This is a genomic window from Pseudomonas sp. Larv2_ips (assembly GCF_963879675.1).
In the GTDB taxonomy this organism is placed as follows: domain Bacteria; phylum Pseudomonadota; class Gammaproteobacteria; order Pseudomonadales; family Pseudomonadaceae; genus Aquipseudomonas.
On record NZ_CAWOAW010000027.1, the window covers coordinates 1,545,107 to 1,602,777 of the forward strand.

Here is a 57,671-nt window from a genome sequence, read left to right on the forward strand (position 1 = left end):
ACATGTGCTTGGCTTCGATCACCACGGCCACGCCCAGCGCGCCGGTGACTTGCATCACGGCATCGGCGATCTGACGGCTGAGGTTCTCCTGGATTTGCAGGCGGCGCGCATACATGTCGACAATCCGCGCTACTTTCGACAGGCCCAGCACTTTGCCGCTAGGGATATACGCAACATGCGCTTTACCGATAAACGGCAGCAGGTGGTGTTCGCACAGCGAGTACAGCTCGATGTCCTTGACCAGCACCATTTCGCTGTTGTCGGAGCTGAACAAGGCACCGTTGGTGACTTCTTCGAGTGTCTGTTCATAGCCGCGGCAAAGGTACTGCATCGCCTTGGCGGCACGCTTTGGCGTGTCGAGCAGGCCCTCGCGGGAAACGTCCTCGCCGAGTTGGCCGAGGATCGCGGTGTAATTCTGTTCCAGGGACATGAAACTACCTGTGGGATTTTCGCAAAGCGCAAGGTTACGGTGGCGGACACATCGCTGCAAGCCTGACGATGGCACTTGTTACTCGTCGCGCCCCTCCATCATGGTGCGCTTGAGCATCACATACACCGCGCCCGCGCCGCCGTGGCGGGCCTGGCAGGAGGTAAAACCAAGCACTTGGGAATGCTGGCGCAGCCAGGTGTTGACGTGGCTCTTGATCATCGGCCGCTTGCCATCCAACCGCACGGCCTTGCCATGGGTGACGCGCACGCAGCGGATTTCGAATTTGGTCGCTTCGGCCAGGAAGGCCCAGAGGGTTTCACGGGCTTTTTCGACGTTCATGCCGTGCAGGTCAAGGCTGCCCTCGAACGGGATCTGGCCGGCCTTGAGCTTACGCATCTGGCTTTCCTGCACGCCGTCGCGGGCCCACATCAACTCGTCTTCGGGGCCTACGTCGATTACGAACTGGTCCGACAGGCCATCCACGGTGGTGGCATCGGTGCGCACGGTCGCAGCCTGGCGCAGCTTGGCGATCTGCGCCCGGTCGGTCTTGGGTTTGCCGGTGTCGGCACGGTCATGCTTGATCGGCTTGACGCCGCGCAGCTCGTTTTTGAACAGGGAAAAATCGTCGTCTTGCATGTCAGCCTCCGCGAAGGGCGGGCAGTTTACCTAAATCGCGGCGGCCGGGGCGCAGGAAACGCTATCCAAGCGCCATCAGTCGTGCTTTTTCATCAGGTGTGAGGCGATGTTCAGCGACAGCGGCTGACGCATCCGCCCACGGCTGCGACGCCATAACCAGACGCCCAGCCAGAGTACCAACAGGCCGATCACCAACAAAATTGCCGAGCCGCCCGGGCTGGCATTCAGTTCGCCGAGTGCTGGCGAATGACCAAAAAAACCGGCGCCGCCGGTACCTGCCAGCAGCAAACCTACAATGGCCAGCAGCGCGGCAAAGCCCGCCACCAGGCGCAGACGCCAATTGCTCGGGCCCTTGGGGCGCAAGCGACGAGCGTCAAAACCATCGGATATCTTCATTCCGACCTTTCCTCCAGGGTATCGGCCCTTCGACCGGAAGATACACAGGTTGTTCCTGTACCAGAGGCAATTGCAGAAAATGAAAAGGTTTTGCGGATGAGCGGGGCAATAAACACGCCGCGCCGCTCATCAGAAGGTCGATCAGATCAGATCTTTGGTCAACGCGAGAGTCGCGAAGTTATCGGCCATGATGGCCATTTCGGTCTGTTGCACATGTTCAGCGCTCAGGATGCCGCCTTTGTAAGGCAGGTCGCGCGTGGCGCAGGCGTCTTCCACCAGGGTGCAGCGAAAGCCCAGGTTCTTGGCGGCGCGCACGGTCGTGCTGACGCTGGAGTGGCTCATGAAGCCGCAGACGATGAGGTCCAGGGAACCGAGGTCCTGCAGGTGTTTTTCCAGTCCTGTGCCGTGAAACGCACTCGGCAGCAGTTTGCCGATGATGGTTTCGTCACCGAGCGGTTCCAGGCCGGGAATGAATTCGCCGCGCTCGCCCTGCGGGTCGAACAGGCCACCGACGGTGCCAAGGTGGCGTACATGCACGATCGGACGCCCGGCATTGCGCGCGGCGGCAACCAACTGCTTGATGTTTTCGACCGCCGCGTCCATGCCCGAGAGGGCGAGTGGACCGCTGAGGTATTCCTTTTGGGCGTCGATGATCACGAGGGTCGCATGGTTCAGGTTGGCTGCTGCGTAACCGCGACCGCTGAGTTGAAACATCGTCTTTGGAACGGACATTCTGGGGCTCCTGTGAGGGGGGCTTTTGCGACATTGTCCACTGGCTGAGCGGTTCTGTGAATCGCTACCATCGTAAGGTACGCCGTTGTTGACGTGCAGCCATGTCAAGTGGGCGGCTTGTTTAAGCCTGCGATGGCAAATTGGATGAAATCCGACGGATGGCGAAGGGGTTTCGTACATCGTCGGTACAGGCGAAGGCTGTTAGAATCGCCAGTCGTTTTTTCCAGGAGCTTGCCCCCGTGATCACATCCCGCCTGCGCACATTGCGCGACCATATCCGTTGGGCTGTCAGCCGTTTCCATGGGGAAGACCTGTTTTTCGGCCATGGTACCGACAATGCCTGGGACGAAGCCCGGCAATTGGTGCTCGGCGCCTTGCACCTGCCTTGGGAAATTGCCGACAGCTACCTGGACTGCAACCTGGAAGAAGAGGAAATTTCCCACGTGAAGCGCTTGCTGCACCGCCGTATCCATGAGCGCGTGCCCACCGCGTACCTGTTGAAGGAAGCCTGGTTCTGCGGCATGTCGTTCATCGTCGACGAACGTGTGCTGATCCCGCGTTCACCGATTGGCGAACTGATCGAAAACCGCTTCGAACCCTGGCTGGCTCAGCCACCGGCGCGCATCCTCGACCTGTGCACCGGCTCCGGTTGCATTGGCATCGCGTGCGCCTACGAGTTCCAGGACGCCGAAGTGGTGCTGGGCGACCTGTCCTTCGAGGCGCTGGAGGTGGCCAACCAGAACATCGAGCGCCATGGCGTCGACGAGCGCGTCTACACCGTGCAGGGCGACGGCTTCGACGGTTTGCCGGGTCAGCGGTTTGATCTGATCGTGTCCAACCCGCCGTACGTGGATGCCGAAGACTTCGCCGATATGCCCGACGAATACCAGCACGAGCCGGAGTTGGGCCTGGCCTGCGGCGATGATGGCTTGAACCTGGTGCGACGGATGTTGGCTGAGGCTGCGGACCACCTCACCGAGAAAGGCTTGTTGATTGTCGAGGTTGGCAACAGCCAGGTGCACGTTGAGGCGTTGTACCCGGAAGTCGACTTTGCCTGGCTGGAGTTCCAGCGCGGTGGGCACGGTGTGTTCATGTTGACGGCCGAGCAGTGCCGCGCGCATCAAGCGGTATTTGCTGCTCGGGTGTAAACCGACCCAACTCTAAAACTGACCCTGAATGTGGGAGCGGGCTTGCTCGCGAAAGCGGTGTATCAGTGGCAGGTTTATTGCCTGACACTCCGCCTTCGCGAGCAAGCCCGCTCCCACATTTTTTGATCGCATTCCAGCCCGCTATCGGTGCGTGGCAATCCAGATCAACAACCCTGCCTGAAACACCGTAAACGCCACCAAACAGGTGATGGTAAAGCGCAGCCCGCTGTCCTCACGCTTGAACTTGGTGACCTTTTCCTCTTCCTTGCGCAGTTTCACTTCCTGCTCGGCCAGGTTCTGCTCGGCCTGTTGCAGCATCTGCGCGGCTTCGAGGATTTCCACGAACTGCACCTTCTCGGTGTTCCAGCTGTCCAGCACTGCGCTGACTTTGCCCGGCTGCACGTTGCCTTTGAGGTGTTGCACATCGGCATAGGCCACATCAAAGCCCTGAATGCGCAGGAAGTGATCGCGACGCAAGCGCGTGGCTTCGTTCAGCGCGTCTTTATTGGCCAGGTCCACGCCGTCGACGCGGTAGTGTGACCACTTCTTTTTCGCCCACGCCGCGCCTTGAGCGACGAGGAAGCGACCGATTCCCCGGTTGGCCGGTTCGATTTCCAGGCTGTTGCCCGGGCCGAAGTGCACGCGGTGCTTATCGTGATCGACCCAGATATCCAAGTGGTTCTGCTCGCGGCGCACCCGCTGGCCCGGCAACTGGATGACCATGCGCAACAGGCTGTGGTGTTTGTCATTGCGTTCGGCATAGCCGAACTGCACGAACCGCAACGGCCGCGCACCGGTGGCACGGTCGGTGGTCAGGGGCGCGAGGCGCAGCATCTTGAAATGTTCGGCCTGCACGTCCGCCCACGGCAGGGCCGCTGCTTCGACGGCCTCGGTTTTTTCAGCCGGGGTGTCGGCAATAGGTTCTGGTGTAGCTTCTGTGGTTGTCATGCGGCGCGATCCTGTCCAAGCCCTGCGGGTCGACAGTCTTTTTACTGTCGACCCTGGGCTTATCGGCCGTTTTTCTCAGGACTGGAGGTAAATAGTCGCTTAACGGGGTTGAAGTCCGTCGATAAAGCGCACGATTCGCTCACCCAGCTCGGCGGCAAGCGGCAGTTTCGGGTCGTTGTAGGAGGCCAGTTGCTCTTTCACGTCCTTGGGCACGATGCGCATGACGTGGTTCATGCCTTCGATCACGGTCAAGTGCGCGTCGGGCTTGGCGTTTTTCAGTTGCCGTGCATCTGCGACGCCGACCTGAATATCGTTGGTCCCCTGGATGATCAAGGCCGGCATGTTCAACTTGGCGAACGCGGCTGACGGGTCGGCGCGAAACAGGCTGATCAGATAAGGCTGCACGCTGGGTCGGAAAATACCTTCCAGCGGGCCCGGCACATCGGCATCCACTTGGCCGGCCTTGAGGTGGTCGAGGATCTCGTTGCTGCGCAGCAACAGGGCAGGGGGCAGGTGGTCGGCCAACTGCTGGCGGATCACCTGATCCACCGGTCGCGCACTGCCAGACAAAGAAATGACGCCGGCCGGATTCAGGTGCGGTGCGGCGAGCGCGGCAACCAGCGCGCCTTCGCTGTGGCCCAGGACGATCAGCGGGCCCATGCGGCTGTCGGCCTTGAGCAGCTTGCCCCAGGCCACGGCATCGGATACGTAGGCGTCCAGGGTCAGGTTGCGTTCATCCGGCGTGGCAGCCAGGCTGGCGGCCACGCCGCGCTTGTCGTAGCGCACGCTGGCAATGTTGTGTCGGGCAAGCACCCAGGCCAGCCGCTTGAGGCTGTCGTTGCGTGCACCGTCGGCGCTGTTGCCGTTACGGTCGGTAGGCCCGGAGCCGGCAATGATCAACACCACCGGCACCGGCTTGTCGGATTGGGGCAGTAAAAGCGAGCCAAACAGCTCGCCGTTGCCGGTGTCCAGGCTGATCGGCCGTTGCAGCACGACAGGGGAGGCGGCGAAGCCCAGGCTGGAAAACAGGGTGAGGGTTAAAAGCAGAACTCGCAGCATCATCGCGCCATCATCAGGAAGGTGCCGGTTGGACCAACGTCTACCGGTAAGGTTTCGAGGATGAACTAGTCGGTTAGCCTGCGTATACTGGCCGCCTTAAGTTATTACGGTTGACTTGATTCAACTGATTTCACGGAGCGCCCTGCATGTCCGGCAATACCTTCGGCAAGCTGTTCACTGTCACCACCGCGGGCGAAAGCCATGGCCCGGCGTTGGTCGCCATTGTCGACGGCTGCCCGCCAGGCCTCGAGCTGTCTGTGGAAGACCTGCAGCGCGACCTCGACCGCCGCAAGCCCGGCACCAGCCGCCACACCACCCAGCGCCAGGAGCCCGACGAAGTCGAAATCCTCTCCGGCGTGTTCGAAGGCCGCACCACCGGTTGCGCCATCGGCCTGCTGATTCGCAATACCGACCAGAAGTCCAAGGACTACTCGGCGATCAAGGACCTGTTCCGCCCGGCCCACGCCGACTACACCTACCATCACAAATACGGCGAACGCGACTACCGTGGCGGTGGCCGCAGCTCGGCGCGCGAAACCGCGATGCGTGTGGCCGCCGGTGCCATCGCCAAGAAATACCTGGCCACCCAGGGCATCGTGATCCGCGGCTACATGAGCCAGCTGGGTCCGATCGAGATCCCGTTCAAGACCTGGGACAGCGTCGACGACAACGCTTTCTTCAGCCCCGACCCGGACAAAGTGCCGGAACTGGAAGCCTACATGGACCAGTTGCGCCGCGACCAGGACTCCGTCGGCGCGAAGATTACCGTGGTTGCCGAAGGCGTCAAACCTGGCTTGGGCGAGCCGATCTTCGACCGCCTCGACGCCGAGCTGGCCCATGCGCTGATGAGCATCAACGCGGTGAAGGGCGTGGAAATCGGCGCCGGTTTCGCCTGTGTGTCCCAGCGCGGCACCGAGCACCGCGATGAACTGACCCCGCAGGGTTTCCTCAGCAACAACGCGGGCGGCATCCTGGGCGGTATTTCCTCGGGCCAACCGATCGTTGCGCACCTGGCCCTCAAGGCCACGTCGAGCATCACCACACCAGGCCGCTCGATTGATGTGCACGGCAACCCGGTGGATGTGATCACCAAGGGCCGTCATGACCCGTGTGTCGGCATCCGTGCCACGCCGATTGCCGAAGCCATGATGGCCATCGTGTTGATGGACCACCTGCTGCGCAACCGCGGGCAAAATGCCGAGGTGCGCGTGAATACGCCGGTGCTGGGCCAGCTGTGACAGCCGGTGGCGGGCGGGCGTGCTCAGGCAGGGCCGCGAAGCGGCCCCGTCCATGGTGAGCCCGACCCTCCCGTACTGGCGCCTGTCCAGCTTCTACCTGTTCTACTTTGCCCTGCTCGGGGCGACGGCGCCGTTCCTGGCGCTGTACTTCGATCATCTTGGGTTCTCCAGCGCACGCATTGGTGAGTTGGTGGCTATCCCCATGCTGATGCGCTGCGTGGCGCCCAACCTGTGGGGCTGGCTCGGCGATTACACCGGGCGGCGCCTGGCCATCGTCCGGTTTGGCGCGGTGTGCACGCTGGCCAGCTTTTCACTGATTTTCTTCAGCAAGACCTACGCCTGGCTCGCGCTGGTGATGGCCCTGCATGCGTTCTTCTGGCACGCCGTGTTGCCGCAATTTGAAGTGATCACCCTGGCCCACCTGCAAAAGCAAACCTCGCGCTACAGCCAGATCCGCCTGTGGGGCTCGATTGGTTTCATCCTCACCGTGGTGATCATGGGCCGCCTGTTCGACTGGCTGAGCCTGGACATTTACCCGGTGGTGGTCGTGGTGATCATGGCCGGCATCATCGGTGCCAGCCTGTGGGTACCCAATGCGCAACCCGCGACCCACGACAATCGCCTGGCCGGTGACGGTTTTCTCAAGCAATTGCGCAGCCCTGGGGTACTGGCGTTTTATGCCTGCGTGGCGCTGATGCAAATGAGCCACGGCCCGTATTACACCTTCCTCACCCTGCACCTCGAACATCTGGGCTATAGCCGTGGCGTGATCGGCATGCTCTGGGCCCTGGGCGTGGTCGCAGAAGTGCTGATGTTTCTGGCCATGAGCCGCATCCTCACGCGCTTTTCGGTGCGACGGGTGCTGCTGGCAAGTTTCCTGTTGGCCGCCGTGCGCTGGTTGCTGCTGGGCTCATTCGCCGAATTTTTCTGGGTGCTGCTGCTGGCGCAGGTGATGCACGCGGCCACCTTTGGCAGTTTTCATGCGGCGGCGATTGCCTTTGTGCAACGCAGCTTCGGCGCCCGCCAGCAAGGCCAGGGCCAGGCGCTGTATGCCGCACTGGCCGGCACTGGCGGCGCATTGGGCGCGCTGTATGCCGGTTATAGCTGGAATCTGTTGGGGCCGACCCTGACCTTCAGCATCGCCAGTGTCGCGGCCCTGGCCGCCGCCCTCATCATTGGCTTTCGATTGCAAGAGCCGAATAAAGGAACCGTGCAATGAGTTATGTCGCTGTTTATCCGCTCGCCACACCCGATACCCCGAACAAGGTGTTGACCCATTTCGACGATATCGTCTCGACCCTGACTGGGCACGGCGTGGGTTTTGACCGCTGGCAGCCCAGCCCGATTGAAAAAGGCGCCAGTGACGCTGAGATGATCGCCGCGTACCGGTCGCAGATCGACGCACTCGGCTACGGCTCTGCTCAGGTATTGAACGTAACGGGCGCCCATCCGCAGCGCGCCGAGTTGCGCGCTGAAGGCCTCAAGGCGCGTCGCTACAGCGCCGACAACGCGCATTTCTTCATCGCGGGCCAAGGCTTGTTCTGCCTGCTCGTGGGCGAATATGTCTACGCCGTGCGTTGTGAGAAAAATGACGTGCTGGTGGTTCCGGCCGGAATGCCGCATTGGCTCGACGTGGGCGAGAATCCGCACTGTGTGGCGCTACGTTTATTCCATACAGCCGAAGGCTGTGTGCCTCAGTTCACTGACCAGGACAGTGCCGCTGGTTTTCCAGGCTTGGACGATTAAGCGCGAATAGTTAAAGGTTCAATCCCGGCAGGTTGGAAGTTGTTGTGGGAAGGAACTCAATTAAATGTAAGACGTAGCTGTTTATGCGGCGCCTTATGCTTTCAATCCATTCGTTATGTAACTCTCTGCCGACTCAATGTTTATATCACCTGTCAATCGCAGGAATCCGAAAGGTGGTATGGCATCCACTGATACAGGAGAGAGATTGATGAGTGGCCCAGAGCAGCCGTGTCGCGCGCTTGCCGTGCCGAGCGCCGTTGGAAAACGCCTGAGCCTGTGCGGCAAACCCCTGACGCCGACAGAGCTGGAAATCCTGCGCTGGGCCTCGGAAGGCAAGACCGTCTGGGAAATCAGCCAGATTCGCGCCACCTCCCAAGCCACGGTTAAATTCCATCTGCGCAACATCTACCTCAAGCTGCAAGTCACCAACCGCGTACAGGCGATGAATGCAGCAGCCCGACAGGGGCTTTGTTGAAGGCACAAAAAAAGGCCGCGACGCTCAACGGCGTCGCGGCCTTTTTTGCTCAGATTACTCAGGCCGAATGGTAGGTCGGCAGGGCAAAGCGATTCTGGCTTTGCAGCATCGAGATCTGTGGCAGTTCGCTGGCTTGTTCGGCCAGGTCACGGCGAATGGCGCTGATGACCCAGGTCAGCTGGTCAGCGGTGTGCAGTTGTTGGTACGAAATCGAACGCTTGACCTGTTTGCCTTCGCTGTTGCGCAGGGTCAACAGGATCCCGCCGTCTGGGCGTGGCTGAGTGGTGACGTCGTATTGGGAGAATACAGAAGCGAATTTATCTTGGATCAGGCTCATGTCTATCAGCTCCGTTGGCTCAAGTTGGCAAGCATGGAGTGATAGGTGCAGTGATTGTGCCAGTATTGAGTTATCTAAAAAATCGTTATAAATCAGGCACTTAAAATTTTTCAGATTTTTCACTTTCGTGCAATTTGCATGAAAGGCCATCGTGCATCCTGCATTTTGCGCTATCGAGGCCGGGCATTTCGCTCCCTCGTTACAGTTAATGACCGCGTCGGCGCCGCGCAATTCCCTTTTTGATGCTGGGCGGCATGGGATACAAAACTTTTCAAATCCCACATGTACAGCTGAAGAATGGCAGGCGTATTTTCCTGCAAGGCATCCGTCCTCGTCCTACAGGGCCGATGCGGTGTCTGGATCATACGAAGAATAAGAAAAAGGACGTTCCGCCATGAGCCATCCGCACGACGACATGATCACTTGGGGCAAGCTACTGCGTAAGGTGCCGGCGATAGTTCGGGCCCTGCCACGCGTGGTGCGCGGCATGCGCGCCGCGAACGTCACCGATCCCAGCCAGCCCTGCGGCCTGGGGTGGCAATTTGAACAGGCCACCTCTCGTAACCCCGATGGCGCGGCGCTGTTATATGGCGACAGTGTGCTCAGCTACGCTCAAGCCAACCAGCGTGCCAACCGCATCGCCCATCACCTGCACCAGCAGGGCATCGGCAAGGGGGATGTGGTTGCGTTGTTCATCGAAAACCGCCTTGAACTGCTGTTGAGCGTGCTGGCCGTGGCCAAGCTGGGTGGTATCTGCGCAATGCTCAATACGTCGCAAACCCAGGCGGCGCTGGTGCACAGCCTGAATCTGGTGAGCCCGGTGGCAATCGTGGTGGGCGCAGAGTTGGTGGCGGCCTACACGAGCGTGCGTGAGCACGTGACAATCGCGGCGCACAGGACCTGGTTTGTCGCCGATCAGCAGTCAAGCACGCTGCCGGAAGGCTATACCGACCTGATGGCCGCCAGTGCCGACGGCTCGGTGGACAACCCCGCCAGTACCGGACAAGTGTTCTTCAACGACCCCTGCTTCTATATCTACACCTCCGGCACCACCGGCTTGCCCAAGGCCGGCATCATGAAGCACGGGCGCTGGACCAAAACCGCCGTCAGCTTCGGCAGCATTGCGCTGGACATGGGCCCGGATGACGTCCTCTATTGCACGTTGCCGCTGTACCACGCCACCGGCCTGTGCGTGTGCTGGGGCTCGGCGATTGTCGGGGCTTCGGGCTTTGCCATCCGGCGTAAATTCAGCGCCAGCCAGTTCTGGGACGATGCGCGCAAATTCAACGCAACCACCCTGGGCTATGTCGGCGAGTTGTGCCGCTACCTGCTCGATCAGCCCGCCAGCGCTCAGGATCTCGATAACCGCGTGACCAAGATGGTCGGTAATGGCCTGCGTCCCGGCGTGTGGGCGCAGTTCAAGCAACGTTATGGCGTTGAGCATATCTGCGAACTGTATGCCGCCAGTGACGGCAACATCGGGTTCACCAACGTACTGAATTTCGACAACACCATCGGCTTTTGCCTGCAGCATTGGGCACTGGTGGACTACAACAACGACAGCGGTGAGCCGGTGCGTGGCAGCGACGGTTTCATGCGCAAGGTGCAAACAGGCGGGCAGGGGTTGTTACTGGCCAGGATCGATGAAAAGTCACCGTTCGACGGCTACACCGACCCGGAAAAGAACCGCAAAGTGGTGCTGACCGACGTGTTCGAAAAGGGCGACCGCTATTTCAATACCGGCGACTTGTTGCGCAGCATCGGCTTCGGCCATGCGCAATTTGTCGATCGCCTGGGCGATACCTATCGCTGGAAGGGCGAAAACGTGTCAACCACCGAAGTGGAGAACGTGCTGCTGCAACATCCGCAGATTGCCGAAGTGGTGGCCTACGGTGTCGAGATCGAAAACACCAACGGCCGCGCTGGCATGGTCGCCATCACCCCAAGTGAATCCCTGGCCTCGCTGGACATGCGTGAATTGCTGCAATTCGCTCATGGCCAGTTGCCGCATTACGCGGTGCCGTTGTTCCTGCGGATCAAGGTGAAGATGGAAACCACCGGCACCTTCAAGTATCAGAAAGTGCGCCTCAAGGAGGAGGCCTTCGACCCGGGCAAGGCCGGCAATGACCCGGTGTATGCCTGGCTGCCGGGGTCGGATTGCTACGTGCCGGTCACCGGCCACTTGTTGGCGCAGATCCAGGGCGGACATTTTCGCTATTAAAAGCAGCGCTATTGATTCTGCCTATGACCGCTTTCGGCAAAAAAGCCATGACAGTGGGGAACTCCATCGCGACACTGGGCGCCTATAAAGCAACCATACAAGGAGCCCCACATGTCAGACCAGCCTAAACAAATGACCGAAGACGAAGCCGCTGAATTTGCCGAGCAGGTCTTCGACGTGGCCCGCAAAGGTGATGCCGCCATGCTCACCGCACTGCTGGCCAAGGGCTTGCCGCCTAACCTGCGCAATCACAATGGCGACACCTTGCTCATGCTCGCGGCCTATCACGGTCACGCCGACGCAGTAAAAGTGCTGCTGGAATTCAAGGCTGACCCGCTGATCGCCAACGACAAGAACCAGCTGCCGATGGCCGGTGCGGCGTTCAAGGGCAACCTGCCCGTGGTCAAGGCGCTGATCGAGGGCGGCGCGCCGGTGGACGGCGCCTCCTCGGACGGCCGCACGGCGTTGATGATGGCCGCGATGTTCAACCGTGTCGAAATGCTCGACTACCTGCTCGGCCAGGGTGCCAACCCCAAAGCCACCGATGCCCAGGGTGCGACCGCACTGGCGGCGGCGCACACCATGGGCGCGGCGGATACGGCGGCGCAGTTGCAAAAACTGGTGTAGGCTACGCGCCCTCAAAAACCAGCTCGCCACAGGACTTTCCCATGCAAACCGCCCTCGTCGAACTCATCAGCAAAATCAGCGCCGGCGTCATGGGCGAGGACGAAGTGGCACGCATCGCCGAGGAAGCGGCCCAGGCCTACGCGGACCCGGCTGCTTTTCTGGCGGCCAACCCGGATATCAACTACGACGACACTTTCCCGATTCCTCTGGGTGAGTGGGTCGTGGTCGGTAGCCTGCCGGACACGGTGCTGTTTCAAGCCGACACCTACGGCGACCTGTTTGCACAGATCGTCGCGTCGTTCGGCCCGGGCGTGGCGTTCACGCTCAAGCCCAAGCAGTTGGCCAAGACTGAAGACCTGACGGCGCTGAACCGCATCCAGATCCAGATGAGCGCGCTGAGCCCGCAAGACGGTGGCTATGTGCTGCTCAACTTCAGTCAGTTGCTGGATGACGAGATTCAGGCGGTGCTGGTCTACGGCAACGACCTGCCGCGCGTGCTGGAACTGTGCGCTGAAGTCGGCATCAAGGCCGAGCCGTCCCTGGAAGCCCTGCGCGTTGCCGTCCACGTCTGAAATAAAACGGAACCCCTGCCAGGGCTGACTATCCTACAAGTGCATGCCCTCACTTAGGAGCGACACCATGGGTTCCACCTTTAATGGCTTGATTGGCCTGATCATCCTGGCGCTGGATATCTGGGCGATCATCAACGTGTTCAAAAGCGGCGCCAGCACCGGTGCCAAAGTGCTGTGGATTTTGCTGATCCTGTTGCTGCCTGTCTTGGGCCTGATCATCTGGGCAATCGCCGGGCCGCGCGGTAACGTGCGGATCTGACGACGCCTGGGCCCGCTCTTATCCTGAGTGGGCACGCTAAATGTGGGAGCGGGCTTGCCCGCGATAACGGTTTATCAGCCACAGTTGTGCGGGCTGACACATCGCTATCGCGGGCAAGCCCGCTCCCACATTCGTTTCCAGGGTATTTAGCGTTTTGTGTGTCGAAAGTATTCGCTGCACGAAATTTTCACATCTTTTCCAAGACAATTCGCCGGCTTTATCACGCTGCCAAGGCTCTATCTCGAGTGCCGTTAAAGGTACAAGCGCGGCGCACGTTCAGTAATTAATAGCGTTGATGCCATTGATCGGGCACCATTTGCGCCACCGCGTTAACCGCCTACCCCAGCCAGCCTGGGCGAGGGACGGACGCCACTGCATTTTTTCGCAACTTAAACTTCCAATGGGTCCTGAAACGACATGGCAAACCCGGACGCCCTGAGTCAGCAGCGAGCTTCAAATCGCCTGCTGCAACCGACCGTCAAATCCCATCTGGCGTACACGCTGCTCTGCGCATTGGTCATGATGGTGATGTTCTCCCTGCTGCGCCTGGCGCTGCTGGTCTACAACCGCGAGATGATCCTCGACACGCCGGCCTCGACGTTCCTGGAAGCGTTCGCCAACGGGCTGCGTTTTGACATACGCCTGGTGATGTACGTGCTGGTCCCGCTGCTGCTGGCCTTGTTCAGCGTACGGGCGATGGCGGCACGCGGTTTCTTCCGTTTGTGGTTGACCGTCGCGTCCAGCATTGCCCTGTTCCTGGGCCTGATGGAAATGGACTTCTACCGCGAATTCCACCAGCGCCTCAACGGCCTGGTCTTCCAGTATGTAAAGGAAGACCCGAAAACCGTGATGAGCATGCTCTGGTACGGTTTCCCGGTTGTGCGTTACCTGCTGGCCTGGGCTGTGGGCACGCTGATCCTGAGCATGGCCTTCAAAGGTGCCGACCGTGCAACGCGCCCCCGCGGCCCGTTCAGCGGCGGCAGCATCGGTACCCGCCAAGTGGCGCCGTGGTACAGCCGCATCGCCGTGTTTGTGGTCTGCCTGTTGATCGCCGTGGTCGCCATCCGCGGCACCTTGCGCCAGGGCCCGCCGCTGCGTTGGGGTGATGTCTACACCACCGAATCGAACTTCGCCAACCAGTTGGGCCTCAACGGCACGCTGTCGCTGATCGCTGCAGCCAAGGCGCGCTTCTCCGAGGAACGCTCCAACATCTGGAAGGCCACCCTGGACCAGCCGCTGGCCACCCAGACCGTGCGTGACATGCTGGTGCTGCCGCAAGAGAAACTGGTGGATACCGACACCGCCGCCGTGCGCCGTGACTACACGCCACCGGCCGAGAAGACTCTGCCGATCAAGAACGTCGTGGTCATCCTGATGGAAAGCTTCGCCGGTCACTCGGTGGGCGCCCTGGGCCGCCCGGGCAACATCACGCCGTACTTCGACAAGTTGTCCAAGGAAGGCTTGCTGTTCGACCGCTTCTTCTCCAACGGCACGCACACCCACCAGGGCATGTTCGCGACCATGGCGTGCTTCCCGAACCTGCCAGGCTTCGAATACCTGATGCAGACCCCGGAAGGCAGCCACAAGCTGTCGGGCCTGCCGCAGTTGCTCAGCGCGCGCAAGTTTGACGACGTGTATGTCTACAACGGCGATTTCGCCTGGGACAACCAGTCGGGCTTCTTCAGCAACCAGGGCATGACCAACTTCATCGGGCGTAATGACTTCGTCAACCCGGTGTTCTCCGACCCGACGTGGGGCGTGTCCGACCAGGACATGTTCAACCGTGGCCTGGAAGAGTTGAAAGCCCGCGAAGGCGGCAAGCCGTTCTACGCACTGCTGCAAACCCTGTCCAACCACACGCCGTACGCGTTGCCGACGCCATTGCCGGTCGAGAAAGTCACCGACCGTGGCAGCCTCAACGAGCATTTGACGGCCATGCGTTACTCCGACTGGGCCTTGGGCCAGTTCTTTGAAAAGGCCCGTAAAGAGCCGTACTTCAAGGAAACCCTGTTCGTGATTGTGGGCGACCATGGTTTTGGCAACGAGCAGCAGATCACCGAAATGGACCTGGGCCGCTTCAACGTGCCGATGCTGATGATTGCGCCGGGCATGCAGGAGAAGTTCGGCGAGCGTGACCACACCGTGGGCACTCAGATCGACATCGTGCCGACCATCATGGGCCGCCTCGGTGGCGACACCCTGCACCAGTGCTGGGGCCGTGACCTGCTGAACCTGCCGGAAGGCGACAAGGGCTTTGGCGTGATCAAGCCTTCGGGTAGCGATCAGACGGTGGCGCTGGTTACCGCAGACCGCATTCTGGTACTGCCCAAGGAGATGCCACCCAAGCTGTGGGAATATGAACTGGGCGCGAACCCGACCGGTAAAGTGATTCCCGAGTCACCGGACGAGGCGGCGCTGAAGCAGAAACTCGAGTCGTTCCTGCAGACGGCCACCAAGAGCCTGTTGGATAACACTGCCGGCGTGATTGACGGCAAACCGGATTAATTAACCGGGCATAAAAAAAGAGGCCTCAATGAGGCCTCTTTTTTTGTGCGGAATTTATATCCGACCGAGCAGCAACAGTACCACCAGCACTACCAGGACAACGCCCAGGATACCCGACGGGCCATAGCCCCAGTTACGCGAGTGCGGGAACACCGGCAGGCCGCCGACCAACAGCAGGATCAAGATAATGATCAGAATGAGGCTCATGGTTTTTTTCCTTATAGGGCCTTCTGAAAAGACCGGTTATTAACGACAGGCCCGTGGGTTTAAGTACGGACGCCTTAATAACTCCGACTCTGTCACTTCGAAGAAAATTCCCTGCTTTTTTAAAGCATTTTGCAAAGTTGCTTATTTCTTTTAATGCGTTCGCAATTACGTGCGCTTAGTTGAAAATTATTGAACTTACGCTATAAGCCATCCTCTCACCGGGCCTCAGGTTTTCCCGAGGTATTCATCAATTGGATGGTGCGTGGGTGTCGGAAAAACCTTCGCTACACTGCCGATCACTTCCTACGTGAACCACAAGGCTTATTTCCTATGCAAAATCGCATGATGATCACCGGCGCCGGGTCCGGCCTGGGCCGCGAAATCGCGCTGCGCTGGGCCCGTGAGGGTTGGCAGTTGGCCTTGTCGGATGTCAGCGAGCCGGGCCTGCAGGAAACGCTCAAACTGGTGCGCGAGGCGGGTGGCGATGGGTTTGTGCAGCGCTGCGATGTGCGTGATTACAGCCAGCTCACCGCCTTTGCACAGGCGTGCGAGGTGAAATTGGGCGGTATCGATGTGATCGTCAACAACGCCGGCGTAGCGTCGGGAGGCTTCTTTGCCGAATTGTCGCTGGAAGATTGGGACTGGCAGATCGCGATTAACCTGATGGGCGTGGTCAAGGGCTGCAAGGCGTTCCTGCCGTTGTTGGAGAAGAGCAGGGGCCGCATCATCAATATTGCCTCGATGGCGGCATTGATGCAGGGGCCGGCCATGAGTAATTACAACGTGGCAAAGGCTGGGGTGGTGGCGTTGTCGGAGAGCTTGCTGGTCGAGCTCAAGCATCAGGAAATTGGCGTGCACGTGGTGTGCCCGTCGTTTTTCCAGACCAACTTGCTGGATTCGTTTCGCGGGCCGACCCCGGCGATGAAGGCGCAGGTGGGCAAGCTGCTGGAGAGTTCGCCCATTTCGGCGGCTGACATTGCCGACTATATCTACCAGCGTGTGGCACAGGGCGAATTCATGATTTTGCCGCACGAGCAGGGGCGCATGGCCTGGGCGTTGAAGCAGAAAAATCCGCAGGTGCTGTATGACGAGATGACCAGCATGGCAGACAAGATGCGGGCCAAGGCTCAGGCGGTTAAGGCTTGAAGTGTTGGACGTGTACCTAGGCGTTATGCCGGTAGCGGCGCCGCTGGATGGCGCTTCACCCGGCGTCAACCCGGTAACGGATAGGTACCCGACCAGCCCGATGCAGCTGATGTCTGTCAGGCAAATTACCAGCCCGCGTAGGTCTCGCCTGATTTAGTGGCAAGCCATTGTCGCACCCCCTCCGAGCGCGCATGGTCAAGGTCCTGTCACTCCAAAAGGACAACCGCCATGCTGGTCTTAAGCCGCGCCGTAGGCGAAATCATTTCCATCGGCGATGACATCGCCTTGCATATCCTCGAGCTGAACGGAACCCAGGTGAAATTCGGCATCCAGGCACCGGTAGGGGTCAATGTGCACCGCGCCGAGGTGTATCAGAAAATCCTCGAGCGCCAAGCCACGCAACCTGAAACCAACCCCTAGAGCTTCCTCAATCGAACAGATGCTTGGGCACGTCGTGCTTGAGCATCAACTGGCATTGCTCGCTTTCAGGGTCGAACACAATCAGCGCCTGCCCTTTGGTCAGCGCCTGGCGCACGCGCAGCACGCGGGTCTCCAAGGGCGTTTCATCGCCATTGTCAGTGCCATCGCGGGTGACGAAGTCTTCGATGAGCCGGGTCAGGGTGTCGACTTCAAGTGCGTCGTAGGGAATCAGCATAAAAGCCTCAGAGGTGGAATCCCGGCGATGCTACTGCGCCGGGACCCGTCTTGCCAGTATCAGGTTGCCAGCCTCAGGACTTCTGACCTACCAGACTGTCCACCGAGGGCACTCGTGTATCGCTCTCCATCTGCGTTTCGTGCTCGATCTGATGACTGAAGCGGTCCAGCGAACCCTGCGCCGGTTGCGCATCGCTGGCAAAGACCGGCGGGCTGAGGATGTACGCGCTCAGCAGGCGACTCAATGCCGCCAGGCTGTCGATGTGCGTGCGCTCGTAGCCGTGGGTTGCATCGCAACCGAACGCCAGCAGGGCGGTGCGAATGTCGTGCCCGGCGGTGACCGCCGAATGCGCGTCGCTGAAGTAATAGCGGAACAGGTCGCGACGCACGGGCAGGTCGTTGTCCGAGGCCAGGCGCAACAAATGCCGGGACAGGTGATAGTCGTACGGCCCGCCGGAATCCTGCATCGCCACACTCACTGCGTGTTCGCTCGAATGCTGACCGGGCGCGACCGGAGCGATGTCGATGCCGACAAATTCACTCACGTCCCAAGGCAATGCCGCGGCGGCGCCGCTGCCGGTCTCTTCGGTGATGGTAAACAGCGGGTGACAGTCGATCAGCAACGGTTCGCCGCTGTCGATGATCGCCTTGAGCGCGGCGAGCAGTGCAGCCACGCCGGCTTTATCGTCCAGATGGCGCGCGCTGATGTGGCCGCTGTCGGTGAACTCGGGCAGCGGGTCAAACGCCACGTAGTCACCAATACTGATGCCCAGCGAATCGCAGTCGGCGCGGGTGGCACAGTAGGCGTCCAGGCGCAGTTCGACATGGTCCCAACTCACCGGCATTTCATCCACGGCGGTGTTGAAGGCATGCCCGGAGGCCATCAGCGGCAGCACACTGCCACGGATCACGCCGTTGTCGGTGAACAGGCTGACGCGACTGCCTTCGGCAAAACGGCTGGACCAGCAACCGACGGGCGCCAGGGTCAGGCGGCCGTTGTCCTTGATCGCACGCACGGCGGCGCCGATGGTGTCCAAGTGGGCCGAGACGGCACGGTCGGGGCTGTTTTTCTGGCCCTTGAGGGTGGCGCGAATCGTGCCGCGCCGGGTCATCTCAAAGGGGATCCCCAGCTCTTCCAGGCGCTCGGCGACGTAGCGCACGATGGTGTCGGTGAAGCCGGTAGGGCTGGGAATGGCGAGCATTTCCAGCAGCACCTTCTGCAGGTAGGTGAGATCCGGTTCTGGGATGGTTCGGCTCATAAAGACTCCTGATGAATGGGGGCGAGCGGATTTGTGTGGCGAGCGGGCCTGATGTGGCGGACGGCTCATGGCGGCAAGCGGGCCTGTCGTGTGGCGGGCGGGCTTGATGTGGCGAGCGGGCTTGCCCCGCGTTGGGCTGCGAAGCGGCCCCAAAACCTGCCAACGCGTTATGGCTGAAAGACTGGGGTGCCGGGGTCAGGGCCGCTTCGCGCCCCAACGCGGGGCAAGCCCGCTCGCCACAACAAGCCTGCTCGCCACAGCAGGCCCGCTCGCCACAACAAGCGGGCTTGCCCTACGAGATCTGCTCGCCACAGGTTATTGGGCGGTCGGCTGACTGTGCGGAAACAGCAAATCCACAAACTTCTCCGCCGTCGGTTGCGGCTCATGGTTGGCCAGCCCGGCCCGTTCGTTGGCTTCGATAAACACATACTCGGGTTGATCGGCGGCAGGCACCATCAGGTCCAGGCCCACCATGGGAATGTCCAGCGCACGCGCCGCACGCACGGCAGCGTCCACCAATGTGGGGTGCAAAATCGCCGTGACGTCTTCCAGGCAGCCGCCGGTGTGCAGGTTGGCGGTGCGGCGCACGGCCAGGGTCTGGCCACGCGGCAGGATGCTGCTGTAGTCAAAACCGGCGGCGTGCAGGGTGCGTTGGGTTTCGGCGTCCAGCGGGATCTTGCTTTCACCGTCAGTGGCCGCTTGGCGACGACGGCTTTGGGCTTCGATCAAGGCGCCGATGGAGTGCTGGCCGTCGCCGGTCACCTCGGCCGGGCGCCGAATCGCAGCGGCAACCACTTCAAAACCGATCACCAGAATGCGCAGGTCGAGGCCTTCATGGAAGCTCTCGAGCAACACGCGGCTGTCGAACTGGCGCGCTGTTTCAATGGCTTTCTGCACGTCCTCGATGGTCTGCAAATCCACCGCCACGCCCTGGCCTTGCTCGCCATCCAGCGGCTTGACCACGATGCGCTGATGTTCGTCGAGAAACTCCAGGTTGTCGTCGGCACTGCCCGCCAATTGCTGCGACGGCAGGTTCAAACCGGCGGCTTTGAGCACCTTGTGGGTCAGGCTCTTGTCCTGGCACAAGGTCATGCTGATGGCGCTGGTCAGGTCGCTCAACGATTCACGGCAACGCACGCGGCGCCCGCCATGGCTGAGGGTGAACAGGCCGGCATCGGCGTCATCCACGTGCACATCGATGCCGCGTCGGTGGGCTTCCTCGACAATGATGCGCGCATAGGGATTGAAGCCGGCCTGCGGGCCCGGGCCGAGAAACAGCGGCTGGTTGATGCCATTTTTGCGTTTGATCGCAAAGGTGGTCAGCGCGCGAAAACCCAGCTTGGCGTAGAGGCTCTTGGCCTGACGGTTATCGTGCAGCACCGACAGGTCGAGATAGCTCAAGCCGCGGCTCATGAAGTGCTCCACCAAGTGGCGCACCAGCACCTCTCCCACGCCAGGGCGCGTGCACTGCGGATCAACCGCCAGGCACCAGAGGCTGCAGCCGTTTTCCGGGTCGTGAAAGGCCTTCTGATGGTTCAGGCCCATCACGCTGCCGATCACCGCGCCGCTGTCTTCGTCTTCGGCCAGCCAATACACCGGGCCGCCTTGATGGCGCGGGGTCAGGCGTTCAGCGTCGACCGGCAACATGCCGCGCCCCTGGTAGAGCACGTTGACCGCCGCCCAATCGGCTTCGGTCTGTACCCGGCGAATCCGAAAACCGCGAAACACGCGGGTAGCGGGGCGATAGTCGCTGAACCACAGGCGCAGGGTGTCGGAGGGGTCAAGGAACAACTGCTGCGGGTCGATCCCCAGAATCTGCTGGGGCGCTGCCACGTACAGGGCGATGTCACGCTCGCCAGGCTGTTCCTTGAGCAGTTCCTGGGCCAGGCTTGCCGGGTCCGGGAAGGTATGGCCGATCAACAACCGGCCCCATCCGCAATGCACGGCAATCGGTTCGGCGCCCAACGGGCTGCCATCTTCAGCCAGGCGGGCCTGCAGGCGCTCGTAGGTCGGCGCCTGGCCCTTCAGCAAGCGTTGGCTGTAAGCCGCTGCAAGAGGTTTCATCAATCAGATTCCTTGTTCGCTGAGCCACAGGTTCAGCGCCGCCAGTTGCCACAGCTTTGAACCGCGCAGCGGCGTCAGTTGACCTTGTGGGTCAGTCAGCAGGCGATCCAGCATGGCCGGGTTGAACAGGCCGCGATCCTGGCTTGGGTCCAGCAGCAGTTCACGCACCCAGTTCAGGGTGTCGCCCTGCAAGTGCTTGAGGCCCGGCACCGGGAAGTAGCCTTTTTTGCGGTCGATGACTTCACTCGGGATCACGCGGCGCGCGGCTTCTTTCAAGACTTGCTTGCCACCGTCGGGCAATTTGAATTTGCCGGGCACACGGGCCGACAATTCGACAAGGCGGTAGTCCAGAAACGGCGTGCGTGCTTCCAGGCCCCAGGCCATGGTCATGTTGTCGACGCGTTTTACCGGGTCGTCCACCAGCATCACCGTACTGTCCAGGCGCAGCGCCTTGTCCACGGCGGCGTCGGCGCCCGGCATGGCGAAATGCTCGCGCACGAAGTCACCGGCAGCGTCGTTGGCGGTCAGCCATTTGGGGGCGACGGTGGCCGCGTAGTCGTCGTAGCTGCGGTCGAAAAAGGCATCGCGGTAGGCGGCATAGGGATCGCTGGCGCCATCCACTTGCGGGTACCAGTGGTAACCGGCGAAGAGCTCATCGGCGCCCTGGCCGCTTTGCACCACTTTGCAATGCTTGGCCACTTCCCGCGACAGCAGGTAGAAGGCGATGCAGTCGTGGCTGACCATCGGCTCGCTCATGGCACGGAACGCGGCGGGCAGTTGCTCGATGATCTCGCTTTCGGCGATGCGCAGTTGATGGTGACGGGTGCCGTAGTGCTTGGCGATCAGATCCGAATACTGGAATTCGTCGCCGCGCTCGCCGCCGGCGTCTTCAAAGCCGATGGAGAAGGTCGACAGGTCCTGCACGCCGACTTCACGCAGCAGGCCCACGAGCATGCTCGAATCGACACCGCCGGAGAGCAGCACGCCGACATCCACGGCGGCGCGTTGGCGAATGGCCACGGCTTCGCGGGTGCTGTCGAGCACGCGGTCGGTCCAGTCTTCCAGGGTCAGGTTTTTTTCATCGTCATGGGGACCGTAGGGCAGCGTCCACCAGGTTTTCTGTTCGATCTTGCCGTTGGCGTCGATGCGCATCCAGCTGGCCGGCGGCAGTTTTTCAATGCCTGCCAGCAACGTGCGCGGTGCCGGTACTACGGCGTGGAAGTTCAGGTAGTGATTCAGCGCGACCGGATCAAGCATCGGGTTGATGTCGCCGCCCTTGAGCAATGCCGGCAGTGCCGAGGCGAAGCGCAGGCGCTGGCCGGTGCGCGACAGGTACAAAGGTTTAACACCCAGGCGGTCACGGGCGATAAACAGGCGCTGGGCGTCGCGCTCCCAAATGGCAAACGCAAACATGCCATTGAGCTTGGGCAGCAGTGCTTCGCCCCAGGCGTGGTAGCCCTTGAGCAGCACTTCGGTGTCACCACCGGAATAGAAGGCGTAGCCGAGGGCTTCCAGCTCTTCACGCAATTCCGGGAAGTTGTAGATCGCGCCATTGAAGGCCAGGGACAGCCCCAGTTGGGCGTCGACCATCGGTTGGGCCGAGCCGTCCGACAGGTCCATGATTTTCAAGCGTCGATGGCCCAGGGCAATCGGCCCTTGGGCGTGGAAGCCCCACGCGTCAGGACCGCGTGGTGCCAAATGATGGGTGATCCGCTCCACCGCTGCCAGGTCGGCAGGTTGGTGATCAAAACGTAACTCGCCAGCTAATCCGCACATATATTCCTTACCGGTTTTTCCGTTGGGGACAGACAAAAATGGCACCGCACCAAAAGGGTGGGTACCCAGAGACTGACCCGAGCAGATTCACGGAGTTTTAGAACAATACGTTATAAGGCAAGGAGCCTTGAGTGGCCGCAAGCCACGTCGCGTGCCAGCGGGGCGCCAGTCAATGGTCGGTAGATAGGTCAATCACGGATGCAAAAAGTGGGGGGATGCGTCGCGATATCGAGCGCCTATTTGAACCTTTCATTGCCGGCGTGAGGGTTATTGTCCGGGTCATTATCCAACGCAATAAGGACTGTTGCCGATGACCCAACAACCGGCTGTAAGCCAGGCCGCCGCGCCTGTCTCTCAGGAGAAAATCACCGCTGCACTGCTGGAAATCACCGGCGACCTGGACAAGGCCAGGGTGCTGCAGCATACGCTGCCCCCATGGCTGGTAAGTGCCGCCGCCCCAACGCGCCAGGCGCTGGAAGCGGCGCATGCCAGCAGTCAGCAACCCCGCGAGCGGGCCGCGAGCCTGTTGCGCCGTATAACGCCGCTCAGGTCGTTTTGTGCCGAGCGACTCAAGGCGCTCTTGGCAGCCAAGGGGCATGCCGGGCTGGATGTCGAACGTGACTGGCTGGAGTTGCCCAATCGGCACTTCGCCGCGTTGACCGTCGGCCGTGGCGTACGGCTGCAGACGATGTCCATGGACAAGCACCACCTGCTGCAGGCGGCTATGCAGAATTTTACCCTGGACCAGGCCGAGGCGGGGGGGCTGCCCGCAGGCGCGGTGATTCGAACGGGCGCGGCAGGCCAGAACGTGTCAACGCTCAGCGCTGGAGCCTTTGCGCGGTACTGCCGCGAACTGGACCTGGGCGCGGCCTATCAGCGGCACCTGCGTGAGGTGTTTAACCTCGCGGGGAGCGACGACGAGGACGGCGCTGAACGGGCCTACAACCCGGTGGTCGGCGAGGTCGGCCAGTGCAAGATCAAGGACATGCAAATCGACTTGCAGATTGCCCATGGCAAGGGCGATATCAGCGAGTCCGGCTATACCGCGTTGCAAGCCCTGCTCAATGCTCGCTTGCCCGCGCGGAACCTGCAGCATGTGTTGTTCCATGAAAAGCCGCTGGTCTGGCAAGGGATGAATGTGCATGGCGCCTGCCTGTGGAGCGTGCTGGTGTTCGGCCATGCCACCACGCACGGCTTTGCTGAGGGGCCCTTGCTGGTGTATATGCCAGGCGAGCCCGGGCGCCCGTGGTACGAATACCCCACGCTGGGGGACCTGATCGCCTACCTGACGCTCAAGCTTCAGGTTCCGGCCTATCGCAGCTTCTTCACGCGCTACCTGGATGAGGCCGAGCGGTTCGGTTTTTTCCAGCGTTTTGACCAACGCAGGACACTCGAACGCGTGGAGCCCGTGGCGGTGGACACCGGCCTGGAACCGTTCTTTTTCGGCGCCTTGACCCGCAAGATCCAGCTGGACGCCGTTGCATTGGCCGTGCCGACGGCGCAAGTGGATGAGGAGGCGCGGCAGAAACGCCTACAAGGCTATCTGGAGGCGGGCCTGAATATGCTGAACATCGCCGGCCTGATGGTGCCGGTGCTCGGGCAATTGATGTTGGGCGTCGCCGTCGGCCAGATGCTCGCCGAGGTCTTCGACGGGGTGGATGAATGGACTCATAGCGACCAGGCCGAGGGCCTGGAACATTTGGTCAATGTGGCTGAAAACCTGGCGGCCATGGCCGTGTTCGCGGACGGTGTGAAGGTGGCAGGCAAGGTGTTCAGGGGGTTCAAGTCCAATCCCGCAGAGTTCTTCGAGGCAGTCGAAGCGGTGCAGCTGCCGGATGCCGGTCCTCGCTTGTGGCGTCGGCGGCTCAAGCCTTACGGCCGGACGCTGGATGTCGACGCCCTGACGGTGGCCAATAGCCGTGGGATCTATCAGGCCGGCGGTCATTCCTATGTCAGGATCATGGGGGTGGTGTACGCGGTGGCCTACGATGCGCGGTCGGGTTACTGGCACGCCCTTCACCCGACGCGGACTACGGCCTATCGTCCGCGCCTGCTGCACAACCGCCAGGGCGGTTGGCGGTTTGCGTTCGAACACCCCCAGGAATGGGGCTCCCCGTCCTACATTCTCACTCGGCTTAACCCGCGCCTGGCCGCGTTGCCCCCCGAGCAATTGAACTACGTGGCGAGCATTGTCGACATGCGCCCCTCCCGCCTGCACGCCCTGGCCCTGCAAAACAGGCCGCTGCCGGAGCGCTTCAACGACTGCGTGGCGCGTTTCGCCTTGAACCAGCAAGTCCGCGATCTGATCTGGCAGCTGGAGCATCAGCCATGGCCGGATGCAAGCACCGCGCGCGTTCAGTTGCTGGCGTTGCCGCTGATGCCAGGTTGGCCGCAGGGACGGTTTTTCGAGGTACTGGACCGCCAAGGGGCGCGGCTCGAACGCTTTCCCGGCAGCGCCACATTCGAGCATGGACACTTGAGCATCCACATCACTGAACAGGCGCTCAAAGACGGCGCAGTGATGGCGACGCTGCTCGACGTTCTGCCGCCGGACGAGATCGACACCTTGCTGGGGGGCTCGGTAGCGCCAGATGAGCAGGGCGCGGTGCTTGCGCGCCAGTTACTGGCCTCGCTCAAACGCACCCACCGAGAGGTTTTCCAGCAGCTGTATCAGGACGCGGATGGCATTACCCATTCAGATCACGGGTTGCTCAAGGCGCATTTCCCAAGCGTGCCCAATCGCATCGCCAGGGAGTTGCTGTCCAAGACGTCAACCGTGCATCGCTGGCAACTGCGCAGCACCCGGCGCGTGCCGCTGTTGCTCGCACAACGGGCACGCGAAGCGTTGGCGGTGCAGGAAGAAGACCAGGCGCTGATCGGCCTTCACCTGCCGGAGCTGGCCAGCGCCCCCTCGCGACGGCTGGCCGTGCACCTGCTGGCGAAGGTCGCGGGATGGCCGCAGGATTTGCACGTGCAGGTACGCCGGGACAGTTTGATCGGCGAGCTGATAGGCACCTCCGGCAGCCAGCATGCACGGTGGCGGCGCACACTGGTCGAGGCCGGCGATGGGGTGCAGGCGTTCGACGATAAAGGTGCGCCGCTGGGCGAAAAGGCCTCAGGCCCTGAAGGGTTTTACCAGGCTCTGCTTGCCACCTTGTCGGCTGCGCAATTGGCAGCACTGAACCTCTCGGGGGCAGAGCGTGCCAGTCGATTGCGCGACGCGCTCCAGGCGTGCGCCGAGCAAGAGCGCCACGTGCTGTCACGCCATCTGTGGCCCGAGCGTGCACTCCCCGAAGCGGCGCCGGAGCTGTGCGCGCAGGCCATGGTGCGTTCGACGCGGCACCCGGTGGCGCTGGTGCGCAAGGTCAACAGGCTGTATCCCGGTTTTGACGAACGGCAGGTGGCGACGTTCCTGGACGGGCAAGGCCCCGATCACCTGGCGCGCGCCCAGGCCGTGGAGGCGCTGGAGCGACAGTTCGAGGCCCTGCATCGGGCGCTCAAGGCGTGGCGCAATGACGAGACATCCCTCGCCGGTTTACCTCATCCCCAGGCGGATTACCGCCTGGCCCGTCATCAGGCGATGCAGGCCATTGAGGACGGCTGGCGACAGCGGCTCCTGTTGCCCGATGCCAGTGGGGTAAAGGTCCCAAGCCTGGTACTCGATGGCCTGGCCGTGGGCCGACTGCCGACCTTGCCGGCGCCGGTCAGCTTTGCCCATATCCGGCAGTTGTCGTTGAACAGAATGGGGCTCGACGATGACGTGGCGTATTTTCTCAAACACTTCAAGCAGCTCGAGGCGTTGGAACTGCGCAGCAACGAGGTGACACGCCTGCCGGAAGTACTGTCACAGATGCCCGCGCTCAAACGCCTGTACCTCAACGACAACCACCTGCAACTCACCGAATACACCCACGCCAAGCTGGCTGACCTGCGAGGCTTGCAGGTATTGAACCTGAACAACAACCCGTTGGTTGATCCGCCTGCCGTTGGCCACATGTTCGAGTTGCGTGAGCTGATGTTGCGTCATTGTCGCCTGCGCGCGTTTCCTGCTGGGGTACCGCGCTTGCCTTACCTGCATTACCTCGACCTGCGCGACAACGATATCCTCGCCTTGCCTGGCTGGCTGCCCACCGCGCCACGCCCTGTGGCTGAAGCCATCAACCTGCGCCACAACCCGCTGGATGAAGCCAGCCGAAAAACACTGGCCGACTATCGAAGCCAAACCGGCATAGGCATGGGCTTTTTGGAAGATGACCTCGCTCGCCTCAACGAGCAGAAAGCCCGGGAGTTATGGCTGGCCGATAGCGCGGTTGCGCGCTACACGCAAAAAGAGACGGTTTGGACGGGACTCAAGCATGAGCCAGAGTCCGAGAGCCTGTTCAGGTTATTGGCCGAACTGGGCGGCACCGGCGATGCTCAACTGGTGCGTGAGGACCTGGAACGACGCGTTTGGCGGGTGCTGGAGGCGGCCGGAAATGACGCGCAGCTGCGCGATGAGATTTTTGACCGGGCCGCCACGCCGGTCAATTGCGATGACAGCGCGGCGCTGAACTTCAGCAACCTTGAGGTGCTGGTGGAGATCCACGAAGCTGCCAAAGGCGTCGAAGGGGGCAAGCTGACCGCCAAGCCGCTGCTGAAGTTGGCCAAGGGCCTGTTTCGTCTGGATCAGTTGGACAGCTACGCACGCACGCACAGTCAGCAGCACCCGGAGGCTGACCCGCTGGAGGTCAGCCTGGCCTACCGAACAGGGCTGGCCAGCAAGTTTCATTTGCCCGGTCAGCCCCTGCACATGCGCTTTGCCCGCCTGGGCGGCGTCACGGTAGAAGCGCTGAACACTGCCGAAGAACAACTCCGGGCGGCAGAGCGCTCAACCAAGCTCTTGAACTACCTGGTGGAGCTGCCGTTATGGGACAGTCACTTGAAAGTCGCCTTCAGCCAATCGTTCGAGGCGTTGAGCGAGCCCTATGACCAGCGCCTCCAGGCGGTCTTTGAAAAAAGCACCGCGCTCAACGACGCCGACTACCTTGACCAGATGAACCAGATCCTGCGCGAACAGCAGGCGGCGCATAGGGGCGAAGCTGAGCGCCTGACCAAGGAGGCGCTGAAACTCGGCGATCTGTCGCCCTGTGTGATGCCGTGATTCAGCCAGGTCTAAGGCTTGCCGGCGTTGCTGCGAATCAGCGCGCGCACGGCAAAACGGTTGGGGTGGCAAGCCTCGGCCACGCTGCTGGGCAAGGGCAAGGGTTCGGCGTCCAGCCAGGCCGCCAGCAGCTCGGCACACAGCGGCGCGGTCACCAGGCCACGTGAGCCGTGGCCGCTGTTGATGTACACGCCGTCCAGCCACGGGCAGGGTGTGGGCGGCACGTGGCGGGCGTCCTTGCGCAGGGCCGCGTAGGCCTGATCGAAGGCCTCGCGTTCGGCCAGCGGCCCGACAATCGGTAGGTAGTCGGGGCTGGTGCAGCGGAATGCGGCGCGGCCTTCAAGCTGCTCGGCAGAGCAGGCATCGGCGCCGAGACGGTCGGCCAGGTCGAGGGAGATTTCCCGCAGCATCGCCAGATTGCCGGCGTGCTCGGCGGCGGTGGGCGTCAGGTCGTCGCTCTTGAAGTCGAAGCTGGCGCCCAGGGTGTGTTCACCCAGGCGCGCAGGGGCGACATAGCCTTCGGCGCACACCACGGTGGCCAGCGCCTGGCTCGCCGTCGTTTCTGCCAGCCGTGTGATCTGCCCGCGAATGCGTTTGAGCGGCAGGTCGGCACTGAACGCAAACCGCTTGATCTCGGCGGCACCTGCCAGCACCACCACGCTCGCGCTCGCCAGCAGGGTGTCGCCGGCCAGGGCTTGCCATTGACCGTCAACGCGCTGCAACTCAAGGGCTTCGTGATGAGGCAGCACGTCGATCAACGGGTGCTGCGCTTGCCATTGGCATAATGCCGGCGGGTGCACCCAGCCGCCCTCGGGGTAAAACAGCCCGCCGTGTTCGAGCGCCACGCCGGCGCGCGCCTGAGCTTGAGCCTGATCAAGCAGGTGCAGCAGGCCCGGCGCAAACGCGGCGGCCAACTGGGCCTGGCGCTCGGCTTCCTTGGCATTGAAGGCCAGTTGCAGCACGCCGCAACCGTCCCAATCGACGCCGCGCTGCAGGTGCTCAAGCAAGCGCCGCGTATGGCCGAAGCCGCTGAGGATCAGCTGCGAAAGCGCCGTGCCATGAGCCGAGAGCTTGAGGTAAAGCACGCCTTGCGGGTTGCCCGAGGCTTCCTGTGCCAACGCGCCGTGGCGCTCCAGCAGGCTCACACGCCAGCCACGTGCCGCCAGACTGGCCGCCGTGGCACACCCGGCCAGGCCGCCGCCGATCACCAGGGCGCTGCGCTCACCGGGCACCGGCGCCGGGCGGGCGAACCACGGTTTGCTATGGGCAGGTGGCGGCGTTTCGGCCGGCCAACCGAGGAATTCACCGCGCAGGATCTCCCACTTATGCCCGATGCCTGGCGTGCGTTTCATCTTGAACCCGGCGGCGTTGATCAACCGGCGTACCCAGCCGGTGCTGGTGAAGGTGCTGATGGTCGAACCGGGTGCCGCCAGGCGGGCCAGTTCGGCAAACAGTTCGGCGGTCCACATGTCGGGATTTTTTGCCGGGGCGAAGCCGTCGAGAAACCACGCATCGACCTGGGCATCCAGTTGTGGCAACTGCTCCAGGGCATCGCCGATCAACAGGGTCAGCGTCACGCGGCCGTTATCCAGCACCAGCCGCTGGAAGCCTGGGTGGATGGCAATGTAGTGCGCCAGCAGTTGCTCGGCGAAGGGCGCAAGCTCTGGCCAGAGGGCGAGGGCGCGTTGCAGGTCGGCGTGGCTCAGCGGGTACTTTTCCACGCTGACAAAATGCAGGCGCGCGCCCGGCACCGCATGCTGTTCGAACAGCTGCCAGGCGCACAGAAAGTTCAAGCCGGTGCCAAACCCCGTTTCGCCAATCACCAACCGCCCGTTCACCGGCAGGGCGGCAAAGCGCGTCTGCAGACGGTTCTGTTCGAGGAACACGTAGCGGGTTTCTTCAAGGCCCGACTGGTCGGAAAAATACACATCGTCGAACACCCGCGAGTGCGGGCGACCTTGGTCGTCCCAGTCGAGCTGGGCGTGGGTGATGGGGTTCATGGGCGGCTCAGAAAATAATAGCAGGCAAAAGCAAGGCGGCCATTCTAGCCGATCAATGGGCTTTGAATTGACCCACGGCACGTTGGCGTGGAATTTCCTCCCGCGCGTTGTTGCCCAATCCGCTAGTCTTGATCCAACTTGAAACGGAGCTGCCCATGTTCGAATCCGCCGAAATCGGTCACGCCATCGACAAAGACACCTATGAAGCCGAAGTGCCGGCCCTGCGCGAAGCGTTGCTGGAAGTGCAGTACGAGCTGCAGCAGCAGAAGCGCTTCCCGGTGATTATCTTGATCAACGGCATTGAGGGCGCCGGCAAGGGCGAGACCGTCAAGCTGCTTAACGAATGGATGGACCCGCGCCTGATCGAAGTGCGTACCTTTGACCAGCAGACCGACGAAGAACTGGCGCGCCCACCGGCCTGGCGCTACTGGCGGCAATTGCCGGCCAAAGGCCGCATGGGCATTTTTTTCGGCAATTGGTACAGCCAGATGCTGCAAAGCCGCGTGCACGGCGAGATCAAGGATGCACGCCTGGACCAGGCCATCGCCGGTGCCGAACGCCTGGAAAAAATGCTCTGCGACGAAGGCGCGCTGATCTTCAAGTTCTGGTTTCACCTGTCCAAGAAACAGATGAAAGCGCGGCTCAAGGCGTTGGCCGATGACCCACTGCACAGCTGGCGCATCAGCCCGCTGGACTGGCAGCAGTCCGAGACCTACGACAAATTTGTGCATTTTGGTGAGCGCATCCTGCGCCGCACCAGCCGCGACTACGCGCCGTGGCATGTGATCGAAGGGGTCGATGCGCACTACCGCAGCCTCACCGTGGGCAAGATCCTGCTCGAGGGCCTGCAAAATGCACTGAAGTTGCCCAAGGGCAAGGCCAGCGGCATGAACCCGGCGCCGTTGTTGGCCTCGGTGGATCAGAAGAGCCTGCTCGACAGCCTCGACATGACCTTGAGCCTGGACAAGGACGATTACGAAGAACAGCTGATCACCGAGCAGGCGCGTTTCTCCGGCCTGATGCGTGACAAACGCATGCGCAAACACGCGCTGGTCACCGTGTTCGAAGGCAACGATGCGGCGGGCAAGGGCGGGGCGATCCGGCGTGTGGCGGCGGCGCTGGACCCGCGTCAGTACCACATCGTGCCGATTGCCGCGCCAAGTGAAGACGAGCGTGCCCAACCGTACCTGTGGCGGTTCTGGCAGAAGATTCCGGCGCGCGGCATGTTCACGGTGTTCGACCGCTCGTGGTACGGGCGCGTGCTGGTGGAGCGCATCGAAGGTTTCTGCACCCCGGCGGACTGGATGCGCGCCTACGGCGAGATCAATGACTTTGAAGAGCAGTTGCGCGATGCCGGTGTGATCGTGGTCAAGTTCTGGCTGGCGATTGACAAGGACACCCAGCTGGAGCGCTTCCAGGCCCGCGAGAACATCCCGTTCAAGCGCTTCAAAATTACTGAAGACGACTGGCGCAATCGCGACAAGTGGGATGACTACCGTGCCGCCGTGGGCGACATGGTCGACCGTACCAGCACTGAAATCTCGCCCTGGACGCTGGTCGAAGCCAACGACAAGCGCTGGGCGCGGGTCAAGGTGCTGCGCACCATCAACCGCGCGCTGGAAGAGGCGTTCGACAAAACCGACAAGCACGACAAGAAGAAAAAGAAAAAATAGCGTTGGCGAGCGCTGACCTATGGCGAGGCAGCTTGTCGTGGCGAGCAAGCTTGCCCTGCGTTGGGCTGCGAAGCGGCCCCATAGTCGGTCAATGCGTTCTAAATGAAAGTACGCGGCGTCTGCATCAGGGCCGCTTCGCGCCCCAACGCAGGGCAAGCCTGCTCGCCACAGTGAGCGTGTCCGCCACACCATCCCACTTGGCAGAACCAGTCTGCTCATCGCCATGCTTTTGTATAGGCGGGGTGAATGATCATCGCGGTGGGGAGGGCGTGGATTTATCCTCGGTTGATCTCCCAACAACGACAAGATCGAGGTAGCCCATGCGTGAAGTAGTGATCGTCGACAGTGTGCGAACCGGCCTGGCCAAATCCTTTCGTGGCAAGTTCAACCAGACCCGTCCCGACGACATGGCGGCCCATTGCGTGAATGCACTGCTGAGCCGCAATGGCATCGACCCGGCGACGGTCGAGGATTGCATCGTCGGTGCCGGTTCCAACGAAGGCGCGCAGGGCTACAACATCGGGCGCAATGTGGCAGTGCTCTCGCAATTGGGCACGGGCACGGCAGGCATGACCCTCAACCGGTTCTGTTCCTCAGGCTTGCAGGCGATCGCGATCGCGGCCAACCAGATCGCCTCGGGTTGCAGCGACATCATCGTCGCCGGTGGCGTTGAATCGATCAGCCTGACCCTCAAAAGCGTCAACACCGACAACCTGATCAACCCGCTGCTGCAAGAGCAGGTGCCGGGCATCTACTTCCCGATGGGCCAGACCGCCGAAATCGTCGCGCGGCGCTATAACGTCAGCCGCGAAGCGCAGGACCGTTACGCCCTGCAGAGCCAGCAGCGCACCGCGCAGGCCCAGGCCGACGGGTTGTTCGACGATGAAATCGTGCCGATGGCGGTCACGTACAAGGTCGAGGATAAGCACACCGGCGCGGTGCAGATCCTTGAAGGCGTGGTGGATCGCGATGACTGCAACCGCCCGGACACCACGCTGGCCAGCCTGCAAGGGCTCAAACCGGTGTTTGCCGAAGACGGTTCGGTGACGGCTGGCAATTCCTCGCAGCTGTCCGATGGCGCGTCGATGACACTGGTGATGAGCCTGGAAAAAGCCCTGGCGCTGGGGCTCAAGCCCAAGGCGTTTTTCCGCGGGTTTACCGTGGCCGGTTGCGAGCCGGACGAGATGGGCATTGGCCCGGTGTTCTCGGTGCCCAAGTTGCTCAAGGCCAAGGGCTTGGAGGTAGCGGATATCGACCTGTGGGAACTCAACGAGGCGTTTGCCTCGCAGTGCCTGTATGCGCGCGACCGCCTGGAGATCGACAACGCCAAATACAACGTCAATGGCGGCTCGATCTCCATCGGGCACCCGTTCGGCATGACCGGTTCGCGACAAGTCGGGCATTTGGTGCGCGAGCTGCAACGGCGCAACCTGCGTTACGGCGTGGTCACCATGTGCGTAGGCGGCGGCATGGGCGCCACCGGGCTCTTCGAAGCCGTACGCTAGGTCCCACTGAAGAAACCCGGCTTAAAAATGTGGGAGCGGGCTTGCTCGCGAAAGCGGTGGATCAGTCAACACATGCAAGGCTGACCCACCGCGTTCGCGAGCAAGCCCGCTCCCACATTTGAATTGTGTCGTATCCCAATTCGTGCGCTTGCCCCTAGAATGCTGCCTCCACTTCCTCAGGCATTCGGGGCACTCATGCACATCTCTTCCGGCCGCTGGGTTTATGGCTTTGGCTTGACCCTGCTGACCGCGTTCCTGTGGGGCATCCTGCCGATCAAACTCAAACAAGTGTTGCTGGTGATGGACCCGGTCACCGTCACCTGGTTTCGCCTGGTTGTCGCCGGTAGCTGCTTGTTTATCTACTTGGCCATCACCCAACGCCTGCCCAGCCGCAAAGTGCTCGGCCCAAAAGGCGGTTGGCTGGTAGCCATGGCTGTGTGCGGGCTGGTGGGCAATTACGTGTTGTACCTGGTAGGCCTGAAAATGCTCAGCCCCGGCACGGCCCAGTTGGTGGTGCAGATGGGGCCGATCTTTCTGATGGTCGCCAGCGTGTTTGTGTTCAAGGAGCGTTTCAGCCTGGGCCAGGGTGTTGGCCTGGTGGTGTTGATCATCGGCTTCGGGCTGTTCTTCAATCAACGCCTGGTGGAAATGCTCACGTCCCTGGGCACCTACACCGCCGGGGTGCTGACGATTCTGCTCGCCACCACCATCTGGGTGTTTTACGCCTTGGGCCAGAAGCAGTTGCTGACGGTGTGGAATTCGCTGCAGGTGATGATGGTGATCTACCTGTCGTGCGCCGCGTTGCTCACGCCGTGGGCGCATCCGCTGGAGGCGCTGCAGTTGAGCCCGCTGCAAGGCTGGCTGTTGCTGGCGTGCTGCATGAATACGCTGGTGGCTTACGGTGCGTTTGCCGAAGCGTTGGCGCATTGGGAGGCCTCGCGGGTCAGTGCGACGTTGGCGCTGACGCCCTTGGTGACGTTTGTGGCGGTGGCGTTGGCGGCGTGGCTATGGCCGGCGTTTGTGCAGGCCGAAGAGATCAACGCCTTGGGCTACGTCGGGGCGCTGGTGGTGGTGCTGGGGTCGGCGACGGTGGCGCTGGCGCCGTCGTTGCTGGCGGGGCTCAGGGCTCGGCGGGTGCGGCTGGCGTCTTGATGCCGGCGTGGCGGCCGAGTCGCCGCCGCGGCTTTAGGGTGGTAAACCGGTTTAAAAGTGGGCGCTGGCTTGCCTGCGATGGCGGTATGTCAGTTGACTGGGATATTAGTCGGCGTACCTATCCATTTCTGCGGTAACGGCTGCTATTGGTTGCGCGCTTATAGCGGCTCACTGTTGGAAGGACCCAAAAGTAAGCAAAAGGTCCTCGCCTCACCACTCGGCACCTCGCCTAGGCTCGGTGTGCCCGCACGCAGGCTTGAATCCGTGGGCCGCCGCGCTGGGCCATCCTCGGCCCAGCGTGGCTAACCCGGCGTCCTGCCGGGTTAGCCACGGATTCAAGCCTGCGTGCGGCCAGCGTGGTTAATGGCGCGACTTGGATCAAAAGCAGATCAAAAGCGAGTCAAAAACCTGAGGTCAGTGGCCGGCCTCGAGCATGTTTTCCGGGCGTACCCACTGGTCGAACTCTTCATCAGTCAAGAAGCCCAGCGCCAGCGCGGCTTCACGCAGCGTCAGGCCCTCGGCATACGCCTTCTTGGCGATCTGCGCCGACTTGTCGTAGCCAATGTGCGGGTTGAGCGCGGTCACCAGCATCAGGCCGCGTTCCAGGTGTTCGGCCATTTGCTCGGCATCCGGCTCAAGGCCGGCAATGCAGTGTTCCTGGAAGTTGTTGCAACCGTCGGCCAGCAGGCGGATCGATTCCAGCAGGTTGTGGATGATCACCGGCTTGTACACGTTCAACTGCAAGTGGCCCTGGCTGGCGGCTATGCCGATGGTCACGTCATTGCCCAGCACTTGGCAGGCCAGCATCGACAGCGCTTCGCATTGGGTTGGGTTGACCTTGCCCGGCATGATCGAGCTGCCCGGCTCGTTGGCTGGCAACCTGACCTCGGCCAACCCGGCGCGCGGGCCGGAACCCAGCAGGCGCAGGTCGTTGGCGATTTTCATCAGCGCCACCGCGAGGGTTTTCAGCGCGCCGTGCAAGGTTACCAGCGGCTCGTGGCCGGAGAGGGCGGCGAATTTGTTCGGGGCGGTCACAAAGGGCAGCCCCGACAAGGCGGCCAACTCGGCAGCAATCGCCTCGCCAAAGCCGTGGGGCGAGTTGAGCCCGGTGCCGACGGCGGTGCCGCCCTGGGCCAGTTCGCACACCGGGGGCAGGGCGCTGCGGATCGCGCGTTCGGCGTAGTCGAGCTGGGCGATAAACGCCGAGACTTCCTGGCCAAAGGTGATCGGCGTGGCGTCCATCATGTGGGTGCGGCCGGTCTTGACCAGCTTCATGTGCCGCGCCGACAGCTCCGCCAGCCCACCTGACAGGTTGGTGATCGCCGGCAACAGTTGCTTGTTGATCGCCTGCACCGTCGCGATGCTCATGGCGGTGGGGAAGCAGTCGTTGGAGCTTTGGGAGCGGTTGACATGATCGTTCGGGTGCACCGGGCTTTTGCCACCGCGGGGCTGGCCCGACAGCTCGTTGGCGCGGCCGGCGATCACTTCGTTGGCGTTCATGTTGCTCTGGGTGCCGCTGCCGGTCTGCCAGACCACCAGTGGGAACTGGTCGTCATGCTGACCGTCGAGCACTTCATCGGCGGCCTGTTCGATCAGGCGGGCGATATCGGCAGGCAAGTCGCCATTGCGGTCGTTGACCCGCGCCGCTGCCTTCTTGATCAGGGCCAGGGCATGCAGCACAGCCAATGGCATGCGTTGCTCGCCGATGGCGAAATTCACCAGCGAGCGTTGGGTCTGCGCGCCCCAGTAAGCGTCATCCGGGACATGCACTTCTCCCAGGCTGTCGGTTTCGATACGGCTCATCGGGCACACTCCTTCAGGTTCGTTTGCGCAGTTTAGGCCGTGATGGGCCTTGGGGGTTCCATAAAAGACTTTTCATCGCAGGCAAGCCCTGCAAATCCAGGCCGAACAAGGCCTGGGGTTGAGCCGCGAGGTTTTTTAGGCGCAGAATGGTCGCCCTTGGGGTCTTACCTCGCCTGCTAGAAAAGGAAACTCGATGACTCGTCTTCGTGCCATCTGTACCGCGGTTGCTCTGGTTTGCGCCAGCGGCCAAGTCTTTGCCGATACCGCCAGCCATAACGCCAGTGCCGAAGCCTTCCTTACCCTGGCCCACGCTGACAAGCTGGGTACCCCGGTGTACATGCAAGTGCAGCAAATGTTCGCCCAGCGTTTCGAACAGACCAAGGCGCCTGCTGCCAAGCAGTCCGTACTGGACAGCTACCAGGCCAAGGCCAACGCCGCGCTGGACCAGGCCATCGGCTGGCCGAAGCTGAAACCGGACATGGTCAAGCTTTACACCACCAACTTCAGCGAATCCGAACTCAAGGACCTGGTTGCCTTCTACCAGTCGCCACTGGGCAAGAAAGTCCTGGAAAAAATGCCGCAGCTGACCCAGCAGTCGGCCCAGATGACCCAGGCCAAGCTGGAAAGCGCTGTGCCGGTAGTCAACAAGCTGTTGGAAGACATGACCAACGAGCTGACGCCGAAAGCCGCCGCACCGGCCAAGAAGAAGTAAGCAGGAATGAACATGCAACAGCGTATCGAAACGGCGCTCGCCGCCCTGAGCCCGCAACACGTGAGCGTGCTGGACGAAAGCCATATGCACAGCCGTGGGTTGCAGACCCACTTCAAGGCCGTGCTGGTCAGCCAGCAGTTCGAGGGGCTTAACCGCGTCAAGCGCCATCAGACGGTCTACGCCACGCTGGGTGACCTGATGAGCGAGTTTCATGCGTTGGCGCTGCATACCTACACGCCTGAAGAATGGGCGAAAATCGACGCAGCCCCGGCCTCGCCGACCTGCGCCGGAGGGCATTGAAGCAGCCACACGTTGTCAGCTGCCAGCGACAAGATTAGAGCCCTCGCAGCTGCCTTCTTGCTACAATCCCCAACGCGCCGCCCAGTCGGCGCGTTTTTTTTGCTTTTACTTGCAGCTTGCGGCTAAAAACTCGCAGCTGCCGTTATCCGGTTCACCCCTTACGAGGGTAGCCACCTGGAGAGAACACCCATGACTCAACCGATTGTCGTGGCGGCACTGTATAAGTTCGTCACCCTCGAAGATTACGTCGCCCTGCGCGAGCCACTGCTGCAGGCGATGGTCGACAACAGCATCAAAGGCACGTTGCTGATCGCCGAAGAAGGCATCAACGGCACCGTTTCCGGCAGCCGCGAAGGCATTGATGGCCTGATGGCCTGGCTGAAGAACGACCCACGCATGGACGACATCGACCACAAAGAGTCGTACTGCGATGACCAGCCGTTCTACCGCACCAAGGTCAAGCTCAAGAAAGAGATCGTGACCCTGGGCGTCGAAGGCGTCGACCCGAACAAAAAAGTCGGCACCTACGTCGACCCCAAAGACTGGAACGCGCTGATCAGCGACCCGCAAGTGCTGTTGATCGACACCCGTAACGATTACGAAGTGTCCATTGGCACCTTTGAAGGCGCGATTGACCCGAAAACCACCAGTTTTCGCGAATTTCCCGACTACATCAAAGCCAACTTCGACCCGGCCAAGCACAAGAAAGTCGCCATGTTCTGCACCGGCGGCATTCGTTGCGAAAAGGCGTCGAGCTACATGCTCAGCGAAGGCTTTGACGAGGTCTACCACCTCAAGGGCGGCATTCTGAAGTACCTCGAAGAGGTGCCGCAGGAAGAGACCAAATGGCAGGGCGACTGCTTTGTGTTCGACAACCGCGTGACTGTGCGCCACGACTTGAGCGAAGGCGACTACGATCAATGTCATGCCTGCCGTACACCGGTCAGCGTCGAAGACCGAGCGTCCGAGCACTATGTGGCTGGCATCAGCTGCCCGCATTGCTGGGATAAGCTGCCGGAGAAGACCCGTCGCAGCGCGATTGACCGGCAAAAGCAGATCGAGCTGGCCAAGGCCCGCAATATGCCGCACCCGATTGGCTTCAACTATAAGCAAACCCCTTCCGAGGCCTGACCCATGCCCGCGCGCCTGCTCTATGTGATGGACCCGATGTGTTCCTGGTGCTGGGGCTTTGCCCCGGTGGCCGAGGCGTTGGTCGAGCAGGCCCAGGCTGCGGGCGTGGAGCTGCACCTGGTGGTGGGCGGTTTGCGTACCGGCAGTGGCGCGGCGTTGGAGCCGACCACCCGGCGCTACATCCTTGAGCACTGGCAGGCGGTCACCGAGGCTACCGGTCAGCCGTTCACGCGTGAAGGCGCGCTGCCCGATGGTTTTGTCTATGACACCGAGCCCGCGTGCCGCGCCATCGTCACGGCGCGCAGCCTGGCGCCGGATTGCGCGTGGAAGCTGCTGGGGCTGATCCAGCGCGCGTTTTACGTCGAGGGCCGCGATGTGACCCTGGCCAGCGTGCTGGTAGAACTGGCCGAGGAGGCGGGCATCCCGCGTATCGAGTTTGCCGGCGCGTTCGACCGCGCCGAGCAGCACGCCGCGACGGCCGCTGATTTCACCTGGGTGCAGGATCTGGGCATTGCCGGTTTCCCGACCCTGCTGGCTGAGCGGAACGGTCAGTTGGCCTTGTTGACCAACGGCTACCAGCCGCTGTCCGAGCTGTCGCCATTGCTCGCCCGCTGGTTGGAGCGAGCCACCTGTGCATGACCAGCCCGACCGTACCGACCGACTGACCTGGGCGGAGATTCGCCGCCTGGCCCTGCGCCACAAAAAATCGCTGTGGATTGCCAACGGCGTCGCTGTGCTGGCGACCTTGTGCAGCGTGCCGATTCCATTGCTGTTGCCTCTGCTGGTAGACGAAGTGTTGCTTGGCCGTGGCGATGCCGCGCTCAAGGTGATGAACAACGTGTTGCCCCTGGGCTGGCAGAAGGCTGCCGGTTATATCGGCCTGATGCTGTTGCTGACGCTGTGCCTGCGTTGCGGCGCACTGGTATTCAACGTGGTGCAGGCGCGGCTGTTTGCGCGGCTGGCGAAGGACATTGTCTACCGCATTCGCGTGCGCCTGATCGAGCGGCTCAAGCGCATTTCCCTTGGCGAATACGAAAGCCTGGGCAGCGGCACGGTTACCACGCACCTGGTCACCGACCTGGATACGCTGGACAAGTTTGTCGGCGAGACCCTCAGCCGCTTCCTGGTGGCCATGCTCACGCTGGTCGGCACTTCGGCGATTCTGGTGTGGATGCACTGGCAGCTGGCGCTGCTGATCCTGCTGTTCAACCCGTTGGTGATCTACGCCACGGTACAGCTGGGCAAACGCGTCAAACACTTGAAGAAGCTTGAAAACGACAGCACGTCGCGCTTTACCCAGGCATTGACCGAAACCCTCGACGCGATCCAGGAAGTGCGTGCGGGCAACCGCCAGGGCTTTTTTCTCGGACGCCTCGGCCAGCGCGCCCAGGAAGTGCGCGACTACGCGATCCACTCCCAATGGAAAACCGACGCGTCCAGCCGTGCCAGTGGCCTGTTGTTTCAGTTTGGCATCGACATCTTCCGCGCTGCGGCGATGCTCACGGTGCTGTTTTCCGACTTGTCCATCGGCCAGATGCTCGCGGTGTTCAGCTACCTGTGGTTCATGATCGGGCCGGTGGAGCAACTGTTGAACCTGCAATACGCTTACTACGCGGCAGGCGGGGCGCTGACGCGGATCAACGAGCTGCTGGCGCGCGCCGATGAGCCGCAGTATGCCGGCGGCGCAGACCCGTTCACCGGGCGTGAGACTGTCGGCATCGAGGTGCGTGGCCTGAATTTCGGCTACGGCGACGAGCTGGTGCTCGATCAGTTGAACCTGGCCATTGCGCCGGGTGAGAAGGTCGCGATTGTCGGCGCCAGCGGCGGCGGCAAAAGTACCCTGGTGCAACTGCTGCTGGGGCTGTATACGCCGCAAGCCGGCAGCATTCGCTTCGGCGGGGCCACCCAGCAGGAAATCGGGCTTGCGACTATCCGCGAAAACGTCGCCGTGGTGCTGCAACACCCGGCGTTGTTCAACGACACCGTGCGCGCCAACCTGACCATGGGTCGCACCCGCAGCGATCAGGCCTGTTGGCAGGCACTGGAAATCGCCCAGCTGGATGCTACCGTCAAGGCACTGCCGCTGGGGCTGGACAGCGTAGTGGGGCGCTCCGGCGTACGGTTTTCCGGCGGTCAGCGTCAACGCCTGGCCATCGCGCGAATGGTGTTGGCCGAGCCCAAAGTGGTGATTCTGGATGAGGCCACGTCCGCCCTGGACGCCGCCACCGAATACAACCTGCACCAGGCGCTGGCGCGGTTTCTCAGTGGGCGTACTACACTGATCATCGCGCACCGGCTTTCAGCGGTGAAACAGGCTGACCGGGTACTGGTGTTTGATGGCGGGCACATCGCCGAGGATGGCGATCATCAGCAATTGATCGCCGACGGTGGCCTGTACGCCAAGCTCTACGGGCATTTGCAGCAAGTTCGGTAACGTTGGGTTTGCAATGATTGACTCTGGCAGGTACGAGAGTCTCCCCAGGAAATAGCGGCTTTCCTGCGCCGTTCGAGGTTCAGGCGCTGAATCGACCCGACGCCCTTGAGCGGATCGAGCGAATTTAGCCAAGATTGTGCTGTCAGGAGCGTTAATCACTCGCCTGTTTTTGGTGGTGCTTGTGCAAGGGACCTCATGAAGCAAAAGCGCACTCTCGGAACGACGCTAAGTACGCCTCGGTTGTTGGGCATCGTCTGGCCGTTTATCGCGGTAGTCCTGTTCCAGGCATTGCTGGGTTGCGTCAGCCTGTACATGCTCTCGGCAGTACGCGGTTATGTGGCCGGTGAAAGCCTGTGGTCCAAGGGTCAGAAAGATGCGATCTACTACCTGACCCTTTATGCCGACAACCGCGATCCGGCCACTTACCTCAAATACCAGCAAGCCATCGCCGTGCCCCAGGGCGGGCATGAATTGCGCATTGCCCTTGACCGACCCACGCCCGACCTGACTGCCGCGCGCCTGGGTATCCTCAAGGGCGGCAACCACCCTGATGACGTTTCCAGCCTGATCTGGTTGTACCTCAACTTCCGCCATTTCAGTTATCTGGAAAAAGCCATCGAGCTGTGGACCGTGGGCGATGGTTACCTGGTGCAACTGGATGACCTGGCGCGCACGATGCATCGGGCGATCAGCGCTGACCAGGCCAGCAGCACCGACGTGAAGGCCTGGAAAACGCGCATCAACGCCATCAACGACGGCGTCACGCCGGCTGCCAAAGCCTTCAGTGATGCCCTGGGCGAGGGCTCGCGTGTCATCCTGCGCCTGCTGTTGATCACTAACCTGGCCACCGCACTGGGCCTGATCGCGTTGGCCCTGCTGCGCACCCACAAGTTGCTGACCCAGCGTCATGCCTTCGCCGACGCCTTGCAGGTGGAGAAGGAGCGAGCGCAGATCACCCTCGAGTCGATCGGCGACGGCGTGATCACCACCGACGTCGACGGCGCCATTGCCTACATGAACCCCGCGGCGGAGGCACTGACTCACTGGCGCTCATCGCAGGCCCAAGGGCTGCCCCTGGCGGCGCTGTTCAAGCTGCTGGACGAAAACGCCGAGCCGGACGGCTTTACGCTGCTGGAACACATCATCAAGGGCCGGCTCAGTGGCGGCAGCGAACATTCGAAGCTGATCCAGCGCCTGGACGGCAGTACCGTGTCGGTGACGCTGGTGGGCGCGCCGATCCGCAGTGCAGGCAAGGTCAGCGGTGCGGTGCTGGTGCTGCACGACATGACTCAGGAGCGCCAATACATTGCCAACCTCTCCTGGCAGGCGACCCACGATGCATTGACCGGCCTGGCCAACCGCCGCGAATTCGAGTATCGCCTTGAGCAAGTGCTGCACCCGGCAGGGCGCCAGCAAAGCGGGCGGCATGCGTTGATGTTCCTCGACCTTGACCAGTTCAAGCTGGTCAACGACACCTGCGGTCATGCGGCGGGCGACGAATTGCTGCGCCACATCTGCGCGCTGCTGCAATCGGACCTGCGTGAGGGCGACACGCTGGCGCGGCTGGGCGGGGACGAGTTCGGCATTCTGCTGGAGAACTGCCCGGCACCTGTGGCGGAAAAGATCGCCGAGAGCCTGCGCCACACCGTGCAAAGCCTGCATTTTGTGTGGAAGGGGCGGCCCTTCATGACCACCGTCAGTATTGGTCTGGTGCACATTTCGCAAACCCCGACCACACTGGAAGCCTCGTTGCGAGCCGCCGACATGGCGTGCTACATGGCCAAGGAAAAGGGCCGCAACCGTGTGCAGGTCTACCACGCGGATGACTCGGAGTTGTCCCTGCGTTTTGGCGAGATGGCTTGGGTGCAGCGCTTGCACATGGCGCTGGAGGAGAATCGCTTTTGCCTCTACGCCCAGGAAATCTCCCCGCTGGGCCAAACCGATGGCGGCAATGGCCATATTGAAATCCTGCTGCGCCTGCACGACGAGGCCGGCCGTATCATCCTTCCCGACAGCTTTATCCCGGCCGCCGAACGTTACGGTTTAATGACTTCACTGGACCGCTGGGTGGTAGAAAACGTATTCGAGATCATCGCCCGTTGCATGCATGAGCGTGCAGGCCGACCTATGGCCATGTGTGCGATAAATCTGTCAGGGATAACTATTGGAGATGACGATTTTCTTGGGTTTTTACGTGAAAAATTCGAGGCTTACAGCATTCCGCCTGAAATGATTTGTTTTGAAATAACCGAAACCAGCGCTATAGCGAATTTGGGCAGTGCAATTCGCTTTATTAATGAACTCAAAGCCTTAGGTTGCCATTTTTCGCTCGACGATTTTTGTGCCGGAATGTCCTCATTCGCCTATCTGAAACATTTACCTGTAGACTTCCTGAAGATCGATGGAAGTTTCGTAAAGGATATGCTGGACGACCCGATTAACCGCGCTATGGTCGAAGTGATCAACCACATCGGCCATGTCATGGGTAAGCGCACAATTGCCGAGTTTGTTGAAACACCGCAAATCGAACAGGCGTTACTGGAGATAGGTGTGGATTACGCTCAGGGCTACCTGATTGAACGCCCGCAATTGTTTACCTTTGATAGCTTGCAGTGTCGACCTGTGCGGCCGCAGCCTCTGTTGTTCAAGGCGCCCGGCACATTCCGCTGAAACTTTGCTGGTCTGTACAATCACACTTAAAAAGGAGCCTTACAGTGATCGACACATTCAACAGAACCGGCCCGCTTATGGAAGCCTCGAGTTACCCCGCCTGGGCGCAGCAATTGATCCAGGACTGTAGCGAGAGCAAGCGCCGAGTTGTCGAACACGAACTGTATCAGCGCATGCGTGACAACACGCTCAGCGCCAAGACCATGCGCCATTACCTGATCGGTGGCTGGCCAGTGGTGGAACAGTTTGCCTTGTACATGGCACAAAACCTGACCAAGACCAAGTTTGCCCGTCATCCTGGGGAGGATATGGCGCGCCGGTGGTTGATGCGCAATATTCGCGTGGAGCTCAACCATGCCGACTATTGGGTGCATTGGGCCCGCGCCCACGGCGTCAGCCTCGAAGAGCTGCAAGCGCAGAACGTACCGCCTGAACTGCACGCACTGAGCCATTGGTGCTGGCATACCAGCTCGGCCGATTCGTTGATTGTCGCGATTGCCGCAACCAACTACGCGATCGAAGGTGCAACCGGGGAGTGGTCAGCGGTGGTGTGCTCGACCGGTGTGTACGCGGCAGCCTTCCCTGAGGAAGACCGCAAGCGCGCCATGAAGTGGTTGAAGATGCACGCGCAGTATGACGACGCCCACCCATGGGAAGCGCTGGAAATCATCTGCACCCTGGCCGGGATGAACCCCAGCAAAGCCCTGCAGGTAGAGCTGCGCCAGGCGGTATGCAAGAGCTACGACTACATGTATCTGTTCTTGGAAAGCTGCATGCGGTTGGAGAACGAAAAAGCAAAGGCGCCTGCGGCCGCTCGCGAGCGTCAGGTTCGCGTCGCCAGCGAGGCGTGATGTAAGCGTGATGGCGGGGTGTTTACCCCGCCATTGCCAAGCGGTTGCGGCCTTCGCGCTTGGCCACGTACAAAGCGTTGTCGGCACGGCGCAACAGGCTTTCGGCAGACTCTGCGGCCAACAGCGTCGAGCACCCCAGGCTCACGGTCAGCTCGACCCGCGTGGTATCCGCCCAATAGTCCTGAGCTTGTGCCGCCTTGCGCAGGCGCTCGCCGACCATACCTGCCGCGTCCCGGCCGGTGTTGGAGAGCAGGATCAAAAACTCTTCCCCGCCAAATCGAAACACCATGTCGACATTGCGCAGCTGGCTTTTGATCGCCCCGGCCACAGCGCGCAGTACGGTGTCGCCGGTTGCATGGCCGTGAGTGTCGTTGATCTTCTTGAAGTGATCGATATCCAGCATCAGTAGAGACAACGGGTTCATGTGCCGCCGGGCCATGTCGATCTCGCGTTGCAGGGTCTGGTCCATGGCGACGCGATTACCGGTTTCGGTCAACGGGTCACGCAGAGCGCTGCGAGTGGCGGCGCGGTAGAGCAGGGCGTTGCGCATCGGATAAAGCAACGTCGCCAGCAGCGCTTCAAGCTGGACCAGTTCGTCTTCCAGCAGGCGTTGATTGCGTCGAAATATCAGCTCGCCCAAGTGCTCACCTTCATGGCTCAAGGCATAGCTCACCGAGTGGTGGCCGCGATGGCCAAATTCCAGGCGCAGGTCGCTGGCTTCGTGGCGATACTGCAACGCATCCAAAGGCACCAGGCGCTGAATCTCGCGAAAGAACAGCCCAAGGATCCGCTGGGGCTCCAGGCTGACTTGCAATTGTTGGCTCAATTGCTGACGAAGTTGGGCGAACGACGCTGGTCGACGGGGTGGTAGGAGGGACGGCTGACCAAAGCCCAGGCGTTGCAATTTGGCACTGTCGAAGTCAATTGCGTGAGTCTGGGTCGGTGTTTTCATAAGCTATCTGCCTCTAAGCACTTAACTGTCTTACAGGCTGCGTGAGAGTGGCGAGTGCCAAGCGTCTTACTGTTCCTTCAGTTCCGTAAAACATTGGTAACAGTTTAAACCGCTTTACCAGGGGTTATAACCCCTGGGTACTGCCGCACGTCTTGTCATCGCTTAACCTGCTTGAAAGGAATTAGAGCGAGATTCATGCCATTTCGTTTAACTTAATAAAACTCCTTATAAATCAACGACCGTTTTACAGAGTAAAAACAGTCGTTGGCTACTGACGTCAGTTATTTGGCTGATTGAACCAGCGTAGTGCTGTCAATCTGATCAATCGACGTCACGCCGGTCAGTGTCATGGCCACGCGCATCTCCTTGGCGAAGATGTCCAGCAGGTTTTCAACGCCGTGCTGGCCATCGGCAGCCAATGCATAGGCCGTCGCGCGTCCCAGCAGGCAGGCCTTGGCACCCAGTGCGAGCATGCGCACCACATCCAGCCCGGAACGGATGCCCGAGTCGACCAGTACCGTCAGGTCATCGCCAACCCCATCGGCGATCGGCGGCAAGGCTCTGGCGGTAGAGAGCACGCCATCAAGCTGACGGCCGCCGTGGTTGGAGACCACGATACCGTCGGCGCCGAAACTCACCGCATCCTTGGCGTCCTGTGGGTCGAGAATGCCTTTGATGATCATCGGGCCTTTCCAGAATTCACGGATCCACTCCAGGTCTTTCCAGCTGATCGACGGGTCGAAGTTGTTGGCCAGCCAGCCGATGTAATCTTCCAGATGAGTCGGCTTGCCGAGGTATTTTGAGATGTTGCCCAGGTCGTGCGGGCGGCCCATCAGGCCTACGTCGAAGGCCCATTGCGGTTTGGTGACCGCCTGCAGCATGCGTCGCGACGCCGCGAACGGCCCGGACATGCCGGAGTGGGCATCGCGGTAACGCGCGCCAGGCGTCGGCATGTCCACGGTGAATACCAGTGTGGTGACCCCGGCAGCCTGCGCGCGCTCCAGCGCATTGCGCATAAATCCACGGTCCTTGAGCACATAGAGCTGGAACCAGATCGACTGCGGGCTCTGCGATGCCACTTCTTCAATCGAGCACACCGACACCGTCGACAAGCAAAACGGAATGCCCTGGTTCGCCGCTGCCTTTGCCGCTTGCACCTCACCACGCCGCGCGTACATGCCGGTAAGCCCCACCGGGCTCAGAATCACCGGCATGACCAGTTCCTGGCCGAACAGGTGGGTCTTGAGGCTCAGGTTGTCGACGTTGCGCAGGATACGCTGGCGCAGGCTGATCTCGGCCAGGTCCGAACTGTTGGCGCGCATCGTGTGCTCGGCGTAGGCGCCGCCGTCGATGTAGTCGAACAGAAAGCGCGGCAGCTTGCGCTTGGCGGCTGCGCGGTAATCGGAAGCGGACGAGATGATCATCAACAGTGTCTCCACAAGGCAAGGTGGGTTCAGCATAAGGAAATATCTGGCATGATAAAAACAACTTTTATCGCTAGTAGCCAGTCGCTAAAGGAATACCGATGAACCTCAGAACGTTGCGCGCCTTTGTCGAAGTGGTGCGCCAGGGCGGTTTCTCCCAGGCGGCCCAAGTGGTGTCCCTGACACAGTCCACCGTGAGCAAGGCGGTCAAGACGCTGGAGGATGAATTGGGTACGCCGTTGCTCAATCGCCTGGGCCACAGGAACGAACTGACCGCCGCTGGCGAAATTGCCTACCGCCGCGCGCTGGTGTTGCTCGCTGAACGCAACGATTTGGTGGCCGAGATCAACGACCTGCGCGGGCTCAAGCGCGGCGTATTGCGCATTGGCTTGCCGCCCGTGGGCTGCGGCGTGTTGTTTGCCGCGATGTTCGCCGCTTACCGCAGGCTGTACCCGGATATCGATATCGAGCTTACCGAGTATGGCAGCAAGAAATTGCGTGAATGCCTGGAAGCCGGGGAGGTCGATCTAGCGGCCCTGCTGTTGCCCATGGATGAAGATTTCGACTATCAGTCGGTGCGCAACGAACCCTTGATGGCCGTGCTGCCCATGAGCCATCCACTCGCCCAGCGCACACGCATTGATTTCAACGACTTGGCGGATTCGCCGTTTATCCTGTTCGAAGCGGGTTTTGCCCTGAATGCCAAGATCCTTGCCGCTTGTGAACGCAAAGGCGTGACGCCGAGGGTGACGGCCCGCAGCGGCCAGATCGACTTTATCGTCGACTTGGTGGCGGCGGGGCTAGGCGTCGCTTTTCTGCCGCGCATGCTTGCGCACAAACATCAACAACCCGGCATCGCCTTGATTGCCCTGGACGAGGCGCACACTGATTGGCACATCGCCCTGGCGTGGCGCGCCAGTGCGCACCTGCCGCCCGCCGCCCGCGCCTGGCTGGACCTGGCCAAGGAAATGGCCAGCCCGGTATAGACGTTCACAGCGGTTGACCGAAGTAATTCTGGAAAATATGCCTCAGTGCTTGACTTCTTCTTTTTAATCAGTAACATACGGCGCATTCCGCGATAGCTCAGTTGGTAGAGCAAATGACTGTTAATCATTGGGTCCCTGGTTCGAGTCCAGGTCGTGGAGCCAGATAGAGAAAAGCCTGCAGAGATGCAGGCTTTTTTTTGCCTTGGATTTGACTAATGGCAGCCACCCCAACCCCTATACAACGCCCACCCCAAAGCCATAAGATGAGAAGCATTATCATTTAATGCGGATCTGACATGCACGACGACAGCATCGCCTCGCCGGTCGCCAAGCTGTATGCGAATCACCATGGCTGGCTTCGGGGTTGGTTGCATCGGCGGCTGGGGCACAGTGCCGATGCCGAAGACCTGGCACACGACACGTTTATCCGCGTGTTGCGCTCCAAGGAGGATGTGCGCGAGTTGCGCCAACCCATGGCGTTTTTGGCCACCATCGCCAATGGCTTGCTGATCAATCGCTGGCGTCGCCAAGCGATCGAGCGGGCCTACTTGGAAGCACTGGCGGCGCGGCCGCTGGCTGAGGAGCCTTCGCCGGAGGAGCGCCACCTGATGATCGAGACCTTGTTGCAGTTGGATTCGCTGCTGGTCGGGTTGTCGGCGCGGGTTCGGCAGATTTTCTTTTTGTCCCAGCTCGATGGCCTGACCTATCCGCAAATCGCCGCGCAATTGAGCCTGACGGTGGCCCAGGTGCAGCGGGCCATGAGCAAGGCGTTCAGTGTGTGCTACGCGAGTCGCTTTGAATGAGGGGCGCTGCAGTTGACCCGCGCGTGCGCGACCGTGCAATCGATTGGCTGGTGCGGATGCAGTCCGGGTTGATGAGCGCCGGTGATCATCAAGCGCTGCAGCAGTGGCGTCAGGTGAGTGCCGAGCATGAGCATGCGTGGCAGCGGGTAAGCAGCTTGCCCCTGCTGCTTCAGCCGGGCGCCGATCTATTAGCCGATGCCACGGCGCGCCGGGCGTTGCAGTCGGCCGGGGCTGACCCGCAACGTCGTCGCCAGGTGCTCAAGTGTTTGCTGGCGTTGGGGCTGCTGGGTGGGATCTCCTGGCAAACGGCGGATTCCACCTTGGTGCGTTCGGCATTGGCGAGCTACCGCACGCGTGTGGGCGAGCGGCGGCACTGGGCCCTGGCGGATGGCTATTCGCTGTGGCTAAACACCGCCAGTGCGGTAAACCTGGACTTGGGCGCAGGGCAACGCAGCGTGGAGCTGGTCGAGGGCGAGCTGGCCCTGGATGCCCCGGCCGGGTCTGCGTCGCTGGAACTGCTGACCCCCAACGCGGTGCTCTACAGCCATGTCGCCCACCTGCTGGTGCGTCATGATCGCCAAGGCACCCAGGTGACGGTGTTACGCGGGCTGGCGCAAGTGAGCACGCGGCGTCAGCCGACGCCGGTGCCGTTGCAGGCAGGCTGGCAGATGCAGGTGGACGAGCGTGGGGCAGGGCGCCCGAGCCCCGTCGATCGGGTGCTGGCCCAGGCCTGGATGCGCGGCATCCTGCCTGCCGAGCGCATGCGCCTGGACCACCTGTTGGCTGAGTTGTCGCGCTATCGCCCAGGCTTATTGCGTTGCAGCGAGGCGGTGGCAAGCCTGCGCATCACTGGCAGTTTCCAGCTGGGCGATACCGATGCAGCGCTCGCGTTGGTCGCCAACACGTTGCCGGTGCGTATCGAGCGAAGAACGCGTTATTGGGTGACGGTGGTGCCTGCGTGAAGTTTTTTTTTTCGCGGCGCGATAGTTTTTTCGATCTGGCTTGGCCTTTAGGTATTACCCACCGGCACAGGTGGGTTTCAACCCCTAGGAGCCTTGCATGATTTCCCCCGCTCGTGTCTTGCGTACCCATACATTCAGCTTGCTGTTTTTGAGTTTACAGCCGCTCTACGGTGAGCTGGTTTTTGCCGCCGGCGAACGCCCTTACCGAATTAGCGCCGGCCCGCTGGATCAAGTGCTGTCGCGCTTTGGTGCCGAGGCGGGCATCAGCATGGCGGGCAGTGCGCTGCTTACGGCCGACAAGACCAGCCACGGGCTGCAGGGGGAGTACAACATTGAGTCGGGCCTGACCCAACTGCTCTCAGGCACTGGCCTGGGCTATCAGCGCCAGGCCGACGGCGGCTATGTCTTGCGTGCGCATCAAGGTGCAGTCCTGCTGCCGACGCAAAAGGTCACGGGCGAAAATCTCGACGAGGAAGACGTCTACCGCGCGCCGCGCTCATCGGTGTACATCTCCGGCGAAGACATGCAGCGCTTTGGCGTGGTCTCTGTGGGCGACGTGCTCAAGGGCCAGCCGGGCGTGCAGGTCGGCGACAGCCGCAATGGTGGCGGGCTGGATGTGAATATCCGCGGCATCCAGGGCCAGAGCCGGGTGGCGGTCACGGTGGATGGGTCGCAGCAGGCGCTGGATGTCTATCGCGGTTATGCCGGTACCCAGCAGCGCAGTTACATCGACCCGGACATGATCAGCGACATCACGATCGACAAGGGCCCCAGCCTGACCTCCAGTGCCATCGGCGGCACGGTGAAAATGCGCACCCTCACGGTCGACGACATCCTCAAGGACGGCCAGACCCTCGGCCTGCGCCTCAAGGGCGACCTGTGGAACAACGGCGTCGCTCCAGCCTCCCGAGACCCGCATTCCAAGACCGAAGACCTGTACTCGGAACCGCACCAGAGTCGCGGTGGGCTGCTCGGCTCAGAGGCGCAGGCCGGCAGCGTGGCATTTGCCTATACCCATGACTTTTTCGACGTCGTGGCGGCCTATGCCAAGCGCAACCAGGGCAATTATTTCGCCGGCAAAAAGGGCCAGGACCGCTACCGCACCTACGACCGTTGGGGCGATGAAGAAACCAGCGTGGCAACCACCTACAACGCTGGCGAAGAAGTGCTGAACTCCTCGTCGAGGACCGAATCCTTGCTGCTCAAGACCACCCTGCGTCCGGCGGACGGCCATACTTTCGACCTGGGTTACCGCCGCTATGACGGGCGCATCGGCGAGATCATGCCTTCGGATATCTTCCGCTTCGGCACCGGCGGCATCTATCAGTACCCCTTGGGCCACACCACAATCGACACCTACACCGCGCGTTACAACTACTTGCCTGCGGGTAACCCGTTGGTGGACCTGACTGCCGACCTGTGGCTCACCGATGCGCAAACCAGCCAGCTCACCTCGGTACGCGCGCCGGCGTTCCAGGCGTATCGCTCGGACCGCGCCTGGAGTCGTCAGGCTAACCAGCGTATTGGCGGCGGCCTGGCCAACACCTCGAACTGGGCGACCGACTACGGCGACTTGAAACTGGACCTGGGCGGCTCGTTCCAGCTCGAAGAGCTGCGCCCGCAAAAAGGCGTGGTCACCAACCAGGACGATATCAACGCCAACCGCATGCTGCGCGAAGGCTCGCGGCAAGAGTTCAGCTTCAATGGCAAGCTGGAGTACAAACCGGTGGACCGCCTCACGTTATGGGGCGGCGGGCGTTACACCCACTATCGCAGCAAAGACCACATCGCCAATGCCACGGCGCGCGAGGAGGAGCGTAACTTGCGCTACCTGCGGGTCTACAACGGCGGCGACTCCGGCAACATGATGTGGTTCCCGGATCAGAACGGCCAGTACACCGACGCCACCGATCCGCGGCTGACCAATGGGATTGTCTTCCAGAACACCAACTACCCCTTTGAGGGCGTTCGCTACAACGATTTTGGCGCGGTCGATTCGACGGTCTATCCGTCCCAGGTCGGCAGCGTGGTTACCGGCTATGAGTATTCGGGCAAGGCGAGCAACAGCGGAGGCGCTTTCGCTCCGGCCGTGGGCATCAATATCGAAGTGCTGCCAGACACCTTCGTCTATGCCTCCTACACCCAGGGCTTTCGTATGCCTTCGCTGTTCGAAACCAGCCAGGGCGTGTTGCAGACCATGCCCGGCAAGGGCCTGAAGCCTGAGCGTTCAAGTAACTGGGAGGTCGGCGCGAGCACGCTGCAAAAGGGGTTGTTGTTCGATGACGACTCGGCGGCGATCAAGCTGGCCTATTTCAACAACACCATCAAACACTACATCACCCGCTACTACGACCCAAGCCCGGGCTTGTGGGGCTTGATGCGCTTCAGCAACACCGACAGCTACAAGACCAGCGGCCTGGAATTGCAAACCCGCTACGATGCCGGGCGTGTATTTGCCGACCTGTCGTCCACCTACTACCTGAAGACCGAAACCTGCGATGCGGCGTTCGCGGCCACACTGCGCGCTACCAGTGACAGCTACCAGAAAACCAGTAATACGCCGAACTGCACGCCGGGCAGCTTCATGGGTTCTTACACCAACACCCAGAACCCGCCACGGTTCGCAGGCAACCTCACCACAGGCCTGCGCTTCTTCGACCAGAGCCTTACGCTCGGTACGCGCATCACCTACACCTCAGGCCCCACCGTCACCGCCGACAAACCCTGGCAGACCGGCGCCACCACGCCGCAATTGAATTACCGCGAAGTGGCCTTGGTCGATCTGTTCCTTAACTACAAGTTGCAGGAAGACGCCAGCCTCAACGTGTCGCTGCAAAACCTGACCGATCGCTACTACCTGGATCCACTGGCGCAGAGTTTCATGCCGGCGCCGGGGCGTACGCTGCGGGTGGGAGTGCAGGCGAAGTTCTAGAGGCAACGGTTGTGATCCTCGCGCGGCGGTGCAACAGCCCGTCGTGCGAGAATCGCTAAGGCAGGGTTACAACGTCTGCACGATAATCTGGCTTTTCAGGTCGTTGACCATGCCTTCAATCGCCGGCTTCATGGCGACAAAATCCTGCGGGCTGCACAGCGCGTCGGGGTGGCTGAACGCATAGCTGCGGGTGATGAATATGCTGTTGCCTTCCTTGACGTAAGTGGTCTGGTAGTTGAATCCACCGGTGTTGAGCGTTACAGCCTTGGGCACCGCGAGGATATTCAATTGTTTGGGGAAGTCGAAGCGCGCTTTTTCTTCAATCGTGCCAGAGGTACAGATGAAGGCCTGCGTGCGGTCTTGTTCCGCCATGAGGCTGAACACGTTCTGGCCGATGCCGCCCGCGAGGCTGCTGAGCGTCGGTACGCCCGTGGGGCCGGGCAGGTTGACCAGGTTCTCGGTACGCCCTTTGACCGTGGACGTGAAGGTGGCGGCATTGCCTTCCAAGGGGTCGGTTTCAATCTTGCCGCTGCCGCTTTGCCCGTACATGCTGAGGACTTTCTGGGTCAGTTGATCACGGTCGGCAGGCATGATGGATTTGAACAGGAAACGATTGAGTTCCGTGGCCCAGCCTTCCACCGTGGTGCCGTTGGTGAAGTCCGCCGCGCCGCTCGGGTCGATCTTGAAGTGCAGCGTGCCGTCCACCTTGCCCAATTGGTGTGAAGGTGTACGCGCCAGTTCGCCGCTCTGGGTCAGTAACACGGGTTTACCCAGTTCCGGAATCATCAAGTAGCCGGCGGCGATGGGGGTTGCGGTGGAGTCCAGATAAAGGTCGAGGGTCGGGACGTAAGTGATCGCATGGTTAAGCAAACCCAGGGTCGGCACCTTCGGCAGTAGGTAGGCGTCGCCGAGGTTGATCAGCGCGGGCGAGCTTTCGATGGCCACCGCCTTGAGCAGCGCTTCGAGCAAGGCAACATGGTCCTTGCAGTCGCCATAACGGTTATCCAGCACCGCCTGCGCCGCGTGCGGCACCACGCCGCCATTGCCGACGTAAACCGCGACGTAGCGAATGTTCTTGCGCACCCAGTCACTCAGCACCAGTGCTTTGCTGCGCGGGGAGTCCAGGTTGGCGGTGAGTTCCCTGGCCAGTTGGGTAATGGCGGGCGTCACCTCAACCTGCGCCCTGGCGGCATACGCCTGGGCAAACTGTTTGTAATCAGTGAAGGTCGACACGGCGAGGCGTTGCCCGTAATCGGTGTAGGCGACGGAGCCGACTTCAACGCGGTTTTTCTCCGTGGGTTGCAGGTCCCAGCGATAGATTTTTCGCCCGTTGGCGGTGGTGGGCTCGGCGGCTTTGAAACCCCGTACGTCAGCGAACAAGGGCATGTCGGCTGGCATGTCGTAGGTGAAGTGGATCTGCTGGTTCTCGTAGAAGTCCGGCGCGTAGAGGTCTTCAAACTGTCCGGGGAACATCGCGGTGGTGCGATGGCGCTGGTAGCGCAAGACCATGCGGTCACCGACGGCTACGTCAGGGAAGATCACCACTTTGACGCGTGAGTCCTGGAACATCGGCGCTTCGGCTGAGGCCTGCTCCTGCTGTTCCTTGATCTGGTCGGCAGCCACCGGCACTTTGCGTCCGTCGGCTTTCTGGGTGTAGGCCTCCACGATGTCCACGGTTTCCAGCGAGCGGTTGAAGCTCACCGAGCGTTGCGCGTTGGGCTTGATCGCGCGTTCCTCATTGATGCGCGAGACCAGCTCGAAGTCGAGCACAAAACTGCCGTCGGCATTGACTACGTAGGCCTGGCTATTTTTTTCGACGGTCAGGGAACGGTCGGTGTAATCGGCATTTGCCTGTGCGCTGAACAGCCCGCAGACGACCACCACCGCTGCACCGAACAGGCGCGCCGGGAAGAGCGTAACGCTTTGCATAAAGATCCTTCTAAACGATGACGCGCGCCGTCTGGGCGAGGGCGCGCGTTCCTTGGGTAAACCGCCAAATGCGAAGCGTTACTATATAGAGGTGGCAGTGAGCCTGGCTATTTTTGTTGCTTAGCGTCGTGTGGGAAGCGTCTGGGTATCGCTCGACAGCCGTGAAGACCTGATGGGCGAAGAGATTCATGGGCGAACGATGGGACTGGTCGGCCTGGGGGAAATCGGTCGGCGTGTGGCGCGGATTGCCCAAGGTTTTGGCCTGGATGTTTTGGCCTACGACCCGCATCTGAGCAACCAACAGATACTTGCTCACGGCGCCACACCCGTGACCTTGCCGGAACTGCTGAGGCGCAGTGATTTCGTGTCGTTGCACTGCCCCTTGGACGCCAGCACCCGGCACCTGATGGGCGCGCATCAGTTCGCGGCAATGAGGCCCGGCGCGGTGTTCTTATCCACCGCCCGCGGCGGCATTCATGATGAAGCGGCGTTGTACGAAGCCTTGCAAAAAGGTCACCTCAGCGGCGCCGGGCTCGACGTATGGGCGTGCGAGCCGCCTGCGCAGAACGCACCGCTGATGAGCTTGCCCAATGTGGTTGCGACCTTTCACACGGCGGGCGTCACCCACGGCAAGCGGCGCAATGTGGCACGCTCTTCGGCGGCGCAAATTGCCGCGATCCTGCGCGGCGAACGGCCGCCGCACTTGCTCAATCCTGAAGCCTGGGAGGTGGTCTGCGAGCGCGTGCGCCTCAGCCGTTGAGCCAGGCGTTAATGCTTGCTCGGGGAACAGAGGCGCGTGAACAGTCTTTGAGGATTTGCACCCGCGTGTTGGCGGCACGTGCGTGGCGATGGCAAAGTCGGGCAGACACGAATCACAGCGTCGTAGCCTTCTTAACCCGCGTGGCGCGGTCAAAAACCTCGCGCTGTGCGTGCGTGATGCGACCTATCGGTCTTCTTTCAGCCGCGATGCGGACGAGGTGCGGGTGCTGATCACCTACACGCGGCAGGTGTGGTAGCTGTATTTATGCGGCGCAGCCTGATAAACAGCTCGGTAACCGTTCTAGCTGGTACCGGGTGTCATTGATCATGAAACGCCATTTCGAAGATGTGCAGCTGGGCAGCATCGAGCTGTTTTGCCTGGCCGCCGAAGCCAATAGCTTCACCGCTGCCGCACAGATTGCCGGGGTCACCCCGGCCGCTGTGAGCCGCAGCATTTCGCGTCTGGAAGAACGCCTGGGTACGCAGTTGTTTGTGCGCACCACGCGCAGTATTCGCCTGACCGACAGCGGCCGTACATTCTTCGGGCAATGCCGCCAGGCGCTGACGCAATTGGTGGAGGCGCAGCAGGAAGTCATGGGTGCGCAGTCGGTGCCGTCCGGCCAGTTGCGCATCAGCGTGCCGACCACTTACGCCCATCATCGGCTGTTGCCGTTGCTGCCCGCGTTTCGCGCGCTGTACCCACAAGTGACCGTGGATATCCATATCAGCAACCGCAATATCGACTTCGTTGCCGAAGGCTATGACCTGGCCATTCGCGTGCGCGCCCAGCCCGATTCATCGCTGATCGCACGGCTGCTGGAAGACGCTGAATTGGTGGTGGTGGCAGCGCCGGCCTACCTGCAGCGCGCCGGCACGCCGCAGACGTTGGAGGATCTGCCGTCGCACGAGTGCATTCAGTTTGAATTGCCCAGCAATGGCCGACGCATTCCCTGGTTGTTCCAGGTGCAAGGCCAGGAACAGGCGTTTGCCGGGGAGGCGGGTTACAGCGTTTCTCATGACGTGCTGGGCGGCGTGACCTTGGCCAAGCATGGCGCGGGGCTGTTTCAGACCTACAAGTTCATCGTCGAACACGAACTGGCTGACGGCACGCTCGTGGAGGTGTTGAAGCCGTTTGGCGGGCGCACGCGACCGTTTACGTTGCTGTACCCCCACGGGCGCTATGTGCCGCATCGGGTGCGGGCGTTTGTGGATTTTTTGCTGGCGTATCGGGACGTGTGGGCGGCGCCGTAGACGCGGCGATGTCCCATGTCAGCAGGAGTTGGCTGATCGCTGCATTGAGGGTTTCAAACGACGCATTGTCACGCGCCAGAATGGAAACACCCTGCAGAAAGCTGTCATACACCGTCGCCATTGCCGTCACATTGATTGTGTCCGGCAACTGCCCGGCACTCACACCTCGCGCCACGCACGCCACAATCCCTGCCCGAGTCCGTGCGCGTGAGTGGGTCAATGCGTCGGTGACCCGAGCATTTTCCGGGCTCGGCGCACTCATCACCCCCAGCGTGACCATGCAGCCCTTGGGGTGGGCGTTGTCACACTGCATGCGCGCCGATTGGCGCAGCGCCGTTTCGAGGGCTTGGCGTGGCGGTAGGGTTTCGTCCCACAGGCATTCGATGACCTGGGCGTAGGTGGTCAGGTAGCGTTGCACGCACTCATCGAACAGCGCCTCTTTGGAGCCGAACGCCGCATAAAAACTCGGCGCGGAGATGCCGCCACCCAGGCCGGCCTTGAGCTGGGCGAGGGAAGTGGCGTCGTAGCCGTGCTGCCAGAACAGATGCATGGCCTGTTCCACGGCCTGGTCACGGTCGAAGTTACGCGGGCGGCCCATTTGTGCCATTTCGTTTCTCCTGTGCAGATCGATATAAATACTAGTCGATACATAAGTCATTGACAACGCGCTCGCGCTGCACGCAACATCTGTATCGATCAGTATTTAAATCGCCTCAGCTTTAAGGAGTTGCCTGTGACACCCTCACTCAGCGTATCCGCCTCGTCCGAACGCCTGCCCATCGGCGCATTGCTCGCGCTGGCCATGACCGGCTTCATCTGCATCGTTACCGAAACCCTGCCCGCCGGCCTGCTGCCGTTGATCAGCGAGGGCCTGGCGATTTCGCCGTCGCTGGCCGGGCAGATGGTCACCGCCTACGCGCTGGGTTCGGTGCTGGCGGTGATCCCCATGACCATTGCCACCCGCGGCTGGCGCCGGCGCAATGTGCTGTTGCTGACCATCGTCGGGTTTTTGCTGTTCAATTCCATCACTGCGCTGTCGTCGCACTATGGCGTGACCCTGGTGGCGCGCTTCTTCGCCGGCATGGCGGCAGGGTTGGCCTGGAGCCTGCTGGCCGGTTACGCCCGCCGCATGGTCGCGCCGCATCAACAGGGCAGGGCGCTGGCCTTGGCGATGGTCGGCACGCCGATTGCGCTGTCGTTGGGCGTACCGCTGGGCACGTGGCTGGGCGGGCTGGTGGGCTGGCGTACCACGTTCGGCCTCATGTCGGCGCTGACGCTGATGTTGATTGTGTGGGTGCTGGTAAAAGTCCCGGACTATCCGCCCCAGGCCGCGCACCAGCGTGTGTCGCTGGCCAAGGTGCTGACCACGCCCGGTGTACGGCCCGTGCTGGCGGTGGTGATCAGTTGGATGCTGGCGCACAACATTCTGTACACCTATATCGCCCCGTTCGTGGCGCCGGCCGGCTTGGGCGACCGCGTGGATGTGGTGCTGCTGGTGTTCGGAAGTGCTGCATTGGCGGGGATCTGGCTGACGGCCAAGTTGGTCGAGCCGCTGTTGCGCCGTACCGTGCTGGTCAGCCTGGCGACGTTTGCGGCCGTGAGCGTGGTGTTCGGTTTTGTAGGCAATATGCCGCAGGTGATTTACCTCGGCGTGGCGGTGTGGGGTTTGAGTTTTGGCGGCGCGGCAACCTTGCTGCAAACGGCCCTCGCGGACGCGGCGGGTGACGGCGCAGACGTGGCGCTGTCGCTGAACGTGGTGGCATGGAACAGCGCGATCGCCGGCAGTGGCGTGGTGGGCGGCGTACTGCTCGATACCTGGGGCGTTGCCTCATTTCCCTGGGCAATGGCGCTGTTGGTAGCGCTGTCG

Annotated in this window: 48 protein-coding genes and 1 tRNA gene (2 of these 49 running past the window's edge); 31 read left to right on the forward strand and 18 right to left on the reverse strand. The window is 61.4% G+C overall.

Features of this window, described 5'->3' with window-relative positions:
• The 4 genes from folE to AACV02_RS23925 form a co-directional block, all read right to left on the reverse strand.
• A protein-coding gene (folE, locus tag AACV02_RS23910) for a GTP cyclohydrolase I FolE (protein ID WP_003442011.1) crosses the window boundary here: on the reverse strand, positions 1-430 show its 5' portion. The gene continues 116 nt to the left of window position 1, outside the view; the window shows 430 of its 546 coding nt (coding positions 1-430); it begins with the start codon at positions 428-430; its stop codon lies beyond the left edge, outside the window.
• Between the two features lie 78 nt (positions 431-508).
• Positions 509-1,066 carry a Smr/MutS family protein gene (locus tag AACV02_RS23915; RefSeq protein WP_106576530.1) on the reverse strand — a complete coding sequence of 186 codons (558 nt, stop codon included), beginning with the start codon at positions 1,064-1,066 and terminating at the stop codon, positions 509-511.
• A gap of 75 nt (positions 1,067-1,141) precedes the next feature.
• The gene (locus AACV02_RS23920) at positions 1,142-1,462 is read right to left on the reverse strand and encodes a hypothetical protein (RefSeq protein ID WP_119742371.1); all 321 of its coding nucleotides are present in this window, start codon (positions 1,460-1,462) and stop codon (positions 1,142-1,144) included.
• Between the two features lie 141 nt (positions 1,463-1,603).
• Positions 1,604-2,194 carry a cysteine hydrolase family protein gene (locus AACV02_RS23925; protein ID WP_106576532.1) on the reverse strand — a complete coding sequence of 197 codons (591 nt, stop codon included), beginning with the start codon at positions 2,192-2,194 and terminating at the stop codon, positions 1,604-1,606.
• Between the two features lie 239 nt (positions 2,195-2,433).
• Between AACV02_RS23925 and prmB the strand changes: the two genes are divergently transcribed.
• Positions 2,434-3,342 carry a 50S ribosomal protein L3 N(5)-glutamine methyltransferase gene (gene prmB, locus AACV02_RS23930; protein WP_119742373.1) on the forward strand — a complete coding sequence of 303 codons (909 nt, stop codon included), beginning with the start codon at positions 2,434-2,436 and terminating at the stop codon, positions 3,340-3,342.
• Positions 3,343-3,483: 141 nt separating this feature from the next.
• On the opposite strand, the gene AACV02_RS23935 is transcribed toward prmB, so the two are convergent.
• Positions 3,484-4,290, reverse strand: coding sequence for a hypothetical protein (locus AACV02_RS23935; RefSeq protein ID WP_119742375.1), 807 nt, complete (start codon positions 4,288-4,290; stop codon positions 3,484-3,486).
• A gap of 99 nt (positions 4,291-4,389) precedes the next feature.
• The gene (locus tag AACV02_RS23940; RefSeq protein ID WP_119742377.1) at positions 4,390-5,352 is read right to left on the reverse strand and encodes an alpha/beta hydrolase; all 963 of its coding nucleotides are present in this window, start codon (positions 5,350-5,352) and stop codon (positions 4,390-4,392) included.
• Between the two features lie 143 nt (positions 5,353-5,495).
• On the opposite strand from AACV02_RS23940, the gene aroC reads away from it, so the two are divergent.
• The 4 genes from aroC (at position 5,496) to AACV02_RS23960 (ending at position 8,808) form a co-directional block, all read left to right on the forward strand.
• Positions 5,496-6,587, forward strand: a complete 1,092-nt coding sequence (aroC, locus tag AACV02_RS23945; protein ID WP_106576536.1) for a chorismate synthase — start codon at positions 5,496-5,498, stop codon at positions 6,585-6,587.
• 52 nt (positions 6,588-6,639) lie between these two features.
• Positions 6,640-7,806, forward strand: a complete 1,167-nt coding sequence (locus AACV02_RS23950; protein ID WP_106576537.1) for an MFS transporter — start codon at positions 6,640-6,642, stop codon at positions 7,804-7,806.
• A complete protein-coding gene (locus AACV02_RS23955) occupies positions 7,803-8,333 on the forward strand; it encodes an acireductone dioxygenase (protein ID WP_119742379.1) in 531 nt (176 codons plus the stop codon). The genes AACV02_RS23950 and AACV02_RS23955 overlap by 4 nt, the downstream gene beginning before the upstream one ends.
• A 208-nt stretch (positions 8,334-8,541) precedes the next feature.
• On the forward strand, positions 8,542-8,808 hold the full coding sequence (locus AACV02_RS23960; protein WP_106576539.1) for a response regulator transcription factor: 267 nt from the start codon (positions 8,542-8,544) through the stop codon (positions 8,806-8,808).
• Positions 8,809-8,866: 58 nt separating this feature from the next.
• Here AACV02_RS23960 and AACV02_RS23965 read toward each other — a convergent pair whose 3' ends face one another.
• Positions 8,867-9,145, reverse strand: a complete 279-nt coding sequence (locus tag AACV02_RS23965) for a DUF3509 domain-containing protein (RefSeq protein WP_016970113.1) — start codon at positions 9,143-9,145, stop codon at positions 8,867-8,869.
• 394 nt (positions 9,146-9,539) lie between these two features.
• Here AACV02_RS23965 and AACV02_RS23970 point away from each other — a divergent pair, with 394 nt between their 5' ends.
• The 5 genes from AACV02_RS23970 to AACV02_RS23990 all read left to right on the forward strand — a co-directional run bounded on the left by AACV02_RS23970 (position 9,540) and on the right by AACV02_RS23990 (position 15,329).
• A complete protein-coding gene (locus AACV02_RS23970) occupies positions 9,540-11,366 on the forward strand; it encodes a long-chain-acyl-CoA synthetase (protein WP_119742381.1) in 1,827 nt (608 codons plus the stop codon).
• 111 nt (positions 11,367-11,477) lie between these two features.
• Positions 11,478-11,993 carry an ankyrin repeat domain-containing protein gene (locus AACV02_RS23975; protein ID WP_119742383.1) on the forward strand — a complete coding sequence of 172 codons (516 nt, stop codon included), beginning with the start codon at positions 11,478-11,480 and terminating at the stop codon, positions 11,991-11,993.
• 41 nt (positions 11,994-12,034) lie between these two features.
• Entirely contained in the window at positions 12,035-12,565 is a 531-nt protein-coding gene (locus tag AACV02_RS23980; protein ID WP_119742386.1) for a hypothetical protein, read from the forward strand.
• A gap of 67 nt (positions 12,566-12,632) precedes the next feature.
• Positions 12,633-12,824: a PLDc N-terminal domain-containing protein gene (locus AACV02_RS23985; RefSeq protein ID WP_003172956.1), complete on the forward strand. Its 192-nt coding sequence runs from the start codon at positions 12,633-12,635 to the stop codon at positions 12,822-12,824.
• A 417-nt stretch (positions 12,825-13,241) separates the two neighbouring features.
• Entirely contained in the window at positions 13,242-15,329 is a 2,088-nt protein-coding gene (locus AACV02_RS23990; RefSeq protein ID WP_106576543.1) for an LTA synthase family protein, read from the forward strand.
• A 54-nt stretch (positions 15,330-15,383) separates the two neighbouring features.
• Here AACV02_RS23990 and AACV02_RS23995 read toward each other — a convergent pair whose 3' ends face one another.
• Entirely contained in the window at positions 15,384-15,536 is a 153-nt protein-coding gene (locus tag AACV02_RS23995) for a DUF3309 family protein (protein ID WP_003236711.1), read from the reverse strand.
• A 330-nt stretch (positions 15,537-15,866) separates the two neighbouring features.
• On the opposite strand from AACV02_RS23995, the gene AACV02_RS24000 reads away from it, so the two are divergent.
• Together AACV02_RS24000 and csrA are read left to right on the forward strand one after the other, a co-directional pair.
• Complete coding sequence (locus tag AACV02_RS24000; RefSeq protein WP_106576544.1) at positions 15,867-16,682, forward strand: SDR family oxidoreductase; 816 nt, start codon at positions 15,867-15,869, stop codon at positions 16,680-16,682.
• A gap of 228 nt (positions 16,683-16,910) precedes the next feature.
• Complete coding sequence (csrA, locus tag AACV02_RS24005) at positions 16,911-17,102, forward strand: carbon storage regulator CsrA (protein ID WP_106576545.1); 192 nt, start codon at positions 16,911-16,913, stop codon at positions 17,100-17,102.
• A gap of 7 nt (positions 17,103-17,109) precedes the next feature.
• On the opposite strand, the gene AACV02_RS24010 is transcribed toward csrA, so the two are convergent.
• The 4 genes from AACV02_RS24010 to AACV02_RS24025 all read right to left on the reverse strand — a co-directional run bounded on the left by AACV02_RS24010 (position 17,110) and on the right by AACV02_RS24025 (position 22,435).
• Positions 17,110-17,337, reverse strand: a complete 228-nt coding sequence (locus tag AACV02_RS24010) for a YheU family protein (RefSeq protein WP_064453367.1) — start codon at positions 17,335-17,337, stop codon at positions 17,110-17,112.
• Positions 17,338-17,410: 73 nt separating this feature from the next.
• On the reverse strand, positions 17,411-18,595 hold the full coding sequence (locus AACV02_RS24015; protein ID WP_106576546.1) for an osmoprotectant NAGGN system M42 family peptidase: 1,185 nt from the start codon (positions 18,593-18,595) through the stop codon (positions 17,411-17,413).
• A gap of 315 nt (positions 18,596-18,910) precedes the next feature.
• A complete protein-coding gene (gene ngg / locus AACV02_RS24020) occupies positions 18,911-20,659 on the reverse strand; it encodes an N-acetylglutaminylglutamine synthetase (protein WP_106576547.1) in 1,749 nt (582 codons plus the stop codon).
• A gap of 3 nt (positions 20,660-20,662) precedes the next feature.
• Positions 20,663-22,435, reverse strand: coding sequence for an N-acetylglutaminylglutamine amidotransferase (locus tag AACV02_RS24025; RefSeq protein WP_119742388.1), 1,773 nt, complete (start codon positions 22,433-22,435; stop codon positions 20,663-20,665).
• A 310-nt stretch (positions 22,436-22,745) separates the two neighbouring features.
• On the opposite strand from AACV02_RS24025, the gene AACV02_RS24030 reads away from it, so the two are divergent.
• On the forward strand, positions 22,746-27,575 hold the full coding sequence (locus AACV02_RS24030; RefSeq protein ID WP_119742390.1) for an NEL-type E3 ubiquitin ligase domain-containing protein: 4,830 nt from the start codon (positions 22,746-22,748) through the stop codon (positions 27,573-27,575).
• Positions 27,576-27,586: 11 nt separating this feature from the next.
• Here the strand turns inward: AACV02_RS24030 and mnmC are convergent, their stop codons facing one another.
• A complete protein-coding gene (gene mnmC / locus AACV02_RS24035) occupies positions 27,587-29,575 on the reverse strand; it encodes a bifunctional tRNA (5-methylaminomethyl-2-thiouridine)(34)-methyltransferase MnmD/FAD-dependent 5-carboxymethylaminomethyl-2-thiouridine(34) oxidoreductase MnmC (RefSeq protein ID WP_119742392.1) in 1,989 nt (662 codons plus the stop codon).
• 155 nt (positions 29,576-29,730) lie between these two features.
• On the opposite strand from mnmC, the gene pap reads away from it, so the two are divergent.
• The 3 genes from pap to AACV02_RS24050 all read left to right on the forward strand — a co-directional run bounded on the left by pap (position 29,731) and on the right by AACV02_RS24050 (position 33,905).
• Positions 29,731-31,248: a polyphosphate:AMP phosphotransferase gene (gene pap / locus AACV02_RS24040; RefSeq protein WP_119742394.1), complete on the forward strand. Its 1,518-nt coding sequence runs from the start codon at positions 29,731-29,733 to the stop codon at positions 31,246-31,248.
• A gap of 320 nt (positions 31,249-31,568) precedes the next feature.
• Complete coding sequence (locus AACV02_RS24045; RefSeq protein ID WP_119742396.1) at positions 31,569-32,753, forward strand: thiolase family protein; 1,185 nt, start codon at positions 31,569-31,571, stop codon at positions 32,751-32,753.
• A 195-nt stretch (positions 32,754-32,948) separates the two neighbouring features.
• Positions 32,949-33,905, forward strand: a complete 957-nt coding sequence (locus tag AACV02_RS24050) for a DMT family transporter (protein WP_119742398.1) — start codon at positions 32,949-32,951, stop codon at positions 33,903-33,905.
• A gap of 414 nt (positions 33,906-34,319) precedes the next feature.
• Here the strand turns inward: AACV02_RS24050 and AACV02_RS24055 are convergent, their stop codons facing one another.
• Entirely contained in the window at positions 34,320-35,708 is a 1,389-nt protein-coding gene (locus tag AACV02_RS24055) for a class II fumarate hydratase (RefSeq protein WP_119742400.1), read from the reverse strand.
• A gap of 193 nt (positions 35,709-35,901) precedes the next feature.
• Between AACV02_RS24055 and AACV02_RS24060 the strand changes: the two genes are divergently transcribed.
• From AACV02_RS24060 to AACV02_RS24090, 7 genes are all read left to right on the forward strand, one after another.
• Positions 35,902-36,420, forward strand: a complete 519-nt coding sequence (locus tag AACV02_RS24060) for a DUF2059 domain-containing protein (RefSeq protein WP_003236690.1) — start codon at positions 35,902-35,904, stop codon at positions 36,418-36,420.
• Between the two features lie 6 nt (positions 36,421-36,426).
• On the forward strand, positions 36,427-36,720 hold the full coding sequence (locus AACV02_RS24065; protein ID WP_106576556.1) for a BolA family protein: 294 nt from the start codon (positions 36,427-36,429) through the stop codon (positions 36,718-36,720).
• 189 nt (positions 36,721-36,909) lie between these two features.
• Complete coding sequence (gene trhO / locus AACV02_RS24070; protein WP_119742402.1) at positions 36,910-37,851, forward strand: oxygen-dependent tRNA uridine(34) hydroxylase TrhO; 942 nt, start codon at positions 36,910-36,912, stop codon at positions 37,849-37,851.
• A 36-nt stretch (positions 37,852-37,887) separates the two neighbouring features.
• A complete protein-coding gene (locus AACV02_RS24075) occupies positions 37,888-38,490 on the forward strand; it encodes a DsbA family protein (protein ID WP_177410076.1) in 603 nt (200 codons plus the stop codon).
• The gene (locus tag AACV02_RS24080; RefSeq protein ID WP_119742404.1) at positions 38,483-40,285 is read left to right on the forward strand and encodes an ABC transporter ATP-binding protein; all 1,803 of its coding nucleotides are present in this window, start codon (positions 38,483-38,485) and stop codon (positions 40,283-40,285) included. Before AACV02_RS24075 ends, AACV02_RS24080 begins: the two co-directional genes overlap by 8 nt.
• Positions 40,286-40,480: 195 nt before the next feature.
• Positions 40,481-42,955: an EAL domain-containing protein gene (locus AACV02_RS24085; RefSeq protein WP_119742406.1), complete on the forward strand. Its 2,475-nt coding sequence runs from the start codon at positions 40,481-40,483 to the stop codon at positions 42,953-42,955.
• A 77-nt stretch (positions 42,956-43,032) separates the two neighbouring features.
• Entirely contained in the window at positions 43,033-43,806 is a 774-nt protein-coding gene (locus AACV02_RS24090; protein ID WP_234452688.1) for a TenA family transcriptional regulator, read from the forward strand.
• Positions 43,807-43,828: 22 nt separating this feature from the next.
• On the opposite strand, the gene AACV02_RS24095 is transcribed toward AACV02_RS24090, so the two are convergent.
• Both AACV02_RS24095 and lldD read right to left on the reverse strand, forming a co-directional pair.
• Positions 43,829-44,758 carry a GGDEF domain-containing protein gene (locus tag AACV02_RS24095; RefSeq protein ID WP_106576562.1) on the reverse strand — a complete coding sequence of 310 codons (930 nt, stop codon included), beginning with the start codon at positions 44,756-44,758 and terminating at the stop codon, positions 43,829-43,831.
• Positions 44,759-45,039: 281 nt separating this feature from the next.
• Entirely contained in the window at positions 45,040-46,182 is a 1,143-nt protein-coding gene (lldD, locus tag AACV02_RS24100; protein ID WP_119742408.1) for an FMN-dependent L-lactate dehydrogenase LldD, read from the reverse strand.
• 101 nt (positions 46,183-46,283) lie between these two features.
• Between lldD and AACV02_RS24105 the strand changes: the two genes are divergently transcribed.
• The 5 genes from AACV02_RS24105 (at position 46,284) to AACV02_RS24125 (ending at position 51,865) form a co-directional block, all read left to right on the forward strand.
• Positions 46,284-47,168 (forward strand): LysR family transcriptional regulator, encoded by an 885-nt coding sequence (locus tag AACV02_RS24105; RefSeq protein ID WP_119742410.1) that lies wholly within the window; start codon positions 46,284-46,286, stop codon positions 47,166-47,168.
• 86 nt (positions 47,169-47,254) lie between these two features.
• Positions 47,255-47,330: transfer RNA gene (locus AACV02_RS24110), tRNA-Asn, on the forward strand.
• 134 nt (positions 47,331-47,464) lie between these two features.
• The gene (locus tag AACV02_RS24115) at positions 47,465-47,971 is read left to right on the forward strand and encodes a sigma-70 family RNA polymerase sigma factor (RefSeq protein WP_119742412.1); all 507 of its coding nucleotides are present in this window, start codon (positions 47,465-47,467) and stop codon (positions 47,969-47,971) included.
• Positions 47,968-48,933: a DUF4880 domain-containing protein gene (locus AACV02_RS24120; protein ID WP_119742414.1), complete on the forward strand. Its 966-nt coding sequence runs from the start codon at positions 47,968-47,970 to the stop codon at positions 48,931-48,933. Before AACV02_RS24115 ends, AACV02_RS24120 begins: the two co-directional genes overlap by 4 nt.
• 97 nt (positions 48,934-49,030) lie before the next feature.
• The gene (locus AACV02_RS24125; RefSeq protein ID WP_119742416.1) at positions 49,031-51,865 is read left to right on the forward strand and encodes a TonB-dependent receptor; all 2,835 of its coding nucleotides are present in this window, start codon (positions 49,031-49,033) and stop codon (positions 51,863-51,865) included.
• 66 nt (positions 51,866-51,931) lie between these two features.
• Here the strand turns inward: AACV02_RS24125 and AACV02_RS24130 are convergent, their stop codons facing one another.
• A complete protein-coding gene (locus AACV02_RS24130) occupies positions 51,932-53,794 on the reverse strand; it encodes a DUF3857 domain-containing transglutaminase family protein (protein ID WP_119742418.1) in 1,863 nt (620 codons plus the stop codon).
• A gap of 130 nt (positions 53,795-53,924) precedes the next feature.
• Here AACV02_RS24130 and AACV02_RS24135 point away from each other — a divergent pair, with 130 nt between their 5' ends.
• Both AACV02_RS24135 and AACV02_RS24140 read left to right on the forward strand, forming a co-directional pair.
• The gene (locus tag AACV02_RS24135) at positions 53,925-54,554 is read left to right on the forward strand and encodes an NAD(P)-dependent oxidoreductase (protein WP_256680548.1); all 630 of its coding nucleotides are present in this window, start codon (positions 53,925-53,927) and stop codon (positions 54,552-54,554) included.
• 326 nt (positions 54,555-54,880) lie between these two features.
• On the forward strand, positions 54,881-55,804 hold the full coding sequence (locus AACV02_RS24140; protein WP_119742420.1) for a LysR family transcriptional regulator: 924 nt from the start codon (positions 54,881-54,883) through the stop codon (positions 55,802-55,804).
• Here AACV02_RS24140 and AACV02_RS24145 read toward each other — a convergent pair.
• A complete protein-coding gene (locus tag AACV02_RS24145; RefSeq protein WP_119742422.1) occupies positions 55,707-56,411 on the reverse strand; it encodes a TetR/AcrR family transcriptional regulator in 705 nt (234 codons plus the stop codon). The two genes, AACV02_RS24140 and AACV02_RS24145, sit on opposite strands and share 98 nt — an antisense overlap.
• Before the next feature lie 126 nt (positions 56,412-56,537).
• Between AACV02_RS24145 and AACV02_RS24150 the strand changes: the two genes are divergently transcribed.
• Positions 56,538-57,671: the 5' portion of an MFS transporter gene (locus tag AACV02_RS24150; RefSeq protein ID WP_119742424.1), read on the forward strand. 84 nt of this gene lie beyond the right edge of the window; only the first 1,134 of its 1,218 coding nucleotides appear in the window; its start codon is at positions 56,538-56,540; the stop codon falls past the right edge of the window.

Coding starts and splice junctions, on each gene's coding strand:
- AACV02_RS23915 (WP_106576530.1), bottom strand. CDS start 1,066: ATGCAAGACGACGATTTTTCCCTGTTCAAAAACGAGCTGCGCGGCGTC.
- AACV02_RS23920 (WP_119742371.1), bottom strand. CDS start 1,462: ATGAAGATATCCGATGGTTTTGACGCTCGTCGCTTGCGCCCCAAGGGC.
- AACV02_RS23925 (WP_106576532.1), bottom strand. CDS start 2,194: ATGTCCGTTCCAAAGACGATGTTTCAACTCAGCGGTCGCGGTTACGCA.
- AACV02_RS23935 (WP_119742375.1), bottom strand. CDS start 4,290: ATGACAACCACAGAAGCTACACCAGAACCTATTGCCGACACCCCGGCT.
- AACV02_RS23940 (WP_119742377.1), bottom strand. CDS start 5,352: ATGATGCTGCGAGTTCTGCTTTTAACCCTCACCCTGTTTTCCAGCCTG.
- aroC (WP_106576536.1), top strand. CDS start 5,496: ATGTCCGGCAATACCTTCGGCAAGCTGTTCACTGTCACCACCGCGGGC.
- AACV02_RS23950 (WP_106576537.1), top strand. CDS start 6,640: ATGGTGAGCCCGACCCTCCCGTACTGGCGCCTGTCCAGCTTCTACCTG.
- AACV02_RS23955 (WP_119742379.1), top strand. CDS start 7,803: ATGAGTTATGTCGCTGTTTATCCGCTCGCCACACCCGATACCCCGAAC.
- AACV02_RS23960 (WP_106576539.1), top strand. CDS start 8,542: ATGAGTGGCCCAGAGCAGCCGTGTCGCGCGCTTGCCGTGCCGAGCGCC.
- AACV02_RS23965 (WP_016970113.1), bottom strand. CDS start 9,145: ATGAGCCTGATCCAAGATAAATTCGCTTCTGTATTCTCCCAATACGAC.
- AACV02_RS23970 (WP_119742381.1), top strand. CDS start 9,540: ATGAGCCATCCGCACGACGACATGATCACTTGGGGCAAGCTACTGCGT.
- AACV02_RS23975 (WP_119742383.1), top strand. CDS start 11,478: ATGTCAGACCAGCCTAAACAAATGACCGAAGACGAAGCCGCTGAATTT.
- AACV02_RS23980 (WP_119742386.1), top strand. CDS start 12,035: ATGCAAACCGCCCTCGTCGAACTCATCAGCAAAATCAGCGCCGGCGTC.
- AACV02_RS23985 (WP_003172956.1), top strand. CDS start 12,633: ATGGGTTCCACCTTTAATGGCTTGATTGGCCTGATCATCCTGGCGCTG.
- AACV02_RS23990 (WP_106576543.1), top strand. CDS start 13,242: ATGGCAAACCCGGACGCCCTGAGTCAGCAGCGAGCTTCAAATCGCCTG.
- AACV02_RS23995 (WP_003236711.1), bottom strand. CDS start 15,536: ATGAGCCTCATTCTGATCATTATCTTGATCCTGCTGTTGGTCGGCGGC.
- AACV02_RS24000 (WP_106576544.1), top strand. CDS start 15,867: ATGCAAAATCGCATGATGATCACCGGCGCCGGGTCCGGCCTGGGCCGC.
- csrA (WP_106576545.1), top strand. CDS start 16,911: ATGCTGGTCTTAAGCCGCGCCGTAGGCGAAATCATTTCCATCGGCGAT.
- AACV02_RS24010 (WP_064453367.1), bottom strand. CDS start 17,337: ATGCTGATTCCCTACGACGCACTTGAAGTCGACACCCTGACCCGGCTC.
- AACV02_RS24015 (WP_106576546.1), bottom strand. CDS start 18,595: ATGAGCCGAACCATCCCAGAACCGGATCTCACCTACCTGCAGAAGGTG.
- ngg (WP_106576547.1), bottom strand. CDS start 20,659: ATGAAACCTCTTGCAGCGGCTTACAGCCAACGCTTGCTGAAGGGCCAG.
- AACV02_RS24025 (WP_119742388.1), bottom strand. CDS start 22,435: ATGTGCGGATTAGCTGGCGAGTTACGTTTTGATCACCAACCTGCCGAC.
- AACV02_RS24030 (WP_119742390.1), top strand. CDS start 22,746: ATGACCCAACAACCGGCTGTAAGCCAGGCCGCCGCGCCTGTCTCTCAG.
- mnmC (WP_119742392.1), bottom strand. CDS start 29,575: ATGAACCCCATCACCCACGCCCAGCTCGACTGGGACGACCAAGGTCGC.
- pap (WP_119742394.1), top strand. CDS start 29,731: ATGTTCGAATCCGCCGAAATCGGTCACGCCATCGACAAAGACACCTAT.
- AACV02_RS24045 (WP_119742396.1), top strand. CDS start 31,569: ATGCGTGAAGTAGTGATCGTCGACAGTGTGCGAACCGGCCTGGCCAAA.
- AACV02_RS24050 (WP_119742398.1), top strand. CDS start 32,949: ATGCACATCTCTTCCGGCCGCTGGGTTTATGGCTTTGGCTTGACCCTG.
- AACV02_RS24055 (WP_119742400.1), bottom strand. CDS start 35,708: ATGAGCCGTATCGAAACCGACAGCCTGGGAGAAGTGCATGTCCCGGAT.
- AACV02_RS24060 (WP_003236690.1), top strand. CDS start 35,902: ATGACTCGTCTTCGTGCCATCTGTACCGCGGTTGCTCTGGTTTGCGCC.
- AACV02_RS24065 (WP_106576556.1), top strand. CDS start 36,427: ATGAACATGCAACAGCGTATCGAAACGGCGCTCGCCGCCCTGAGCCCG.
- trhO (WP_119742402.1), top strand. CDS start 36,910: ATGACTCAACCGATTGTCGTGGCGGCACTGTATAAGTTCGTCACCCTC.
- AACV02_RS24075 (WP_177410076.1), top strand. CDS start 37,888: ATGTGTTCCTGGTGCTGGGGCTTTGCCCCGGTGGCCGAGGCGTTGGTC.
- AACV02_RS24085 (WP_119742406.1), top strand. CDS start 40,481: ATGAAGCAAAAGCGCACTCTCGGAACGACGCTAAGTACGCCTCGGTTG.
- AACV02_RS24090 (WP_234452688.1), top strand. CDS start 43,033: ATGGAAGCCTCGAGTTACCCCGCCTGGGCGCAGCAATTGATCCAGGAC.
- AACV02_RS24095 (WP_106576562.1), bottom strand. CDS start 44,758: ATGAAAACACCGACCCAGACTCACGCAATTGACTTCGACAGTGCCAAA.
- lldD (WP_119742408.1), bottom strand. CDS start 46,182: ATGATCATCTCGTCCGCTTCCGATTACCGCGCAGCCGCCAAGCGCAAG.
- AACV02_RS24105 (WP_119742410.1), top strand. CDS start 46,284: ATGAACCTCAGAACGTTGCGCGCCTTTGTCGAAGTGGTGCGCCAGGGC.
- AACV02_RS24115 (WP_119742412.1), top strand. CDS start 47,465: ATGCACGACGACAGCATCGCCTCGCCGGTCGCCAAGCTGTATGCGAAT.
- AACV02_RS24120 (WP_119742414.1), top strand. CDS start 47,968: ATGAGGGGCGCTGCAGTTGACCCGCGCGTGCGCGACCGTGCAATCGAT.
- AACV02_RS24125 (WP_119742416.1), top strand. CDS start 49,031: ATGATTTCCCCCGCTCGTGTCTTGCGTACCCATACATTCAGCTTGCTG.
- AACV02_RS24130 (WP_119742418.1), bottom strand. CDS start 53,794: ATGCAAAGCGTTACGCTCTTCCCGGCGCGCCTGTTCGGTGCAGCGGTG.
- AACV02_RS24140 (WP_119742420.1), top strand. CDS start 54,881: ATGAAACGCCATTTCGAAGATGTGCAGCTGGGCAGCATCGAGCTGTTT.
- AACV02_RS24145 (WP_119742422.1), bottom strand. CDS start 56,411: ATGGCACAAATGGGCCGCCCGCGTAACTTCGACCGTGACCAGGCCGTG.